General features: G+C 58.6%; 42 protein-coding genes and 1 pseudogene (1 of these 43 running past the window's edge). 26 read left to right on the plus strand and 17 right to left on the minus strand.

Features of this window, described 5'->3' with window-relative positions:
• On the minus strand, positions 1–277 hold a 277-nt coding region (locus Q4D83_RS11060), incomplete at its 3' end, for a hypothetical protein (protein ID WP_303175372.1).
• A gap of 496 nt (positions 278–773) precedes the next feature.
• Here Q4D83_RS11060 and Q4D83_RS11065 point away from each other — a divergent pair.
• Both Q4D83_RS11065 and Q4D83_RS11070 read left to right on the plus strand, forming a co-directional pair.
• Positions 774–2,099, plus strand: coding sequence for a DUF445 domain-containing protein (locus tag Q4D83_RS11065; RefSeq protein WP_303175373.1), 1,326 nt, complete (start codon positions 774–776; stop codon positions 2,097–2,099).
• A gap of 27 nt (positions 2,100–2,126) precedes the next feature.
• Positions 2,127–2,408, plus strand: coding sequence for a DUF2516 family protein (locus tag Q4D83_RS11070; protein ID WP_303175469.1), 282 nt, complete (start codon positions 2,127–2,129; stop codon positions 2,406–2,408).
• Between the two features lie 101 nt (positions 2,409–2,509).
• Here the strand turns inward: Q4D83_RS11070 and Q4D83_RS11075 are convergent, their stop codons facing one another.
• The 5 genes from Q4D83_RS11075 to Q4D83_RS11095 form a co-directional block, all read right to left on the minus strand.
• A complete protein-coding gene (locus Q4D83_RS11075) occupies positions 2,510–11,542 on the minus strand; it encodes a type I polyketide synthase (RefSeq protein ID WP_303175374.1) in 9,033 nt (3,010 codons plus the stop codon).
• A 201-nt stretch (positions 11,543–11,743) separates the two neighbouring features.
• Positions 11,744–12,409, minus strand: a complete 666-nt coding sequence (locus tag Q4D83_RS11080; protein WP_303175375.1) for a TetR/AcrR family transcriptional regulator — start codon at positions 12,407–12,409, stop codon at positions 11,744–11,746.
• Between the two features lie 124 nt (positions 12,410–12,533).
• Positions 12,534–13,418 (minus strand): formyltetrahydrofolate deformylase, encoded by an 885-nt coding sequence (gene purU, locus Q4D83_RS11085; RefSeq protein WP_303175376.1) that lies wholly within the window; start codon positions 13,416–13,418, stop codon positions 12,534–12,536.
• 10 nt (positions 13,419–13,428) lie between these two features.
• Entirely contained in the window at positions 13,429–13,869 is a 441-nt protein-coding gene (locus Q4D83_RS11090; protein ID WP_303175377.1) for a hypothetical protein, read from the minus strand.
• Positions 13,869–14,270 (minus strand): hypothetical protein, encoded by a 402-nt coding sequence (locus Q4D83_RS11095; protein WP_303175378.1) that lies wholly within the window; start codon positions 14,268–14,270, stop codon positions 13,869–13,871. The genes Q4D83_RS11090 and Q4D83_RS11095 overlap by 1 nt, the downstream gene beginning before the upstream one ends.
• Positions 14,271–14,367: 97 nt before the next feature.
• Between Q4D83_RS11095 and Q4D83_RS11100 the strand changes: the two genes are divergently transcribed.
• Positions 14,368–14,913, plus strand: a complete 546-nt coding sequence (locus Q4D83_RS11100) for a deoxyribose-phosphate aldolase (protein WP_303175379.1) — start codon at positions 14,368–14,370, stop codon at positions 14,911–14,913.
• On the opposite strand, the gene Q4D83_RS11105 is transcribed toward Q4D83_RS11100, so the two are convergent.
• The 5 genes from Q4D83_RS11105 to Q4D83_RS11125 all read right to left on the minus strand — a co-directional run bounded on the left by Q4D83_RS11105 (position 14,910) and on the right by Q4D83_RS11125 (position 20,066).
• Positions 14,910–15,527: an ABC transporter ATP-binding protein gene (locus tag Q4D83_RS11105; protein WP_303175380.1), complete on the minus strand. Its 618-nt coding sequence runs from the start codon at positions 15,525–15,527 to the stop codon at positions 14,910–14,912. The two genes, Q4D83_RS11100 and Q4D83_RS11105, sit on opposite strands and share 4 nt — an antisense overlap.
• Positions 15,520–17,460 carry a hypothetical protein gene (locus tag Q4D83_RS11110; RefSeq protein ID WP_303175381.1) on the minus strand — a complete coding sequence of 647 codons (1,941 nt, stop codon included), beginning with the start codon at positions 17,458–17,460 and terminating at the stop codon, positions 15,520–15,522. Before Q4D83_RS11110 ends, Q4D83_RS11105 begins: the two co-directional genes overlap by 8 nt.
• Before the next feature lie 546 nt (positions 17,461–18,006).
• Positions 18,007–18,738, minus strand: coding sequence for an LmeA family phospholipid-binding protein (locus tag Q4D83_RS11115; protein ID WP_303175382.1), 732 nt, complete (start codon positions 18,736–18,738; stop codon positions 18,007–18,009).
• A gap of 32 nt (positions 18,739–18,770) precedes the next feature.
• On the minus strand, positions 18,771–19,574 hold the full coding sequence (locus Q4D83_RS11120) for a class I SAM-dependent methyltransferase (RefSeq protein WP_303175383.1): 804 nt from the start codon (positions 19,572–19,574) through the stop codon (positions 18,771–18,773).
• Positions 19,575–20,066, minus strand: coding sequence for a DUF2505 domain-containing protein (locus Q4D83_RS11125; RefSeq protein ID WP_303175384.1), 492 nt, complete (start codon positions 20,064–20,066; stop codon positions 19,575–19,577).
• A 69-nt stretch (positions 20,067–20,135) separates the two neighbouring features.
• On the opposite strand from Q4D83_RS11125, the gene Q4D83_RS11130 reads away from it, so the two are divergent.
• From Q4D83_RS11130 to Q4D83_RS11200, 16 genes and pseudogenes are all read left to right on the plus strand, one after another.
• A complete protein-coding gene (locus Q4D83_RS11130; protein WP_303175470.1) occupies positions 20,136–21,191 on the plus strand; it encodes a UDP-N-acetylmuramate dehydrogenase in 1,056 nt (351 codons plus the stop codon).
• Positions 21,192–21,455: 264 nt separating this feature from the next.
• Positions 21,456–22,010: an ECF transporter S component gene (locus tag Q4D83_RS11135; protein WP_303175385.1), complete on the plus strand. Its 555-nt coding sequence runs from the start codon at positions 21,456–21,458 to the stop codon at positions 22,008–22,010.
• Positions 22,011–22,022: 12 nt separating this feature from the next.
• A complete protein-coding gene (locus Q4D83_RS11140) occupies positions 22,023–24,125 on the plus strand; it encodes an ATP-binding cassette domain-containing protein (RefSeq protein ID WP_303175386.1) in 2,103 nt (700 codons plus the stop codon).
• 82 nt (positions 24,126–24,207) lie between these two features.
• Complete coding sequence (locus Q4D83_RS11145; protein WP_303175387.1) at positions 24,208–25,899, plus strand: AMP-binding protein; 1,692 nt, start codon at positions 24,208–24,210, stop codon at positions 25,897–25,899.
• Positions 25,899–31,808 (plus strand): alpha/beta fold hydrolase, encoded by a 5,910-nt coding sequence (locus Q4D83_RS11150; protein ID WP_303175388.1) that lies wholly within the window; start codon positions 25,899–25,901, stop codon positions 31,806–31,808. Before Q4D83_RS11145 ends, Q4D83_RS11150 begins: the two co-directional genes overlap by 1 nt.
• A pseudogene (locus tag Q4D83_RS12075) lies at positions 31,805–32,092 on the plus strand (saccharopine dehydrogenase NADP-binding domain-containing protein); the annotation flags it as partial. The gene Q4D83_RS11150 and the pseudogene Q4D83_RS12075, both read left to right, overlap by 4 nt.
• A 3-nt stretch (positions 32,093–32,095) precedes the next feature.
• Positions 32,096–32,860 carry a hypothetical protein gene (locus Q4D83_RS11155; RefSeq protein WP_303175389.1) on the plus strand — a complete coding sequence of 255 codons (765 nt, stop codon included), beginning with the start codon at positions 32,096–32,098 and terminating at the stop codon, positions 32,858–32,860.
• Positions 32,860–33,822: an ATP-binding cassette domain-containing protein gene (locus Q4D83_RS11160; protein WP_303175390.1), complete on the plus strand. Its 963-nt coding sequence runs from the start codon at positions 32,860–32,862 to the stop codon at positions 33,820–33,822. Before Q4D83_RS11155 ends, Q4D83_RS11160 begins: the two co-directional genes overlap by 1 nt.
• Positions 33,819–34,574: an ABC transporter permease gene (locus Q4D83_RS11165; RefSeq protein WP_303175391.1), complete on the plus strand. Its 756-nt coding sequence runs from the start codon at positions 33,819–33,821 to the stop codon at positions 34,572–34,574. Before Q4D83_RS11160 ends, Q4D83_RS11165 begins: the two co-directional genes overlap by 4 nt.
• Before the next feature lie 4 nt (positions 34,575–34,578).
• Positions 34,579–35,322, plus strand: coding sequence for an ABC transporter permease (locus Q4D83_RS11170; RefSeq protein ID WP_303175392.1), 744 nt, complete (start codon positions 34,579–34,581; stop codon positions 35,320–35,322).
• Positions 35,310–35,996, plus strand: coding sequence for a bifunctional 2-polyprenyl-6-hydroxyphenol methylase/3-demethylubiquinol 3-O-methyltransferase UbiG (locus Q4D83_RS11175; RefSeq protein ID WP_303175393.1), 687 nt, complete (start codon positions 35,310–35,312; stop codon positions 35,994–35,996). The genes Q4D83_RS11170 and Q4D83_RS11175 overlap by 13 nt, the downstream gene beginning before the upstream one ends.
• On the plus strand, positions 35,993–37,669 hold the full coding sequence (locus Q4D83_RS11180) for an ABC transporter ATP-binding protein (RefSeq protein ID WP_303175394.1): 1,677 nt from the start codon (positions 35,993–35,995) through the stop codon (positions 37,667–37,669). The genes Q4D83_RS11175 and Q4D83_RS11180 overlap by 4 nt, the downstream gene beginning before the upstream one ends.
• A complete protein-coding gene (locus Q4D83_RS11185; RefSeq protein ID WP_303175395.1) occupies positions 37,666–39,411 on the plus strand; it encodes an ABC transporter ATP-binding protein in 1,746 nt (581 codons plus the stop codon). The genes Q4D83_RS11180 and Q4D83_RS11185 overlap by 4 nt, the downstream gene beginning before the upstream one ends.
• 158 nt (positions 39,412–39,569) lie before the next feature.
• Positions 39,570–40,433, plus strand: coding sequence for a cutinase family protein (locus tag Q4D83_RS11190; RefSeq protein WP_303175396.1), 864 nt, complete (start codon positions 39,570–39,572; stop codon positions 40,431–40,433).
• A 71-nt stretch (positions 40,434–40,504) separates the two neighbouring features.
• The gene (locus Q4D83_RS11195; RefSeq protein WP_303175397.1) at positions 40,505–41,083 is read left to right on the plus strand and encodes a DUF3267 domain-containing protein; all 579 of its coding nucleotides are present in this window, start codon (positions 40,505–40,507) and stop codon (positions 41,081–41,083) included.
• A gap of 46 nt (positions 41,084–41,129) precedes the next feature.
• Positions 41,130–42,638 carry an MFS transporter gene (locus Q4D83_RS11200; RefSeq protein ID WP_303175398.1) on the plus strand — a complete coding sequence of 503 codons (1,509 nt, stop codon included), beginning with the start codon at positions 41,130–41,132 and terminating at the stop codon, positions 42,636–42,638.
• 48 nt (positions 42,639–42,686) lie between these two features.
• Here Q4D83_RS11200 and Q4D83_RS11205 read toward each other — a convergent pair whose 3' ends face one another.
• Positions 42,687–44,666: a DJ-1/PfpI family protein gene (locus tag Q4D83_RS11205; RefSeq protein ID WP_368502218.1), complete on the minus strand. Its 1,980-nt coding sequence runs from the start codon at positions 44,664–44,666 to the stop codon at positions 42,687–42,689.
• Positions 44,663–45,226: a TetR/AcrR family transcriptional regulator gene (locus tag Q4D83_RS11215; RefSeq protein ID WP_303175399.1), complete on the minus strand. Its 564-nt coding sequence runs from the start codon at positions 45,224–45,226 to the stop codon at positions 44,663–44,665. The genes Q4D83_RS11205 and Q4D83_RS11215 overlap by 4 nt, the downstream gene beginning before the upstream one ends.
• A 62-nt stretch (positions 45,227–45,288) precedes the next feature.
• Between Q4D83_RS11215 and Q4D83_RS11220 the strand changes: the two genes are divergently transcribed.
• Together Q4D83_RS11220 and Q4D83_RS11225 are read left to right on the plus strand one after the other, a co-directional pair.
• The gene (locus Q4D83_RS11220) at positions 45,289–45,867 is read left to right on the plus strand and encodes a TetR/AcrR family transcriptional regulator (protein ID WP_303175400.1); all 579 of its coding nucleotides are present in this window, start codon (positions 45,289–45,291) and stop codon (positions 45,865–45,867) included.
• On the plus strand, positions 45,864–47,390 hold the full coding sequence (locus tag Q4D83_RS11225; RefSeq protein WP_303175401.1) for an MFS transporter: 1,527 nt from the start codon (positions 45,864–45,866) through the stop codon (positions 47,388–47,390). The genes Q4D83_RS11220 and Q4D83_RS11225 overlap by 4 nt, the downstream gene beginning before the upstream one ends.
• On the opposite strand, the gene Q4D83_RS11230 is transcribed toward Q4D83_RS11225, so the two are convergent.
• The 3 genes from Q4D83_RS11230 to Q4D83_RS11240 all read right to left on the minus strand — a co-directional run bounded on the left by Q4D83_RS11230 (position 47,387) and on the right by Q4D83_RS11240 (position 51,514).
• Entirely contained in the window at positions 47,387–49,078 is a 1,692-nt protein-coding gene (locus tag Q4D83_RS11230; RefSeq protein ID WP_303175402.1) for an ABC-ATPase domain-containing protein, read from the minus strand. The genes Q4D83_RS11225 and Q4D83_RS11230 overlap by 4 nt on opposite strands.
• 168 nt (positions 49,079–49,246) lie before the next feature.
• Positions 49,247–49,762: a methylated-DNA--[protein]-cysteine S-methyltransferase gene (locus Q4D83_RS11235; protein ID WP_303175403.1), complete on the minus strand. Its 516-nt coding sequence runs from the start codon at positions 49,760–49,762 to the stop codon at positions 49,247–49,249.
• A 42-nt stretch (positions 49,763–49,804) separates the two neighbouring features.
• Positions 49,805–51,514 carry a long-chain-fatty-acid--CoA ligase gene (locus Q4D83_RS11240; RefSeq protein WP_303175404.1) on the minus strand — a complete coding sequence of 570 codons (1,710 nt, stop codon included), beginning with the start codon at positions 51,512–51,514 and terminating at the stop codon, positions 49,805–49,807.
• 137 nt (positions 51,515–51,651) lie between these two features.
• On the opposite strand from Q4D83_RS11240, the gene mshA reads away from it, so the two are divergent.
• The 4 genes from mshA (at position 51,652) to Q4D83_RS11260 (ending at position 55,627) form a co-directional block, all read left to right on the plus strand.
• Positions 51,652–52,914: a D-inositol-3-phosphate glycosyltransferase gene (mshA, locus tag Q4D83_RS11245; protein WP_303175405.1), complete on the plus strand. Its 1,263-nt coding sequence runs from the start codon at positions 51,652–51,654 to the stop codon at positions 52,912–52,914.
• A gap of 70 nt (positions 52,915–52,984) precedes the next feature.
• The gene (locus tag Q4D83_RS11250; protein ID WP_303175406.1) at positions 52,985–53,731 is read left to right on the plus strand and encodes a phosphoglyceromutase; all 747 of its coding nucleotides are present in this window, start codon (positions 52,985–52,987) and stop codon (positions 53,729–53,731) included.
• Positions 53,732–53,771: 40 nt separating this feature from the next.
• Positions 53,772–54,941, plus strand: coding sequence for a cell wall metabolism sensor histidine kinase WalK (locus Q4D83_RS11255; protein WP_303175472.1), 1,170 nt, complete (start codon positions 53,772–53,774; stop codon positions 54,939–54,941).
• A gap of 2 nt (positions 54,942–54,943) precedes the next feature.
• Entirely contained in the window at positions 54,944–55,627 is a 684-nt protein-coding gene (locus Q4D83_RS11260) for a response regulator transcription factor (protein ID WP_303175407.1), read from the plus strand.
• Positions 55,628–56,185: 558 nt separating this feature from the next.
• On the opposite strand, the gene Q4D83_RS11265 is transcribed toward Q4D83_RS11260, so the two are convergent.
• The gene (locus Q4D83_RS11265; RefSeq protein WP_303175408.1) at positions 56,186–57,055 is read right to left on the minus strand and encodes a hypothetical protein; all 870 of its coding nucleotides are present in this window, start codon (positions 57,053–57,055) and stop codon (positions 56,186–56,188) included.
• Positions 57,056–57,089: 34 nt separating this feature from the next.
• On the opposite strand from Q4D83_RS11265, the gene Q4D83_RS11270 reads away from it, so the two are divergent.
• Positions 57,090–57,671 carry the 5' portion of a Ppx/GppA phosphatase family protein gene (locus Q4D83_RS11270; RefSeq protein WP_303175409.1) on the plus strand. It continues 348 nt past the right edge of the window, so the window shows 582 of its 930 coding nt (coding positions 1–582); its start codon is at positions 57,090–57,092; the stop codon falls past the right edge of the window.

Here is a 57,671-nt window from a genome sequence, read left to right on the forward strand (position 1 = left end):
AAACTGGCTTGTTGACCGCCCCGAGCGCCACAGGCGTGTTCGTCCACCGACCCGACGTGGCACCCCGTTTGCTGCGGCGGCGCACCACCTGCCTGCCCCATAGAATCGGCTTGCCCCGTACAATCTGCCTGCCTGTAGGATCTGCCTGACCAGAGGCCACCTGCTTGGCCGCCGAATCAGATTCATCCTGGGCAAACACCGCTCGTGTTGAATCTGCCTCAGGCACATTCGACACGGCCATCAACCCAGGCAAATCACGCACAGGCAGATCACGCATGGGCCGGCCACACAAGCAACACATGCATACACGCGATAGCTACCCGATCACCCACGGCCGCCACCAACAAAGGCCACCACCGCTCATCAACCACCGCCAACCCACACCACACACCCCCACACAATCTGCCGGACCCGTAGAATCTGCCTGACCACACACCATCAGCCTGACCCCAGAACCCGACTCATCCTGGGAAAACACACCCCACGCAATATCTGCCTCAGGCACATTCGACATGGCCGCTGGCCGCCCGCGCTCTGTGTTTTGTGCCGGAGTTCAAACTAGCCAAGGTGAGGATTGTTGCTCCGCAGTACCCCGACCTTGGCGCATTTCGTGCAGCTTGCAGCGTTGAGTGGGGTACGTTTGGTCTCACCCGGTTCCGCCTGAGGTGATAGTACGTCTGCCTTGGGAAAAGGCTGCGCTATGTGCTGCGGTGCTGAATAGTGGAGAGCGGACCCGTTCTCGTGCCGAGCGGGAAACTTTGGATAATGGGGCTATGTCTGACAGTGTCCTTGCTTTGCATGCCGCCGACCAAGAGCCTCTCGCTGTGCCAGGTCCGTCTCCGGAGGTGGAGGCGGAGCGGCGTCGTTCCCTTAAACGTTATAAGGCGTTAGCTACCGGGTTGTTGCTGTTTGCCACTGCTATTTATTTTGCGTGCCGTTGGGCGGAAACTCAGCCGGGTGGCGCGGATGCTTGGGTGGCGTATGTGCGTGCTGCTGCTGAAGCGGGCATGATTGGCGGATTGGCGGACTGGTTTGCGGTGACAGCGTTGTTCCGTCACCCGTTAGGCATCCCGATTCCGCACACCGCGATTGTGAAAAACAAGAAGGATCAGATTGGTAGTTCGCTGGGCGGTTTTGTTGGTGAGAATTTCCTCAACGCCGAGCTGATCACGCAGAAGGTGCGTGCGGCGGGAATACCGCAACGCCTTGGTGAATGGCTTGTGGTGCCGGAACATGCGGAGAAGTTGTCTGCTGAGGCGGGGCGGCTTACGGCGAATATTGTGCGCGCCTTGGATCCGAAAGATGCTGAGGCGGTAATCAACAGCGCGTTGATTGATAAGCTTGCGGAGCCGGATTGGGCACCGCCTGCGGGGCGTCTCCTTGACCAGCTGATTGCGGAAGGCAAGACGGAACCCATGGTTGATGAGGTGGTTCGCTGGATGCATAAGAAGGCGGTGGATTCGGAGGATTTCATTATCCGCGTGCTCGATGAGCGCCGCCCGGCGTGGGCGCCGAAGATTCTGCAAGAAGTTGTTGGCGACAAGGTGTACCGCGAGCTCACCCAGTGGACCGCTGCGGTTTCGCAAAACAAAAACCACGAAGCCCGGAACGCTATTCGCAGGTTTATTTCGCAGTTGGCTCACGACCTCCAGTTTGATCCTACGATGCAGCGGCGGGTGGAAGGTTGGAAGGCTGAGGTGATGGGCTCGACGCCTGTGCAAAACGCGGCGTCGGTAATCTGGGCGTCGGCAAGTGAGTCCTTGGTGGAGGCGGCGGAAAACCCGGAGTCGATACTGCGCGTGAAGATAGTGCAGCTCGCGCAAACCTGGGGCGCTAATCTTACTGACGACGCCGCGTTGCGCGAATCCCTCGATCGTCGCGTCACTGGTGCTGCCGCGTTCCTGGCGGACAATTATGCGGATGAAATCACGTCCATAATTTCGGAGACGGTACAACGCTGGGACGCCAACGAAGCCGGCGAGAAGATAGAACTGATGGTTGGCAAGGACTTGCAGTACATCCGTTTGAATGGGACGGTGGTCGGTGCGCTCGCTGGCCTCGTGATCTACGCTATTAGTCACGCGTTATTCGGAATGTAGAAAGGTTGCGCGGTGGTAATCACGTACATACAACTAGTCCTCAGCGGGGCGTTGGAAGGCTTATACTTCGCCATTGCGCTCGCCGGCCTCATCGGGGCGATTACCGCCCTGACCACGCGTGATGACGCCTTCACCGCAGGCGACCGTTATCCCAAGTTCGGCTGGGTAGGCATGTTGCTTGCGGCTTCCGCCTGCGTGGCCATTGGCGTGCCATTTCTCAGTTGGGTGGGCATCGTGCTCGTCGGCGTATATTGGTTCGACGTGCGGCCGCAGATTAAAGACATGCTTAGCGGGAACTACTGGAACTAGCCCGCTGGAGTTCGGGGGTTGAGCGAGCGGCTTTCATACAACGCAAAAGGTGCGCTAGGTCCGAAAACCTAGCGCACCAGCGCCTACCGGCTCACCTAACTTTAGGCTGAGGGGTAGGTCCCGTCCGCACCGAGCCGGGCGTCAGGGTCGAGGAGCAGGGCGATTTCTGCTTCGTGGGCGCCCACAGCGGGGAACCGACGGCCGTCGATGACGGTGAACAGCTCTACTTGGCCAACCATGCCTTCCTCCAAGCGGCGGGCGCCGGCGGCGAGGCGGCTGTTGGCTTGGTCGCGCCAAGCGTCAACGTCATAGCCTGCGGCGGCGAGGGCGGCTTCGAAGACGGCCGGGTGGGCCAGCACAACCACGGCGGAGACGTGGCCGAACCCAAGTGAAGTGAGCACACCGGCTTTGACGGCGCCTTCACCAAGAGCGAGGGGGGCACGCAGCCACACCAGCGGCTTTGCCTTCGGCGCGATGTCCGGATCCACGCAGTCCAGTGCCGCGTTTTGCGGCAGGTCGCCGGTAGCCAGGATGTGGCACAGGCCGGCGATCTGGAAGAGCGCGGCGCCACCTTTAGCGTGGCCGGTCAAGGACTTTTGGGATACCACGAACAGCGGGTTCGAGGTGTCGCGACCAATGGCGTTCCACAGGCGGGTGTGCAGTTCCGACTCGTTGGGGTCATTGGCGTTGGTGGAGGTGTCATGCTTGCTCAGCACGCGCACATCGTCGGGGGTCAACCCCAGACCGGCGAGCGAACGCGCCAGCACCGAGTTCTTGCCCCCGCGGGCCGCTGCCAAGGCGCCAAGTCCGGGCGCCGGGATGGAGGTGTGCATGCCATCTGCATAGGATTGCGCGTGGGCGACGACAGCGTAGACGGGCAGCCCCATGCGGGCCGCGACGTCGGCACGCGCGAGTAGGACGGTGCCGCCACCCTCGGCTTCTACGAATCCGCCGCGGCGGCGGTCATTTGCGCGGGAGTAGAAGCGCTCATTGATGCCCTTTGCGGCGAGCGCGGCGGACTCGGCGGTGGCGTTCATGTCGCCGAAGCCGGTCAAGGATTCCACGGAAATGTCGTCGATACCACCGGTGACCACGAAATCTGCCTTCCCCAGGCGAATCTTGTCCACGCCTTCCTCTAGGGACACGGCGGCGGTGGCGCAGGCGGCAACCGGGTGAATCATCTGTCCGTAGCCACCAACCAGGGATTGCATGACGTGTGCGGCCACCACGTTGGGCAGGGCCTCCTGCAGGATGTCGCTGGGGCGTTCTTCCCCGAGGAAGCGGGTGACGAACACCTTGTGCAGGGATTCCATGCCGCCGATACCGGTGCCCTGGGTGGAGGACACGTCCGCCGGGTGCACGGCCTGCAGCAGCTCGGCCGGGGAGAAGCCGGCGCTGAGGAACGCGTCCACCGCGGTGACGAGGTTCCACACGGCGATGCGGTCCAAGCCTTCGATCATGGTGCCGGGGATGCCCCACTTGGCGGGGTCGAAATCGGTCGGCATCTGGCCGCCCACCACGCGGCTCAACGCGGCGCGGCGCGGCACGCGGGCAGTTGCACCACGCTTCTTGTGCACCTCCCATTCGCCGTCTTCGGTGGGGTTGATGCTGGTGGTGGCGGGGTCGGCATCCACGTAGGCTTGCGCTTCTTCAGCGGTAGCCACCACGAAGGTGATGTCGCGGTCTAGGTAGACCGTGGCAACGTCGATGGAGCCTTCGTTCACCAGGGTGTAGTCGTCCACAAAGCGGCGGATGCCGGCGCGGGCTACCACCTCGTCGCGGAAGCGATCGTAGATGTCCTCCTCGGCAACTGCGGTGCCATCCGCGTCGTACCAGCCGGGGGTGGGATCGTCGTTCCAATGCACCAGGCCAGTCATCCACGCGAGCTCGAGCACGCCGGCGGCGGTCAAGTCCACGTCGCCGTCCCGCTGGATGCCGTATTCGGCCAGGGTGCGGGTACGGCCCGAACCCCACGACGAAACTTCGCCGAGGCCAACAACGACAACCATGTCTTCCAGCGGGGTGGTTACATCACCCAGGTCCACGCGGCGTGCCTGCTGCGGCACCACCAGGGAAGGCAGGGCGTTGATGGTGGCAGGCTCGTCGGCTTCTTCCACCGGCGGCACGCTGCGGTCCAGGGAGGCCGCCAGTTCGGGCAGCGAGACCTTCGCTTCCGAGAGCCCACCGGTGAAGTCGGCGTCCAAGGGGCGCTCCGCGGCCTCGGCGCGGGCCTCAGGGGTGCACAGGCCCAAGAGTTCGTCGGAGATTTCGTCGGGGCTGTACACGTGGATGCCGTGTTTGCGCACGAGCGGCACGAGCGGGTCGTTGCCGCCCATGAGGTTGGTGCCAGCCACCCAGCCGATGCGGGCTTGCGCCAGGCTGATGGAGTCCGGCCACACGCTTTCGGCGGACCATTTCGCCAGGATGGCATCGAAGGCGGCTTTGACCTCACCGTAGGCGCCGTCGCCACCGAAGGTGCCGCGGTTGGGGGAGCCGGGCAGTACCACGTGGGCGCGGGAACCGGCGCCTTGGGCTGCCAATCCGGCCACCCCGGCGATGGTGCGTTCCACGCTCCACAGCAGCAGGCGGGTTTGGTTTTCGGCGGCCGGGCCAGCGTCGGCGAGGCTGCCGGAGACGCGGGGTGCGGCGAATGGGAACACCAGGGTGGGTACCAGTGCCGGCTTGGTTACCTTGACGTCTTTGCCAACGGTGACTTTCTGTTCGGTGCCAATCCAGGAGATCACCGCGTCAACGTCCCGGTAGGAGGACATATTGGCGGGCACCACCCACAGTTGTGCGCTGGGGGAGGCGTGGTCCGCGTACAGTTTCCGGGCGTATTCCTTGCGGTTGTCGTCTACGCGGGAGGCCGTCATTACCACGGTGGCGCCGCCAGCGAGGAGTTTCTCCACGAGCGCGCCGGCGATGGAGCCGGGCGCGGCGCCGGTGACCAGGGCGACGTCGGCGGCCCATGGCTCGTCGGCGGGCTCGGAGGCCACTGCCGCTACTTGCTTCATTACGGCCGGGTCGCCGCCGTTGTCGGCCCACCAGGTGGCTTGGCCTGCCACGATGTCACCGGTGCCGGCGAAGCGTTCGACTGGGATGTCGGCGCCCAGCGCGAGGCGGGCGAGGTCTTCGCGGGCGCTGGCCCAACGGTCGTCGAAGAGGACGGCGCGTTGTTCGTCGAAGCTGGGGGTGACCAGTTTCAACCATTGTGGGCCGAGTTCGGCTTCCACGGCGGCAACGAGGGCGGCATCGGATTCCGCGGCGGCTTCCGGCGCGGGGGTTTCCAGGCCGAGTTGGCCGAGGATGGTGCGGGCGACGCTGGCGAGTACGCCGTCGGGGCCGGTGACGGTGTCTGCGTATGCGTCGAGGGCTGCGGAGTCGACCACCCCGCCGCCGCTTGCGGAGTCACCGCCGCCGAGGGAGACGGATACGCCGTGGGCCGCGGCCACGTTGTTGATCGCGGCGTCGATGAGCGAGTCGAGGGCGCCCTTGGAGCTGGGGTTGTCGGAGGATAGGGTGCCGGCATTACCGCCGCGCACGGACTCCCCTTCGCGCGTGCCCAACACCAGTTCCGCCTCCACATGCGGCGTCCACGAGGCGGGGAGCCCCCAGGGGCCGGTCACGCGATCGCCAATATAGGCGGGTTTTTGCGACGCCGCGCCCGTGAGCGTGCGCAGTCGTCCGCGCACGACTTCGCTGAGCACCGGGCCGAACGCCTTGTAGCCCGGCGCGGCGGTTGCCACACGAGCCTTCAGCGTATCGACGTCCGCCTCTGCCGCACCATCAATGGTCGGTACGCCGAGCTCCGCCGACATGTCCATGAGTAGCTGGTTGCGGCGCGAGGACACCCCGTTGGTGAGCGTCTCGGTGGTGTCGCTGCCCGCGATTTGGTCAATGCGTACCTTGTTCTGGATGGCGAACAGGAACATGATGGCATCCGCCGCAGTCATCGGCAGTTCGCCCGCGGGCTGGCCGCCGCCGCTCGGTTGCGGAGCCGCGGCAGGCGCCGGTGCTGCTGGAGCTTCGGGCGCCGCTGGAGCCTCCGCTGCCGGAGCTGGTGCCTCGGCCGGTTGCTCCGGCTCGTCCTCAACTACCGGCGCGGGTGCCGACTTCGGATCCGCCAGGTTCACGGCATCCGCATCGCGTTCCACGTTCAGTACGCGCACGCTGGCGCCTGCGTTCTTTGGCAGCTCTAAGGTGCGGGCCGCCAGGTTCGCGAGCGTAGGCGCGGAAGCCAAACCGACCTCCACGATGTGCTCCACCATGGCCTCGTTGATGAGCAGGTCCTGAGTTTCAATCCACCGTACCGGGGACGCAAACTGCCAGCTCAACAGCTCGATCATGAGCAGGCGGGCGAGCTTCGCCGGGGACTGCTGCTCGAAGCCATCACCAGCGAGGAGTTCCTGCAACGGTTCGGAAGGCACTACCTGGCAAATGGCCTCCGCGAACTCGCGGGTGAGGGCAAACGGGCGGGCCACCAGGTTCGGGATGTACCTGCCAACCAAGGCTGCCACGTCCAACTCTTCCGGCAGTAGTTCGTCCAGCTTCGCCGCGAACGCGGGTACGCCGGGGCGCAACACGCGGGAGTGGAACGGCACGTCAATGCCCGGGATTTGCACGTAAGCGCGGTCGCCGCCGCGGGCGTGCGCGTCAGCGGCCAAGGCCTTCAAGCCGGCGACAGTGCCCGCCACCGCGTACTGCTGGCCTGCAACGTTGTAGTTCACAATTTCGAGGAACTCGCCGGAAGCTTCCGCAATGCCGGCCACGTAGTCCACCACTTGGTCGTCGTCGAGGCCGAACATGTTGGGACGCAGGGCGCCCAGGCGGTAGTTGGAGCGGCCAGCGGCGTCGCGTTCCACCAGGGTGTGCATGGCGGAGCCACGGGAGAACACGATGTCGATCACGGCCTCGAGATCGAAAATGTTTGCAAGTGAAGCCAGGGCGGTGTATTCGCCGAGCGAGTGGCCCGCGTACATGGAGCCGGGCACGATGGTGCCGGCTTCCCGCAAGCGTTCCGTCTGGCCGTAGGCCACCACTGCCAGCGCCACCTGCGTGAACTGCGTCAAATAGAGCACGCCCTTCGGGTGGCGGAACACGGTTTCGCTGACGCGCAGCTCGGTGGGATTATCATCCACCACCTGCACAATGGAGAACCCGAGGTTGGCTTTGGTGTGTGCGTCCGCGCGCTCCCACACCTTGCGGGCAGCGGCCGAAGCGGCCCGATCGCCGGTGGCCATGCCTGGGGTCTGGATGCCCTGGCCAGGGTAGACGTAGGCGGTGGCGGGCGGGGCCAACAATGCCTGGCCACGGGACACCACATTGCCGTCCACCCGGCAGGTGACCTCCACGGCGGACAGTGCGCCGCGTGCGGAGCGTCCGATGCGTTCGACGGTGATTTCCACGGCGTCGAGAAGCTGGACCATGCCGAACATGGAGTACGTCCAACCCACCAGGCGCGCGCCGGCGGTGGCCAGGTGCTGCGCGGTGGCGGACAACCACATGCCGTGCACGAGCGGGGCCTGCAAGCCCACCAGCTGGGCGGCGTTCGTGGAGGTGTGGATCGGGTTGTAGTCGCCCGAAACCATGGCAAACGGCGTCATATCCTCCGGGGCGGTTACCACCGTCTGGCGCAGGAAGTGGCGTGGGGTATCCACAATGTCCACCTCGACGCCGCCCCAGACCGGGGCCACGGACGGCGGCTGGGCGCTGGTGACGCGCCCGCGCACGGCAAAGCGCTCCACTAGGCGGGCTACAACCTCGCTTTCCGAAGTGAGCGTCAAGTTCACGGTGACAATGCGGCCGGATGCGGATTCCTCCAGCGGCGCCGCCTCTGCCTCGACCTCAATGGTGCGGCCGTCGGCAAGTTCCTCCAGTGGCACCAGCAGCTCTACGCAGTGGTCGAGGTGCACGGCGTTGAGAAGCCCCTCAATGACGGGGTAGCCGTCCGGCAGGTAGGCCGAACCAAGCGCTGCGTAGATCGCCGGCCAGCACGGGCCCACCAGGCAGTCCGCGGTGCCCCGGTTAATGCGCGCCACGGAAGTGGGAATGCCCGCGCCGGTGACCGCCGTGTGCTGGGTGAGCAGCGACGCCGGCAGGGTAAAGGAATCCCGCTCCACACCGAATGCGGTGCCTTCCTTCGGCTCCACCTCGGGCAGCGCGGTGATTTCGTCGCCAGCGGCGGAGGTGGATCCCACGCCCGCGACGGCGGCGAGCAGCGCGTACACGGCGTCGGGGAGGGCATCATGATCAACGACCGGGGACGCGCCGGTGGCGGTTTCCGGGGTGAGCGCGACGGGGATGTCCACCTGGGTGACCACGTACGGGGTGTCTACCCCCTCGAGGCCGTCCCATACGGAGTCGGCGTGTACGCGGATGGTCCAGATGTTGCTGCCTTCGGCGGGCTTGATCAGCTCCACCGCCTCGGGGCTGAGCGTGTGCGCGGGGTTGTCAATCAAGTGCCCGTGCCACACGATGTGCGGTGCCTGGCGCAGCAGAGCCTCCCCGTTTTTCACCTCGCCAAGGCGCGCGAAGACCTTCGCGGGGGTGCCTTCGAGGGCATCCGCGCAAGCTTGTTCGAACCGCGTGAGGAGTTCGGCGATGGGTTCGTCGATGCGGTCAATGCCGGCGACGGAAACTGGGCCGGGAATGACGCGCACAGCATCCGCGGGGTACCGCTCGTCCTGGGATTGCCACAGGGTATCCAGCCCCCACCAGCGCGCGAGGTCCGCATCGATGGCCGGCACCCACGGCATGGGCTTGTGGTGCTTGCGGTTGAGCCCGATAAACCACGCGGCGTCGCGCGCACCAACGGTGGTGGTGCGGGCCTGCGGGTACGCTTCCAACAGCTTCTCGACGGCCGCGGGGCCATCCGCTACGCTGTCGATATCGGGGAAGAGCGTGGGCATTGGACCATGGTCCTTGGCAGACAGGCGCGCTTCGATGCGGTGCAGCAGATCCAAGAGCCGGTCCGGCCACGTGGGGTCGGTCCACGGGAACGCCAGTTCCACGAACCGTTCCACCCACTGCGCGTACGTCATCGTATTGACGTCGCCAAAGTACGGCTTGGCGGTTTTGTTCAGCGCCTCGATGATTTCCTCGCGGCGGGCCTCCATGGCTTCGCCGCTGGGTTCGATGGAGGAAATGAGGCGGGAGCAGGCGGCGGACGCATTATCTACCTCATACATGTCCGCGTGCAGGTGCGACAGCCCAGAGGTCACCCCGCCCTTTGACTCGCCGCGCCCCACCCAGCCGGCGGAGATGCCGGGGGTGTCCTTGAGCAACTGCTTGACCTGCGGCGAAGTCTTCGCCTCCTTGGTGGTCATGGCGGCCGTACCCACGAGAATGCCGTCCACCGGCATGGCGGGCACATGGTACTTGGTGGACCACGAACCCGTCAGGTATTCCGCCGAGCGCTCTGGGGTACCGATGCCGCCGCCGACGCACACCACCACGTTTGGTTCGCGGCGAATCTCCGCGTAGGTGGCGAGCAGCAAATCATCCAGATTCACCCAGGAGTGGTGGCCACCGGCATGGCCGTCTTCCACCTGCATAATCACGGTCGTGCCCGGGTTATTACGCGCGATGTTCAGCACGGCGCGAATCTGCTCAACGGTGCCCGGTTTAAAGCTGATGTAGGGGAAGCCGTCCTCGTGCAGTTGCGCGATCAGCTCGTTGGCTTCCTCGAGCTCCGGAATACCGGCGGAAATAGTCACACCGTTGATCGCGGTGCCGGCAGCGCGGGAACGGGACACGATGCGCTGCACACCGAACTGCAAGTTCCACATGTAGCGGTCGAAGAACATGGAGTTAAACTGCGCTGCGCGCCCCGGCTTGAGCTGAGCCACCAAACCGTCACGGTTTTTGGTGAACACTTCCTCCGAATACTGGCCGCCGCCGGCCAACTCTGCCCAGAACCCGGCGTTGGCCGCGGCGGCCACAATATCCGGGTCCACCGTGGTGGGGGTCATGCCGGCCAACAAGATCGGGGAGTAGCCTGTCAAGCGGCTAAACGCGGTGACCACCTTGATGCTGCCATCCGGCAACTCCACCAGCTTCGGCGCGAAGCGATCCCAGGTCTCCTCCTGGGGGATTTCGGTGCCGGGAGTGGCGAGCTTATCGCGATCATCCGCAGTGCCCGCCGGCACCATGGTGACGCCGGTTCCCTCCAGCAACGGGGTGGTAATGCGCTGCAAGCCGTGGCCGGCCTCGGTGACCAGGAGGTGAGACACCTTCGAAGACTTCAGCAGTTTTTCCAGCTCCGCGGGCCAATCGTGGTGGTTGACCAAAATATCATCGGCGAGGCCCTGGGCGTCAACACGCAACCCCAGTTGGGCCGCCCACTGTGCCGCCTGGTTCGCGGCGTCCTGCATCTCGCTGTGATGGAACGGTGCGGAAACCTCAAGGTAATGGAACTTCGGCTCCACCCGGGTGCCGCCCGTGCGTTTTTCATCAAGTTCTTTATTGTGAAGTTCCGCGGCCTGCTCGACTAAGCGTTCTACCTGGCTGAGTTTTGCCGGGGCGCCGGAAATGACGAACTTGGTGTGCCCATTGCGCAGCGCTAGCTCCGCGCCAGCAACCTGGCCCACCGCCTTTTCGATGACCTCGCGGGGGACATTGCCCACGCTGAGCATCCAAGATTCCCCAACCTGACCCCCGAGCTGCTGCGCGCCCAGGGTGCCGGCGGTGCCGAGCAATAAGGCGAATGCGAGGACATCCACCAGTGTTTCTTCATCGTCGAGGGCTTCAGCCGCGGCGACGCCGAGGCTGCCCTGAGAGTGGCCCACAAAGGAAGCTTTGCTCAGGTCAAGGCCTGCGTTTTGCAGGTGCCACATCACGGCGATCTGCTTCAGCACGATACCGGGCACGCTCACCGCTGGGGTGGCGTCCAATTCTATGACGCTGGGTGCTTCAGGGTTGGTGATCAGATCTTTCAGGCGGGCATCTGCGCCGGGGGCTGCGGTGGCCCGCTGCCGAGCGAAAGGTGCGATCCTGTGTTCGGCTTTTTCCAGCAGCGGAACAAGCCGGGGGTCTTCCGATTCTTCCAGAGCCTTGGCCCATGGGGAGGCCTGGCCCGAGAAGAGCAGTGCCGGGTATTCAAACGAATGCAACGGCAACAGGGACGACAGAATCATGCAAAACTCCTCTTGTTATAACAAGCTTTCTCTGGCGCATAGATTGCGTCGCTCGAATGCTAACAAGGGATACTTTCACCGTCGAATACATTAATGTATCGTGCCTGCAAGGTGGGTAAAAATCCATCCCCGCAAACGTGGCCTAGCGCATGTGAAGGTGTCGCCAAGCTGTGCGTTTACCCACTGTGGCCCGCTCGAATGCTATTTCGGTAGGGGTTCCGAGCAGGCGATCAGGAGGGTGAGAATCATATCCACCGCATCCTCATCGTCTAATATTCCGTTTGTATGTTTTATGGCATGGTTATGCGGGTATACTTCAATTTTCCATGCAGAAATACCAGCGGAACGTAAGGCAATTCCAAGTACCGCGTGTGTGATCGCCTCCGGGCTACGATTCAGGGTGCGTCCCACCTGATTCACAATAAGCTCAAGCACTTGTGAAACTCGGAGCACAAACTTCCGGTTGATTTCTCGGAATTGCAGCGCCCATTCCGGTACGCGCGCGGCGCGCGACAAGAGTTCATTGTGCAGAATGAACAATTCGCGCGTCAGGCCAAGTTCAACCTGCGCGCGGGACAGAAACATGCAGATCCGGGCCCCCGCGTCGGCCTCGCCGACCGCTACGGAATCTTCCCCGGACCAGCTCGCAACCACTTGGTCAAGGCGGGAAATAATTCGTTGGTAGGCGTCCTGCGCCACGTGAGTAAACAAATCCTCTTTTGCGGCGTAATTAGAATAGAACGCCCCACGAGTAAGGCCAGCCTGCTTGCAGATACGTTGCTGGGTGCATCCTTCAATACCGTATTCCACAATGACGCTGCGAGCTGCCTCAACTAACCGCTGTTGTGTTTGCAATCGGCTGCTCATTACACCGTCACTTCCCAAGTTTATGGCTGCATGCCAACGTGACTCACGTACCTAGTTTATTGTGCCACCGCAAACAGTTGAGGATATGGCGAAACTATGTGCGGATTTTTAGCAACAGGGGCGGCTAGTCAAAGATCACGGTGCGGTTCCCATGCACCTGAACGCGGTCCTCCAAATGGAACCGCAGCCCCCGTGCCAACACCACCTTTTCCGCGTCGCGGCCCAAGCGCTGCATGTCGGTGGGAGTGTCTTTGTGGCTGACACGGATTACGTCCTGTTCGATGATCGGGCCGTCATCCAAATCGGTGGTGGCGTAATGGCAGGTCGCACCAATGAGTTTCACACCCCGTGTATAGGCCTGGTGGTACGGGCGGGCACCCATAAAGGATGGCAGGAAACTGTGGTGGATGTTGATGGCGCGACCCTCCCACATTTCGCACAAATCTGGCGGCAAGATCTGCATGAATCGCGCCAGCACGATCGCCTCTGGGTTGTGGGATTCCACGATCGCCGCCACCTCGTCGAACGCTTTGCGCTTGCCCACCGCATCCTTGGGAAACGGCACGTGGTGGAAAGGGATGCCGTGATGCTCGGCGATCGGGCGCAAGTCGTCGTGGTTGCCAATGACCGCCGCGACATCCATGGGGTAATCGTTTTGGGCAACGCGGCCTAGTAAGTCATGCAGGCAGTGCCCCTCCCGGGTGACCAAAATGACTGCCTTCTTATGGTGAGCGGTGTCCCAGATGCGCCATCGGGATTCCTCACCCAGTTCGCGGGCAACCGCGCCGAATTGCTGGGATAATTCCGCGAAGGAGATGTTGATAGAATCGGCGCGCACCGCCTGCCGGGTAAAAAACCAACCGCTTTCCGGATCCGTGAAATACCCGGCCTCCGTGATCCACCCGCCAAGCTCCGAGATAAAGGTGGAGAGCCTGGCCACAATGCCCGTAGAATCCGGGCACCCAAGGGTGAGAACGTACTGATGTTCGGTTAGCGAATTGCTGCTCATTGCTGGGAGTTTACCCCAGGATAGTCTTCATAGCCTCGCGAGTCTGCGTGATGCTCAGGTTCAGAAACTGCTCCAGCTGTTCGTCCGTCATGCCAGCGCCAATCAACGCCGCAGACCGCACCACCAATTGCCCATTGCTCAGCAGCGCCGTCACATATGGATTATCGCTGGCGAGTTCGACATCGGCGTTGGGGGCGTCTGCTACCAGCTCGTAAATCAAATACTCGTCCGTTACAGTCAAGTCCGCCGGTACGCCGTGGTCCGAAACGTACACGCGGTGCCCGCGGACTGGGACGTCGAAAAGCCCAATGCGGCCGAACACATCGGCGACACGCTCGGCGGTTACGTACGGGGTGGGCTCCTTGGTCAGAAACATCGCTGGAGCGTCCGCGTCCGGGAGTAAACCGTTCAAGCGTGCGATTTCGGGGTGAAGTTCGGGGCAGTCCTGCATCAGTTATTCTCCTTGAGCGCGCGGGTCAGTTCGGCGGCCTGGCGTAGGGAAGTGCACACAAAATTATGAAGCTGGGCCAAGGTGTACGGCGTGGAACCGTCCAGAATCGCCTCGCCAGCAACTTCGATTGGCAGTGCCTTCATGCCCGGATTCGCCATGTTCCACCGCTCGCAGGCCTGCGGGTCCGCCGTGAAGCCATCCGTGAAATGCACCATTGCGTTATAAATATTGAAGCCAGGATCGTAGGCAAACGTTACCTGGTACCCCTCTTGGTGGACGTGAAACGCCGTGCCGGAGGCATCAGGTTCGAAAGCCAGATCCTCCACCCCGAAAATAATGGGTAGTGCTTTCGTTCGAAGTGACAAATCGGGCTCTGTGGGCTTGGTTTTGCCGCGGGCCATAACGACTCCTCAAAAGTGGTATCCAACGCTTCCAAACGTTAGCGTGTCGCAAGGTTGCTTACAAGGAGAAACGGCGAGACTGTGGTGGGATACTTGTATGAACGAAATAGTACTCACCGCCCTCGCCCCAGCCACCACAGCCGCCGATGTGCGAAACTTGCTTGCCGACGCCCGCGCGCACGACGTCGATACTGTGGTCATCGCGCCGCACCTTCTGCACGCGGCCGGGGAACGTCCTAGTGTTCGAATTGTTTCTACGGCGGGTTGGCCTACTGGCAACCATCACGTTCTGGTGAAATGCGCCGAAGCGCGGCTCGCCGTGCAATACGGGGCGAGTGAGATAATTCTGGTGCCGGATTTGGCCAACCTCCAAGACCAAAACGCGCTGATCGCCGAAGTGGTTGCCGTGCGGGAGGCAGTGCCCCATCCGGCAATACTCATCGTTGCGTTGCGAGCCCCAGACCCGGCGATGATACAAACGGCTCGCATGGCGGGGGCCGATAGGCTGCTGATTTTGGATGCGGCGATTGCAGATCTCGCCGCTGCCAATGGCGAGGTAGGTGAGGTTTGGGCCATTGGGGAAGACGAGGCTGCGCTGTTGGACGCGGGTGCAAGCAAAGTGCTGCTGGAACGAGGGGTTTAGCTGTGGGTTAGCGCTATGTGTTGGTCGGCGTAGGACATGACGAGCGGATCATGGGTAGCTACGATTATCGTCGCGCCGTCGACAGTCATTTGCTTGAGGTGATTGAGCACAACGATGGAGTTTGCCTTATCGAGGGCACCCGTAGGTTCGTCGGCGAGGATGAGAGGCGGGCGCTTCAGCAAAAGTCGGGTGAGGGCTACGCGTTGTTGCTCGCCGCCGGAGAGTTCGAATACGGGGCGATTGCCGTAGCGGGTAAGCCCGACTGTAGTTAAGGCTTCATCGATAAGGTTTTTGCGGGGGCGGAACCAACCCATAGCGAGCGCGACGTTGTTATATACGGTTTTATCTGGGACGAGGGCGTAATCCTGAAACAGATAGCCCACCGTAGTGCGGCGGAACATCAATAAACCACGCGACCCAAGCTTGGTGATGTCCTTTCCCTCGACCGTAATTGAGCCGGTGGACGGTCGAATCAAGCCGCCCAGGCAATTCAGTAACGTGGACTTGCCAGAACCCGAAGAACCGGTAAGCGTAGTGACCGTACCAGGTTTGCATTGGAAATCTAGGCCAGAAAACACGGTGAAATTACCAAAGTTCTTAGACAAATCATTCACGATAAGCACGCTGAAACTTCTTTCCAAAGGTAGAGATGGCAAGCCCCGCAACGGACGCAAGGACAGCCAAAGCGACAATGGTGGCGGTGACGGGTTGCGTGCGGGCAAGCTCAATAGCGGCCGGGCTACCAGATTGTAAATCTCTTTGCAGCTCCAAATGCACGCGGAACAGGAAAAACAGGGGCAAAAATGCGAACACACAATCAGCCACGAACGATAGACCGTGAGTGCGCAACCAAGTCACACCCAGAAGTTGGTGCACTTGCAGGCGCCGCGCGTGGTGAGTGCGGTACACCAATACCTCGGCGACAATGATCACCCCAAGCAAGACGCATAATAATGACAGGTTGGAAAGACTCTGTCGGAGTTCGTGATTGAGATTACTTTGGGCTAACGCCAATTGCTCGGCGGCGGTGCTATAGCCGCCTATTGTATTGATTTTTGGTACTTTGTCTGGCGAGACATATACGACGTTTCCTTGGGTGGCCTTTGCAGCCAAATTACCGTCTGAGAGTGTAGCTAAACCCGGCGGAAAGATGATGATAATCGAATCGCTGGTTGTGGCGCGCGGTTGAAAAAGGGTAGAAGCGGTGGCGAATGTAAAAAACTCCTTGCCTAGCGGGAGCTCTTGGAATGTGATGCGTGTACTTTCAGCCGCTTCGCCAGCGAGTTCTCGTTCGAAATCAACGAGCTCTAAAGCATTGCGAAGCTGGGAATCTGAAGTGCCAGAGGGTGATGCTATGACAATAGAATCGTCTTGTTGATCTACCTGTATTCCATTGAGCTCCGCAAATTTACGATTAGCCAATATTGCACGTGAAAAACTCGAGTGGTCACCGATATTCAGCATATCTGCCAAGACTATTTCTTTGCGCAGGTCCGAATTGCGTAGGCTGGGAGCCAAGCGTTCTGCGTAATCTTCGACTCCGGCGTTAATGAGGATGCGTGTAAGGTTGTGGTGATCTTGCCAGAGAGTCGCATCGCTCTTTTGCAACGATCGTTCGTTAAAAAGTGAGACTGTAAAGATTAGGGTAAACGTAAACATGTAGAGTGTAAAGATTTTTACCCCTGAGGTGATCGTGATTAAGACCTTGCCAGGTAATTGACCCTTAAGAGCAGAAAGTAAGGACAATAAGCGCAGAGATGTGATACCTGCCATGAGTCCTGTACAGATAGCTGCGAGGCCTAACCCTAGGATCGTTAAATAAACGGCCGTGAAAAGGCTGAATCCTGAAAACTGATTATAGAAACCCAGGAAAATTAAACCGAAAACGTTGACGAATGTAAAGACGATAAGCGTAAAACGTGCAGACTGCCGATTGATCGAAACGAAGGACCAGAACGCGTTCAATCCGTGTAACCTCATGATTGCTTGCTCACGTGCGGCGAAAACCACGCCTGCGAGGCTAAGGAGCCCAAGGAACACGAGTGATATAAGCACGGTATGAACTGTCTGATCCATGCGCAATAGGTCGAGTAGTAGGCTCTGTCGCTCTACTGCCTGAAATCCGAGGCTTCGTACGAACGATAAGAATTTATCTTGCGCTTCGACTCCGCCAATAACAGTGTACTGGCCGCGTGGGTCATTTGTGGTGATCTCATTAAGGGGTCGAAACTCTGTAACTATTTCTCTATTGAAGCCTTGTGTGTGCATGTCTACGTTTGTGGCGTAGAATATATTTTTAGTGAACGCTGTGGTTAGGTCAGGTTTGGAGAGTGCAATTGGGATATTCTCGACGTCAGAGAATTCCTGTAGTGCTTCCCAGTATTGTTCACCGGAGATTTTTGGAGAAGTGTCCGTAATTAGAACGGCGCGATCCCCCGCAGTGTATTGATATTCTTCTAACGTTTTAGTTACAGAGAATGCGCTTATTGCGGCGATGATCGCCAGAAATGCATAAGCAGTAGACAGGGGGCGCAGAAGTAACTTCACGGACACTCCTTTTGGACACTATTGGTTAAGCCAGCTGGTTAGCAGAACCTGTAGTAAGTTTTGTTGCCCCAAGCAGCTTTCGGTGTCGATGCGTGTGACCAGACATTTTTATTTACACACCCGCTGTCCGAGGTGGACAATTTCCGCTGTGGCAATACCGGTTCCGAGTAGCGATGAAGTAAGTGTTGCGAGCACAGCATATTTGACTTTTGTGCGCATTAGTGAGCCTTTCGTATCGGGGTGCTTCATTGCGATGCTGTTGGATGTTTGATAGATCGTCGCACAAAAATGAGTGTCGCGCGATCAAGTTTATCGTGCTTTACCCCCAATGTTTAGTTTTCAATTTGAACGCTATCTAACCGAGTTAAAAGTAGAGGAGGTTTTGCCTTTCCTGGCCAGTGGTTAGTTACATTCGCTGAAATAGTGTTAAATGGCTGCCTATGAATTGCTACCTGGCACCAGCGCACGGTGAATGGGGGGTATAAAAAACCGCGAGCTGGGATTGCTCGCGGCTCGAAGTTGTCGCCTAGTGCTCGGCGTGTGTTGTTATTGGACGGTGGCGTTTTGCTGTTGCAGGTCGGCTAGATTGACGTTGTTGCCGCCGAGCTCGAGTTTCACGCCGGTTTCGGTGACTTGGACGTGTTGTACCTGAAGGTTTCCGGCAAATTTAGAAGCCCCTTGGCGCAATGAATGGGTGATGCCGTCTGAAACTTCAGGTGGGAGAGCCAGGCCCAGCACGCTGGCGTTCGAGGCCTCGAGCACGAGTTCACCGTTTTCCGCCTTAGGCGTGATTTCAACGGTGGCGCTGCCTTGGGCGAGTTCGGCGATGATCACATTTCGCGCGGCGTCCATACGAATCGCACTGACCTTGGTTAAGTCGCCGAGGATGCTTTGGCTACTAGCTTGCTCGGCCATGGCGAAGATGAAATCGGTGGGCATTTCCGTATTCAACGTCAGGGTGCCAGCAATCGGCACTTGTGAGTTTGTGATGTCCAGGGATCGAACGTTGATATCCGTTGGCGGTGCACCCGTCTGCGCGGCCAAGTCAAGGGTTGATGGCACGTGGATTTGTACCTCCGGCACGTTGCGGGTGGCGGCAGCGAAGAGGAGTGGGGTTGCTCCGAAGGAGACGGTCGGTTGTTCGTCTTGTTCGGAAATTCCTGCGGAGGTGGCGATGCTTTGGCGGAGTTCTTTGCCAATGAGGGTACGGAACCCTATTTCCGCAGTGACACCAACAACAAGGATTACTACAAGTAGACCAACCAGAACTTTCTTCATTCCACGAGTATCCCGCAAGCTACTGCTGAATGCTAGGCGACATACGCCCACGGCACCGTAAGAATATTGTCGCGGATACGGCGGCGCACCGGATCAAGGGGTATGCCAGCGCTGATAAGCAGTTCCCTTGCCTCGCGCCAGCGGACCCGCGGGCCATAGGGTGCCCACCCCGCGGTGCGATCCCAGGCGTCGTCCGCGTCCCGCAGTAAGGCGTAAATGTTTTCGCCCACAATGTTGCGGTGGATGAGGGCTTTGGGTAAGCGCTCGGCAAGGTCCGAGGGGCGCGTGGAATGGTGTGGGTCCCAGGCAAGTGTGAGGGATTGGGGGCCGCGGGCGTCGAGAAGTACCCAGGAGCAGCGGCGCCCTAGCTCATCGCATGTGCCTTCGATGAAGTAGCCCCCGCGAGCGAGATTGCCGCAAACTTGTTCCCAAACGGTGGAGACTTGGGAGGCGTCGTATTGGCGCAGCACGTTGAGTGCACGCACCAGCACTGGAGTGTGACCGGCGAGCTCGAAACCCCCGTGCGCGAAGCGGACACCGTCGCGCGGTGGCAAGACTCGCGCGGGGTCGATTTCCAAGCCCAGTACGTCGATATCCGAACGTACTTGCCGTAGCCACCGCGCCCATTCGCAGGTGGTGGTGTGGGAGGCGCCGTAGCCAAGGTCGATCACCAACGGGCGTTCCGCATGTAGCAGCGACCGCTGGATCGCCGGGTGGTGGCGCATCCAACGGTCGTAACGTCGCAGGCGGTTGGTGTGGGTCGTGCCGCGGGTAATCACCCCGATTGGCCCCTGTGTGCGAAAACTCGCCCGCAGATTGTGGGCGTGATCAGCCATTTACAGGTTTTCGGTTATCCACTTTTCAGTCAGCGCGCCCTCGTTTGCCAGCAGCTCGGTGATGGCTTCCGCGACCTTTGGTTCGATGGCGGGTCCCATAAACGGGATGGTCACGCTGACTTCGTTCGAATAGTTAAGCGTGGTGGTGTCGCCTTCGCCGCCGATGGTGACGTCGCCCTTGAAGTCCACCGGTGCGCCTTTCACGTCAGCGGTGTAGTTTGCCGCAGTGGCGGAGGTTACGGTGAACACACGCTTGATTTTCAGGGACTGGCTGATCATTGCGCGTACGGCCTCCGGGAGGAGTTCCATAGGCATGATTTCGTAGAGGACGGCCTCAGCGCCGGTGTCGGTTGCGGTGAAGGAGTGAACCTCGCCCGGCTCGGTGGACAGGTTCGCAACGTTGTACGCCCAGTAATCGGCGTTGGTGAGCGCTGCGAAGACTTTTTCGGGGGCGTGGTTGATCGTGACAGTATTTTCAATACGCGTAGCCATACCCAACAGACTACCGTTAGTACCGTGAATGATTCATCGCTTGCTGCTCGCCTTGCCGCGCTCCCGGATGTGACCATCGACCCGGATGTTACGTTTGCCCAGCTCACAACCCTGCATCTTGGTGGCAAACCTGCCCTCGCCGTACGCTGTTCCTCCGCTGACGCCGTAGCAAACGTAGTTTCGCTTCTCGACGCCGCGTCCGTCCCCGTCCTCATCGTCGGCGGCGGCTCCAACCTTGTTGTAGCTGACGGCGACGTCGATGTGGCAGCCGTAATTTTAGAATGTGATGCCGTACGCATCGAGCCGGATACCGGGGTGGTTGTCGCCGAGGCTGGCGCGGTGTGGGACGACGTGGTGGCTGAGTGTGTAGTAGCGGGCGTTGGTGGTGTCGAATGCCTTTCCGGAATACCCGGTTCCGCGGGTGCGACCCCCGTGCAAAATGTTGGTGCGTACGGGGTGGAAATAGCCGATGTACTTACGCGGGTGCGCCTGTGGGATCGTGTTCGCGGCGTCGATGAATGGGTGGCCGCCCGAGACCTCGACTTGGCTTATCGATATTCCAACCTCAAATTCACTGGCCGCGCAGTGGTCCTCGAGGTGGAGTTTGCGTTGACTCCCGACGGGTTGAGTGCGCCGCTGCGTTTCGGGGAGCTCGTTCGTGTGCTTGGTGTCGAAGCTGAAAGCCGCGCGCCAATTGCGCAGGTACGTGAAGCAGTGCTGGCGTTGCGGCGGGGCAAAGGCATGGTGTACGACCCAGCTGACCATGACACCTGGTCCGCGGGTTCGTTCTTTACTAATCCGATTGTTTCTACCGAGGCGGCTGAGCGTGTGCGAGCTATCGCTGAGGAACGTGGAGTGGCCAAGCAAATGCCGTGTTTCGCTGTCACCGGCGGGTGGAAGCTCTCCGCTGCCTGGTTGATTGACAATGCGGGATTTGGCAAAGGATATCCGGGGGAAGGCCAGCCCGCTCGACTATCCACAAAACACACGTTGGCGCTGACAAATCGGGGTACGGCTACGACGTCCGATCTGGTGGCGCTGGCGCGTGATATCCGTGCCGGTGTGGAGGAAGTATTTGGGGTGAGTTTGGAGCCCGAGCCAGTGTGGGTGGGGGTGCAAATCTAACGTCTAGGCTCACCGCAAGGTAACAAAAACACGGGCTTTGGGGGTAGAAAACTCGGCATCTTTCTGGATGAGATGCCGAGTTTTAGCGTGTCAACGTGTGGAAAAGCTTCGCATGGCACCCCTTAAATGGGGTTTTTGCCGGCTTGGGGTTCAAAGGGGAGCTTTACCTAACTAACGTGTTGTGTGTTTTCAATACCTCCGGCCCGTACTAACAACGTTGAGGCGCGCCAGCGGAGGTTACCGCGTCAAGGGAAAGAGATCCTTGTGGGAAGTCAACGGAATACCGAAGCCAGAAATGCAACACGCGAATATTTGGTGGCCGCAGCCATCGGTGTTGCGGGATCCGTGATTATCGTTCCCTTGATCTACCTGCAAGTTGGTCTGAGCTTCCTACACTTTTACCTAGTGGCGGCGGTGCTTGGTTTTTGGGTGCTGCCCTTCGCCCTCGCCTCGCTGCTGGTGCGACGTCCTGGGGCGACGTTGATCGCGGCGTTGACTATTGGTTTTATCTCCGCACTGACCTCACCATTTGGAGCTAGCGCATTGGGGGCGCTCGCCTTAGAGGGCATACTGTTCGAACTTCCGTTTGTGGTGTTGTTGTATCGGCGGTGGAGTGCGTGGCAATACGTGATAAGTGTGATCCTGCTCTGCAGTTTCCTCGGGTGGTTCGTGCCCCAAGCGGTGGGTAGCAGCCAACAATCAACGACAGCCAGTTTGATCTGCGCGCTCATTGCTACCGCCACGGGGTTGGTGTTGCTGCTGGTCACCTATCGGTTACATGCAAAAGTGCTGGCCGCAGGAGTGCTGCGTAAGCGTTAAGGGGCGGTGCACATGCAGGTAGAAAAAGAAACCGAAACAATCGCGGCGCAAGCGGTCAGCATTGAGGCCGCTGCCGGTGCGCAAATAGTTTCAAATGTTTCCTTACGCCTCGGTATGGGTGAAGGCTGTTTGCTCGTCGGCGATTCCGGGTGCGGGAAAACTACCTTCCTGGCGGCCTGTGCCGGGGTAATCACCGAAACTCATCCGGACCTGCGTATCTCTGGCGAGCTGCGCGTGCTTGATCGCGAGGAGATCGAATACCCGTTGCACGAGGGGATCGGTTACGTAGCCCAAGATCCCGATGCCTATGTGCTTATGCCAACCGTTTGGGAGGAGGTTGCGTTTCCGCTAGAGAACCTGGGTTTGCCGTACGAGGAAATAGTGCGGCGGACCGAGCGTTGCCTCGTCGACTTCGCGCTGGATCACCTAGCTTGGGTTAGTCCCTGGCAACTTTCGGGAGGGCAACGCCAGCGGCTCGCCATAGCCTGCATTTGCGTGGCCGAACCGAAACTATATTTGCTTGATGAGCCAACCGCGCATCTCGACGCCGCGTGGGGGCACCGCCTCCTTGCCGCACTCAACGAACGCGTCGAAAGTGGCGAGGCTTCCATGCTCATGGTCTCACATCGGAACCACACCGAAAGCCTCGAAACCGCCAGTGTGTTCCGTCTTTCCTCCCAATCCCCTTCGACGATCGCCGCGGCGCCGTTCGCACTGGGATTTTCCATTCAGACGAGCTACGATATTGAGCTTGATCAGCTGGTCAGCCGGAAGAATTTGGCTAGTTTGCCGGCGGTGAGCGCGTCGATTAAAGCGGGGAAAATCACCGTGATCCGCGGCGAAAACGGTAGCGGGAAGTCCAGCTTATTGCGGGTGCTTGCGGGAGCTGCGCGACCGCACAGTGGTGCGGTCAGAGGTCCCGGAGAATTGCTGGGACGGACCGCATGGTGCCGGCAAAACCCTGAACTTCAGTTTGGTGATGTTACCGTCGCTGAGACGATCCAGCGGGCCAGCTCGGCAACACTCCGACACGCGGCATGGAGTCCAGCGGAAATACAGCACCTGCGGGCAGCGCTCAAGCTAGAACACATTGAAGATGGCGCCTCAGTGTTTATGCTCTCCGGTGGCGAACAGCAGCGCCTTGCCGTGCTCGCGGCCACGCTTCGCGCCGCCCCAATCATGCTGTTCGACGAACCCACCGCGAACCAAGATCCAGTGACAAAAATACTGGTAGCTAGGTGTTTACGTGCGCTCGCAGATGCTGGGGCGACCGTCGTATGGGTATGCCACGACGAACAACTTGCTGCCGAATATGCCGACGCAACAATCGATTTGGGGCGTGCACCCGCGGAGAAACCTACGCCCATCGCTGAGCGAATTGAACGCGCTGACGACCGCAGCCAGCAAACATTGCATCCGGTGGCTATCCAGTTCTGCATTTTTGCAATCATCGTTGCATCGTTCGGCATTGAGTCGGTGGGCTTGCTGTTCGGATTGCTGGCGGTGGCCGTGGCCATCTTGGTGGCGCTGACGTGGAAATCGCCCCGCGCGTTGGCAACAAAACTGCAAGTAATCCTTGCTGTCGGCGTTGTGTTTGCGCTTGTGGGGGCACGCAGCAGCCTTACCGGCGAGATGTCGGGCTCGTACTCAATCATCGTCGCTGGTGCGAGCCATGGCTTGGCGTTGGCTCATTGCGTCGCGTGGGCGATTATCGGCGGCACGGTAACAAATGCGCGGCGCGTGCTGGAATCGGCGCAGCAGAGCTTCCGCCTGAGCGATACCTTCGTGGTGGTGCCCATGACGGGCTTGTCAATCTTGCACTACGTGCGGCATCAGTGGCAGGAAATACTAAACACCCTGCTGGTTAATGAAGCGCGCGGAACCGGATTATGGCCGCGGACGACACACCGTGCGAAGGTGGCCGTCCGTGCCGTATTACCACTGCTAGTGGCCACCATTCGCTTTGCCGAACGCACGTCCGTAGCGCTGCTATCCCGCGGCTACCCGGCACCAAATCCACGCACCAGCAACCAGCGGTATCACTGGCGATGGCGTGACAGCGCCAGCGTATTGTGCGTCATCTTGGGGGTGATATCGGTCAGCGTGTTGGCATAAAACCTGAGGAAAATTACGTCGGCTCCCATAAACACCTATAAACCAGCGCCCATGAAAACAATAGTTCTACAGGAGGATCGTTATGGAGCCACTGCGTTATACACACTTTCTTGATGTGCTACTCGCCCACGAAGGCGAAGAGGTTCTAGGCATAACCTTTATAGATTCACAAGGTGAGGAATTTTATCCATACGGGCAGTTAGTGAAAGATGTTGCGATACTCGCGTGTTATCTCGCTGAATTGGGTGTTCGGCGTGGCGACAATGTCATCATTCAAATCGAAGACAACAAAACCTTAGCCCAAGCCTTCTGGGGGATTGCGTGGCTCGGCGCGGTACCTGTGCCCCTTGGCGTGGCGCGCGATGCACGAAGTGAACGGTTACTGCATTCCGTGTTTGATCTCCTTGATGCGCCGTGGGTGCTTCACGCGGCGGAGCTACCGCTTGGGCATGAAAAAATCGGTGATCGGCTCGTCCAATTGAAGGGCATTGATGCCTTGCGTGAACGAATCGGTGACCTTTCAATCGCCGCTTTTCCTCCCGTGCAACTTCGTGGTGAAGAGACCCGAGTCATCCAATTTTCTTCTGGTTCCACGGGCATGCCTAAAGGGGTGATCGTCACCGAAACTAATCTCCTGGTGGGGCTGCAATCGACAGTTCCAAGAAGGCCAGCGAAGCTGCAAAACAGGATGCTCAGCTGGATGCCGCTTACCCACAACATGTCAATGATCGGTTTTCTCGTCTACGCTGTGTTTTCTAGCTATCCACTCGCGTTGATGCCCACCAAACTGTTTGTGATGAATCCGGCGAGTTGGTTATATGCGATTGATCGGTTCCGCCCGACTATTACCGCTGCGCCAAATTTTGCGTTGAAGCATCTGCTCACCATGCTTCAGGCACGGCCAATTCCGGAAAATAAGGCACCAGACTTGTCTTCTCTGCATAAGCTCGTGTGTGGTTCTGAGCCTATTAGCTTGGAATTGGTAAGCCAATTTGAAGCCATGATGGCTGGCTATGGGCTGCGCAAGAGCATTTTTGTATCGGGGTACGGCCTTTCCGAAGCATGTCTCACGGTGGCAATGAGTGAAATATACGAACCATTGAAGGCAATCTCACTTGACAGGTCAAGAATTACGCCTGGGGCAAATGTGGACGATATTGCGCTTGAGGAATCCCAGGGCGGAAGCACATTCGTCAGCGTGGGTCAGCCCGTACCGCATCTTGAAGTCACCATTTGTGATGATACGGACAATATCCTCACCGAGGGCACTGTTGGTGAAGTTTGCCTCGCGGGCGCCGCAATTACCGAGGATTCGTACACTGCAACGGGGAGGCAACAACACCCAACCACAAGCTACGGGGCGTTGAAAACCGGGGATATTGGTACAATCATCGACGGGGAACTTTATATTATTGGCCGCATTAAAGACATTATCTTTATTGGCGGGAAAAATTACTACGGAAATGATTTAGAGCAAAGCATTGAGCAGAAGTTCCCAGTGCAATGCGTTGCCGGAGGGTACACCGATAAAACAACCGGTACGGAAGCGGTAGTGATATTTCTCTCCAGAAACCAAGGGGTGGACGAGGCTACAAACGGTGTGCAATCAGAGGCCAGTCAGAATGAGATATCTCAGCAGGTTCGCTCCACGCTTATGAAGGACCTTGGCATCCCAGTTGACCGAATCATTTGGGTAGACAGAATACCTCGATCAGCCACCGGTAAGAAGCTCCGTGGAGTGCTGATGTCAAACTTGGTTGAGGTGAATAACTGATGGTAGCGGGTATTGCGGTTCAGGCGATCGCCGAGCGGGTTCGAGAGATACTCTCGGGGGTTTCCGGGGTGGAGTTGAATGAACAAGACTTTGTGCTTAAAAACTCGATTCCGCATTCGGTGACTTTGTTGCATTGTTTCCTCGGGATAGAAGATGAGTTCAATATTCAGTTGCCTGTTGAAGATATTCGGTATGACTATCGGTTTTCCGAGCTCGTTGAGTTAGTTCGTGCCGCTGTCGGAGCAAATATCAACTTTGCTAAAGATCACTCTAGGGGGCACGATGTCCAGTCGCTCCATACTTGGGCCGACCAGATTCCTTTGAATCAGATTCAATTGGCGTATCTGTTTGGGGCAAGTACAGACTTTGAGCTCGGCGGTACGGCCACATACATGTATGTTGAGGCGGAGTACGCCGTGTCGAAAGAGCGGCTTGCGGACTGCCTGAACTCCTTGGTAGCCCGGCACTCGGCGTTTCATTACGTGCCGGATCTAGAGTCCGGAATGCTCGTGCGCGCAGATTTGCCACAAGTAAACGTTGAGATTCGTGACGCAATTTCTGATGCTGATTTGCGGGAGGAACTCAAGGGTAAAGCATCCCGTTCGTTTGTTGAAGAGCCTGGGACAATGCTCGTAGTCGCTGGCGAAACGGGCACTAAACTGTTTGCGTACTTCAATATGGTCGGTTTTGATGCCGGATCAATTTACGTATTTTCACACGAGCTGGATCGGTTGATTGCTGGGGAGACGCTGCCTCCCGCGTTACAGTGCGCTGAGGCGGCTGCGGTAGTAACTGCTAAAAAGCAACGATTTGATGCTGATGAGGATTGGCAGTACTGGAAGCACAAGTTAGACAACTTCCCCCTGCGGCCATCCTCGCTCGTTCCCCTGTTTGGCGATCAGGCACCGTCAATGCGGAGAGTTAGCCACCAGTGTTCTGTGGAACTGGTGAATACGCTTCACCAAGTAGCGAGCGCATTAGAATGCAGTGTTTCTGCGTTACTTCTCGGTGTGCACACCAGTGTGGTGAGCCGATGGTTGAATCAGCCCGAATTTCCTTGGAACGTCACGGTAACTGATCGCGTGTTCTTGCCAAATCAACCGTGCTTAGGTGATTTCACGACTTCCTTGCTGATTGCCGGGCGTAGTGCAGCGGGCGCTAGTCTCGCCCAGACGGTGTTGGCGATCAGCGATGATCTTCGTGAAGGTTTACAGCACCGAGGGGTAAGCGGGGTGGAAGCATTGCAGTGGTTGCAGGACCCCGCTGAACGACGCCTTGCGCGTTGCCCTCTTGTGTTCACCAGCTATCTCGGGGGAACCCAACATAGTTCCCCTCAAGTAACGTACGTTGCGTCGCGGACTGCGCAAGTAGCTCTCGACGTCCAAGTCATGCCGAATGGCGACGGTATGGTGTTGTCTTGGGACGTGGCAGAAGAGTATTTCCCGGCCTACCAAAGAATGTTTGCGCTGGTCTTACAGCAATTGGAAGCGCTGGGTAACTGTCCTATTGATGCCATATCGGTGCCAGCGGTGGACCCCCATGCTTGTCAACATGATCGTGAGTACAACGCAACGACGCGGGATTACCCTGATGTAACCCTGGTGGATTTGGTGCGCAGCACCGTGGAACGAACCCCCGATGCGATAGCGCTGATTGATGTGTCTGCCGCTGGAGAAACAGTAACGTATGGCCAGTTATGGCAAGCTGCTGGCTGTATTGCGCGGGAACTCGAGCAACACGGTATGCGTGTTGGTGACCGTGTTGTGGTGCGCTATACCCGGACCATCCAAGACATACTCAACGTACTTGGCGTCGTTCGTGCTGGTGGCACATACATTCCAGTTGACAGTCAATGGCCGGAGGCGCGGCGGCAACAAATAATGGCGCAGGCCGCGGCGTTTGCTGAGCTTTTCGGTACAAGTGTCATGTATACCGGCGCGCAGGAACGTGGCAACGATGATCTGTATCAGCGTGATGTCCAGTCGCGAGACCTCGCCTATATCATTTTCACCTCCGGGACAACGGGTCGGCCGAAAGGCGTGGAAACCAGCCACCGAGCGGTGGTGAACACTATCCAAAGTTTGATACAAGATTTGCAGCTCACCTCTAGGCATGTGTTCCTTGGGCTTTCGGCGTTGAGCTTTGACTTGTCAGTATTCGACGTGTTTGCTGCATTCGCGGTGGGCGGTCAATTGGCCATCATTCACGATAACCGTGATGTTGACGAGATCATCGCGTGCCTCAAGCACGTTGATGCTCCAGGCAAAAAGATCGTTTGGAATTCAGCACCAGCGTTGTTGGAGTTGCTCTTGCTGCGTCTCCGGCCAACAACGGTGATTCACGGTGTGCGCGTAGTGATGCTTAGCGGGGATCGAATCGGAACAAACGCTGTGCGTAATGCGCGAAAACACTTCCCCGAGGCACGCTTTTTGAGCCTCGGGGGCGCGACGGAGGCTGCCATCTGGTCAATATCCATGGATATCGGCGATGATTCTTTGGACGATGAAACACCCTATGGTTTCGCAATGCCTAACCAAAGCATGCATGTACTTGGCTACGATCGCCAACCTGCCCCGATCGGCGTTGTCGGCGACATATATATCGGCGGTGTAGGTTTAGCGGACCGTTATTGCGCAGCACCGGATCTCACGCACGCTGCCTTTCCCACCATCGATGGTCAGCGGCGATATCGCACGGGGGATCGTGGCTACGTGTCGGAGTTTGGTTACATTTGCTTCGCTGGGCGTGAGGACAATCAAGTGAAAATCCAGGGTTTTCGGGTTGAACTCGATGAGATTCCACAAGCTGCCAAGGCTGCCCTCGTGGCGCGGGATTGCATTGCCATGGCGATAACTCGGCGCAGTGGCCAAACTATGCTTGCTGCTGCATATGTGCCGCGTACAGACGAAATCGGTGATGTGGAATTCCAACGGGCGTTGTCACGGCAGCTGCCGCGGTACATGGTTCCATCGTTGCTTGTGCGCTTTGATGAGTTGCCAACCACGGCGAATGGCAAACTCGATTATCCGGAGATACGTCGCCAATGTGAAGCATCGTTGCAAGCGCCCTCACAAGGAGAAGCGGCGCCAAGTTTTGACGCTCAAGAGCTAGCGGTTGCACGCATCTGGGCAACAGTGTTGGGAGTGCCGATAGGTGCGCTCGATCCGGATAGCACGTTTTTTGAAGCAGGTGGGGATTCGCTGAAGTTTCAAGAGATGCTCGTGCGACTTCGTCAGGAGTTGGGTTTTGGCGCTTCGTTTCGTGATTTGATTCTTCATCCCACGATTGCGCACATCACCCAGTTGTTGGGAGGACCGCGGGAGCACGAGTTGACCGATACTTCCCAAGTGGTCTCGCCGCTAGAAGTGCAGGACTACGGGGAGGATCCGCATGCCCCGTTCCCGTTGACTGATATGCAAATGGCCTACTTTATTGGTCGTGGTGAGGGCTTTGCACTTGGTGGTGTCAGCGAGCACTACTATGTGGAAACCCTCGCGCATGTGGATCTCCGGCGCCTTGAGGGTGCGTTAAACAAGCTGATTGCTCGGCACGGCATGCTTCGTGCGGTGGTGCTTGCAGATGCAACGCAACGGGTATTGCCTACGGTGCCGTATTACCGCATCAATGTCACTGATTTGCGGGCGGTGGATAACGAATCACAGGAGGCTGAGCTGCACGAACTCCGCGACAAGCTGAGCCACCAACTTTTTGATGTGCACACGTGGCCCCTGTTTACGTTGGTGGCCGCGCGGCTTGCGGAGAACACGTATCGGCTGTTTTTCAGCGTAGATATGATTATCGGCGATGGCATGAGCCAACGATTGTTTATTCAGGAACTCAATGCGTTGTATGAGGGCGCTGAACTCGGTGAATTGCAGGCATCGTTTCGGGATTATGTTCTTGCTGATACACGCCGTCGAGCGCACGGGTGGATTGGCGATATCGAAATCCTGGATATTGCGCAAGAGCTTGAGCTGTACCCGGCTGGAAACTATTTGCCGCACTTGCAAGCAGCGGCTGAGGTGCAGCGCGTACGTATGCAGCGGGTTTCGGATTCGCTGGATGCTGCGACGGTGGCTGGCTTGCGGAGGGGTGCCGCGAAGCTTGGCGTTTCGGTGAACACGCTATTTTTGGGGGCCTACATGGCGGTGCTGGGTTTGTGGGCTACTACCGAACGCGTTGGTGTGAACGTGACTACCTTTAATCGGCGTGTCGAGGTTGGGGAACATCGCGGTGTGTTTGGGGATTTCACGGGTTTGGTGTTGCTTTCCGCGGATGCGCGCGCGGCGCAGCGGCCGGACGAGTTCCTGCCGCATTTACATAATCTGATGCTGAAGCATCTTGCGGCTGATTACGCCGGCGTTAAGGCAGTGACGTCGTTGGCTGCTTCCGCCGGGTTGGTAGGGGATGCGGTGGCGCCTTTTGTGTTTACTTCGCTGTTGTTTGATGCTGGGCGTGACGGGGGTGGTGCCGCAGAAACTACAGCGGAGAACGCGCTTGGCGAGGTGGTGTTTGCGATTTCTCAGACGCCCCAAGTGCTCATTGATAATCAACTGTTACAGCGGGGCGATGACATCAGTGTCGCTTGGGATTACGTGGCTGATGTGTTTCCTCCTGGCATGGTTGAGGCGATGTTCGCACGCTACATCGTGTGCGTGCGGGCATTGGCGTCGACCGTACCCGGGCAGTACCCGCCAATCGAGCCGACGCTCGCGGTGCAATTGGGCAAGTATGGGGGCGCTTCGTCTGCGTATCGACGCCCCGCCTCGCCCCGCTCAACTACACCACCCACCCTTGCTGCCGCGGACGGCACAATGTTGCGGGAGATTGTGGAACTTTCGTCGTCGCGTTGTGGTCCGGGGAAGCGTGTGCCGTCGGATTCGAATCTGCTGGAGCAGGGGCTGGATTCCTTGGGATTTGTGCAATTGATTCGGGACGTAGAGCAGCGATACTGCGTGCAATTGCCACTGGCGGCCGCGTTGGCGCGGCCAACAGCTGCGCATATCGCCGAATTGGTGGGTTCGGCGCGCCGTGAAAACGGTGGTGCGCGGCACCATTACGGCATGCAATTGTTGCGGCGACGGTACGTTGACAGCGGCAAAACAGACCATTATGTGGTCTGTATTCATGGTGGTTTCGGGTCTATTGACGTTTATAGTGAGCTTGCGCTGCACGCACCGGAAGATGCTGAGGTGTGGGGTTTGCCGTATCCCGGGCTGAGCCACAATTTTCCGCAAGAGGTGGAATTGCGGCACTTGGCCGCCGAATATGCCGAGTTGATTCGCCAAGAGCTCCCGACCAGCGCCAATGTAACGCTCATTGGCTGGAGCCTGGGGGGCTCGATAGCTCATGAGCTGGCCGGACTTTTGCGTGACGAGTTCGACCTTGTTGTAGCGTTGCTTGATTCCCTTGCCCCAGGCATCCAAGTGGAAACTGCGTTGGATTCTGCGGAGGACGGGAGGACTCTCGTTGCACGTGTTGCCTCACGATTAGGCATTGCCTCGCCACACACCGACTCTCCATCAGCTGATTGGTGGGATGAGCTTGTAGAAAATTGTCAGGCCGTGGGGAAAGAAGCAGAGCTGGTGTACGAGATAGCCAGGGAGATTTCTCCCTCGTTGGTTGCTGATCTGGGGCTCGCGGGGCAAGCCGTAACTGTCCGTGAATTCAATGCGCTGCGGAGCCTTTTGGCTGCTCGAAATCGGTTTGTACCAGCAGCACACGTTGATAGCGCAATCCTTGTTATCCCCCAAGACGGTGAAGCTCGCGAAGACGAAGGCTGGACGCAATATATCAGGACGGTGCAGACCGTTGAGTGTGAAGGCAACCACTATTCCATGTTGTTGGGCGACGGTGCGAAGGCAACTGCGAACATCATTTGGGGATTAGGGGAGGGGAGTGTGCAGTGAGCGCAGTACAAGGCCCCCGCATCTTAGTAGTCGGTGGAACTGGAGTCACAGGCAGGAAAGTGGCGCAATACCTTGTCCAGTACCTCCAGCAACCGGGGCGCGTTGATGTGACATCGAGGCGACCGAAGAAACTAGCCAATCATCGGGTATTCAACCCAGCAAATCGCGCGGCAAGTATCGCAACCCTTGCCGAATATGATGTGGCAATCATTTGCGCAGGTCCCTTTGAACAACTTGGTGCCGCCATCCACGAACTATGTATCGAAGCTGGAACAAGTTGCGTTGATGTGAATGATGCAATCGATGCGGCGCGGGATATTGCGCGGCTTGACGAGTCCGCGGCGTCGAGAAGCGTACGCGTTATTACAGGGTGCGGTTTCAATCCGGGAATTTCCACGGCAATGCTCTGCCGGTGGCGCGGGCACGACGTGGTAGAAGTGCGAGAATGCTTGCGTAGTGAGTCTGGGGAAGCCGGAGCCACCGCGCTACACTCCCTGCTGATGACGCTGGCAACCGAGCGCCGCTGCCTAACCAACGGTGCGGAATCGCTTCAACGGCAGCCAGTGATTGAAGCCGGTGCCGTGAGCTATGAAAGCCCCGACATTGATGGCGTACGGCGCATCTGGCCAGCCGTGCAGGAATTCCGATACCAAGTGCAATTTTCCGGCTTGCCCGAACGTAGCATGCGCACCTTGAGCTCCCGAAAAATCTATAAACAACCCGTGGTGCAACGAGGGCTTGCGAAGCTGCTGGCCGCGGTGGCGCGAAGGCGAGCGGCGAACGTCGCGGAACCCCCAGCTTCGACCCTTGAAGTCGTAGCTCGCGATCAAGCCGGGAACACATATATCCAGCGGCTTCAAGGCGCAGGTTCGTACGATTTGACTGCGTTCGCGGCCGCGCAATGCGCCTTGTGGATGCTGCGGCATCGAGCAACGCTCCAAGGCGGGGTACACACCATCGACTGCGTGAATGGCCTGGGAGATTTTCTCCTTTTTCAATTACAACAGTGCGCCATGGCAACCATTGACCAATACGAACAAGAGGACATGTGATGGCAAATCCGATTACGGTGACAGACTTGCATAAAACCTATAAGGCGGCGTCGAAAAGCGTTGCAGCCAAACACGTGCTTCGTGGGCTGTCGTTTACGATTGACCGGCCCGGGGTGTTTACATTCCTAGGACATAACGGAGCCGGGAAAACCACGCTCATAAAGATCCTCTCCACGCTGCTTTCGGGCGACAGCGGGGACGCAAACATTTGCGGATTCGATGTGGCGAAACAACCTGGGCACGTCCGCGAAATCATCGCAATGACGGGGCAGTACGCCGCAGTAGACGAACAACTGACCGGTAGGGAAAACATCGAGTTTTTCGGTCGGTTGCGTGGTTTGCGGAAAGCGGATGCCGCGGCCCGCGCGACCGAGCTGCTCGAAAAATTCGAATTGGCGCACGCGGGGGATCAGCCTGTGAATTCCTATTCGGGTGGGATGAGACGCCGATTAGATATTTCCGTTTCGTTGGTTACACCACCAAAGGTTTTGTTTTTGGATGAGCCGAGTACGGGGCTTGATCCTGTAAGCCGCAACGAATTGTGGGCACTGATCCGGCGATTGACGGACACGGGGATGACGATAATTTTGACTACGCAGTATCTCGAGGAAGCCGACGCGCTTTCAGATCGTATTTTTGTGCTCAAAGATGGGGTTGTCGCACTCGAGGGGACTCCTAGCGAATTGCGCCACCAATTGGGAGATTCCGTGCTACGGCTGCGTTTCGACGGCGCGCAAGCGGCATCCGCCGCGCACGAACGTTTGCGCGAGCTGAATGTGGATGCGAGGGTCTCGCCGGAAAATCCGAGCATTGTGGTGGTGTATGCGCGCGAGTCTATGGCTCCGGAAGTGATTCTCTCTCAACTTGCGGAAGCGGGCCGCAGGCCAACGGAGTTTTCGCTGGCGGCGCCGACACTTGATGAGGTGTTCATTCAGCTGAATCGTGCGGAGGCAGGCCAATGACGCGATCACCTTCAATCGTAGGGGAGACGTTGGTCCACTACCGTCGCGGATTGACGCTGTTGAGCCGCAACAAAGCGTCACTCGTTTCTGCCTTTGTGGTGCCGTCCTTCTTCTTCCTTTGCCTTTACGGGGTATTCCATCACGCGGCTGAGCAGGCGGGAATGGACTACACCACCATTGTGCTTGGTGGGTGTTTATTCCAAGGGGCAATGTTTTCCGCTGCGGCCTCCGCAATGGTGGTTGCCCGCGACATTGACGACGGATTTGTGATGCGTGTGGCGGCAACGTCCCGCTCACTTTTGCCGTATGCCATGGGGCGCCTTTTGGTGGATTGCACTCGAGCCTTCGCCTCGAGTGTCGTCCTCGTGGTGATTGCAATGATGTTGGAATACCGCCCCACCACGGCTGAGCTTGTGGCGGCGATTGGCGTCACCGTTGCTGTTTCGCTGATCCTTGCGCTCCTTGCGGACTCCGTAATTTTTATCAGTAAACGGCCGGTCGCCGTGGCAAGTGGAATTCAATCATTCGAAATGCTGGCGCTGCTGTTCTCCACTGCGTTTGTGCCAGCGGATGCCCTCACGGGGACCACAAAAACACTGGTCATGTATTCCCCAGTCAGTCCACTTGTGGAGCTCATTCGATATGAGGACATGGCGGCCTCCCGGGTGTGGACGGCATGTGCCTATGCAGGTATTGCGTTGCTCGTGGGTATTACCGTGATGGCGTACAGCACGAAGAATAAGGAGTGGTAGCACAATGCTAACCGTTACATGGGTTCACGCATTGCGGATCCTGCGTACCTGGTTCCGAAATGTAGGTGACATCATCTTCTTATCGGTCGTGCCGGTGGCGCAGTTGTACATCGTCGACACAATTTTTGGCAACCTCGTTGACCTTTTCACCTCCGCATTTAGCATAGAAAAAGCCACGGTACTCACCGCAGTTTCATGGGCATTCATGCTCGCTACCACGTCTGGAGGTGCGATCGTAGCAGAACGGCGTAGTGGATTGCATGACAGGTTTTGGGTGCAACCGCAAGGATTCTATCCGGCACTGCTCGGTCGCTGGTTAGCCGAATTCGTACGCGCCACGCTTTCCGTAACCATCGTTTGTGTCGCTGCATCCGTGTTTTTGCACGCTGATCTTGTGCACGCGTTTGGCTGGGTGTTTGCTCCGGTGCTGTTGTTGGTATGCTTCGCATCCTCAGGCATCGCCACGGTCATTGGATTTAGCATTCAAGATGCGCAAGGTGCGGTAACGTTTGTTCCGTTGGTTGTGGCCGCAATGTTCCTTAATACTGCGATGATGCCCGCCGATTCGTTTGGTTCGGTGTTGCGGCACATTGTTGAATACACTCCAATTTCCGCAGTTGTTCATGTCCTGTTGGATTCAAACTCGCTGCGCGACTGGGTGTTATTTGCGGCTTGGATTGGTGGTTTTACTTTCCTCGCCCTAGTGCTGATAGCTAAAAGGGGTAGGGGGCAGCGATGGGAACACTAGTAAATTGGGTGTCGAACTCGAGCCTGTACCTCAAATACTATGAGCAGCGCATCCACCCGCGGTTTATCCGAAAGTTTGCCCGGCAAGAGCTTGGCCACGAACGCATATACGAGCGGCTGATTCACTTAGCTGGGAGCCGACGATGCGCTAATGAACGAGGCACCATAGCGGACTTAGCCTGCGGCACTGGTTGGTATTCACGCGCAGTGGCGCAAGATCCACTGCGCCAACAATGGCGGATCGTCGGGTTGGATTGTTCGCCTAAAGCGGTGTCTTTTGCGCAACGAAAGGCCGCGGAAACCCTATCGGCAGCGCAAGCTTCCCGTGTGCAGTACTACACAGCCGATATTGCAAGAGACGACTTAGCGCGATATGGCAAGTTCGAGGAGATTTGGCTTTGTGGCGCGATTCATCAAATCCCAGACGCAGCGGCTGCGTTGCGCAACGTCGCTGCGGTTCTAGCACCAGACGGGATTGTTATGGTGCAAACCTTCCTTGACTACCCCAATTTTGGCGAGGCGATTGATCGCCTGGCCCTTGAAAACGTGGGGCACCGGATTTTTGGATCAGCCGAATGGGCAGATCTGCTCGCGGCTGCTGGCCTGGTGCCGCTCGCCGAGCAGCAGTTCGGGCTTGTGCAACTTACCGTGTTGGAGCGAGGTGCGGGAGCGTGACAATTTTTCAGGAGTTCCGCGGCAAACTGGCGGTGATCACCGGGTTATCGGTGCTCGTGGCCGTGCTCACCGTGATTCCGCTGGTGGCCATGCTCTGGCTGGCGGGGGATCCCAGTCGGCGCAACACTGCGGTGACGATGTTATTGGCGGCGGTAATTATCCGTTATTTCTTGCACGGTGCGACCGGATTGTATTCGCATCGCGTGGATAATGATGTCCAGTTGAGTCTTCGACGGAAGCTTGTGCATCACCTGCGGAACGTGCCGTTAGGTTGGATCGAGCATCGACAAAGCCAAGGCATCGTTGCGCTGGTGCAGCGGAGCGTCTCCAGTGTGCATCACCTGATCGGGCATGCTTTGCACGATACGGTGCAAGCCCTGGTGGTTCCGCTGCTTTCTTTAGGCTTTCTATTCGCCTTGAGTCCGCGCATGGCCGGGATAGCGTTGCTGCCGATCCTGGGTGTAGGAATCACCATGTCGATCATGCTTGCGGTGGGAAAGCAACGGCAGCAGCGTCATGATGACACGTTGACCGAATTCACCGGTGCGGTGGTGGAACGCGCTCACGGTGCGGCATCGTTTGCACTCTACGATGAAGACGATGCCGCCGCAGGCAGGCTTCAACGTGCTGGCGACGAGTATATTGACGCCTGGAATGCCTGGTCCAAGCAATCTTCCTGGTATCTGAGCCTTATCGATCTATGCGTGGCCCCAATTGCGATTATGCTGCTGATGGTTTCGGCGGCAGATCTTGAATCGGGGCTGGTGCAACTCACAGCCGGCCTCGTGCTTGGTTTGGGCATTGCGGCTCCGCTGTTGAATTTCGCGGCGAGTTCACAAGCATTATCGAGTGGCATTGCGGCGGCGAAAGAGATCGAGGAAGTCTTAGCTGTCGAACCTTTGCCCGTGCCAGAAACACCTGCCGTATTACCGCACGGCGCATCGGGCAGGGTGGAATTCAAACAGGTGACCTTTTCTTACCCGACGGCAGCCGATGGCGAGAAGGCGATAGCTGATTTTTCGCTGGTGGTGGAACCTGGCACCACAACCGCCTTGGTGGGGGCGTCCGGAAGTGGAAAAACGACGTTGGTCCGCCTGCTTGCGCGGTTTCACGACGTCGATAAGGGCGGCGTTTTTATCGACGGCGTGGACGTGCGCGAGCTGGGTATGCGCGACGTGTATCAGAACTTGGCAATCGTCTTTCAGGAGCCGCAATTACTTTCCGTTTCCATTAGGGACAATTTGCGCCTCGGTGCGCGCGGCGAACCCAGCGACGAACAACTATTTGAAGCTGCCGAAAAGGCTTGCATTGCCGATTACATTCGTGGACTCAAAAATGGGCTCGATAGCGTGATCGGTGTCGATGCCAACCCTAGCGGTGGACAAGCGCAACGCCTCAGTATTGCGCGGGCATTCCTGCAGCAGCCTCGGGTAATCATCCTTGATGAAGCTACGGCATTCACCGACCCAGAATCGCAAGCCGAATTGCAGCAGGCGTTGAGTAATTTCGCCAAAGGGCGGACCTGCATCGTGATCGCGCACCGGCTCCGCACGATCGCCGGGGCAGATCAAATAGCTGTTCTGGAAGCCGGTAGGCTCGCCGAGATTGGCGCACACGATGACCTGCTGCACGCAGGCGGAATCTACACGGACCTGTGGGAGAAACTAGCATGATACGGGCACTATTTCGATTGCTGGAAAGCCTTGGTAATGCGGGCAAAACCGCACGAGGCAACGTGGTTGCATTGTTTATCACCGCAGCGCTCGGAGCGGTGTGCGAAGGAATCGCGTTTATTGCGCTGATTCCGCTGTTCACGCGGGTGCGTGCCGGGGAAGACATCGGCCAGATTATGACTCTCCTGGTGTGTTTACTTGGCGGGTTTATTGTGTTTCACACCGTCTCTGGGCAAATCGGACGCCGAGCTAGTACCGGGATTCTCGCCGCATTGATACGTGTATTCGAAGATAGGTTGCGTACCTTACCGGTGGGGTACTTTGGACCCACCACAACCGGTCGGTTTATTGAACTCTCCGGGTCCGGAATCAGTTTTTCTGGTGCGGTAGTTTCGACTGTGATTCGTCCGGTGGTTGGAGCGATCGTGACGCCCGTGGTGCTGGTGTGCGGGTTGCTGTACTTTATGCCATTGGTTGCCGTGGTGTGTATCTGCGGTCTACCGCTCCTGTACTTGGCATATCGAGCGGTTGCCCGAGCGGGGAATGTGTCATCGAAGGAGTTTGAGGCGGCCAGCGCCGCAACCTCCAGCCGATTGACAGAGTTCGTTCGGGCGCAAGCCGCAATCCGAGCCGCTGAGGTGCGCCAATCCGGAGACGGATCAATCGCCGATGAAGTAATGGATAACGCACTGCGCGCCCAGCACCAGGCGTTTGACAACGCAACGGTGATCCAAGGTGCTGCGATTGGCAGGATGACCACCCTTGCACAGGCTGTGATGGTCGCCGGTGTGATCGCCGCGGCGGTTACTGATGTGCAATCGGCGCAATTTTTGGCACTAGCGGTGGTTCTGACTCGTATGATCGATCCAATCATTGGCGCGGGAACGCTTCAAGGCGGATTTGGTCAGGCTGCTTCCACGCTGGAACAGCTCGAGGAACTAGCGGCCGTACCAGCGCTTGACGAGCCCAACAATGGTTCGACGGTAGATGTTGAGCGCCGCGCAGGGGGTAGCACTATTGCGTTACAGCACGTGGATTTTGGATACGGGGAACAGCAGGTCCTCCACGATATTTCGTTTACCGCAGAGCCGGGTACGGTGACGGCTATTGTCGGCCCCTCCGGGTGTGGGAAAACTACCGTGCTGAAACTTCTGGCGCGTTTCGTTGATCCCTGGGGTGGCGAGGTCACCTTCAATGGGCTGCCATTCTCGCAGTGTGGAAGCGGTGAAGTGCGTAAACACATTGGTGCGGTATTCCAAGACACCTATCTGCCGGGGGCGAAGCTTAGCGATGCGTTACGAATTGCCCACCCACACGCTAGCGAAGCCGAATGCCAAACCGCACTGCACCAAGCAATGCTTGGCGACGAGTTGAGGTTGGAGCAAACCATCGGCGAGGGAGGGTCGGCGCTATCCGGTGGTGAAAGGCAACGCGTGTGCATAGCACGCGCCCTGTTGGCCGATCGGCCAGTGATGTTGTTTGATGAGCCGACGGCGTCGTTGGACTCATACGCGGAACGTGGGGTGATGGACCTCATCGGAGACCTGCGAGCTGCCGGAAAGACCATCATCATGGTGGCGAACAAGCTATCTACCGTGGAGCAGGCCGATCAGATCGTGGTGTTTGATGGGCAGGGGCGAATCGCGGACTGCGGTAGGCACGATGAGCTGATGGCGCGGTGCCAGAGCTACCGCCGCGGCGTTGAAAAAGAACAACAAACAAGTAATTGGAGGCTGGTATAGCAGCCCTCGAATAAGCTTTCGCTTGCGATGTGAACGCATGGTTATTTTGCCAAACTCGCTATAAAATATTGCACACTATTGATATCCTCATACGGTACTAATATGTGCAATAATCCGCGTTTTACTTTGCGGGCTATCCTTCAAGGAGTGCGAGGATCATGCAAAAGTCTATGAATGCCATCATTGTCATCGCGGCAACAGTGCTCTGTCTGGGCCTCTGCACACCGTTTGCCCAGGCAGACGATGCTCCCGAATGTCCCGCAGTGGAAATTATTGCCGCCCGCGGCACCACGGAGGACAGCATCGGCCCACAGTATTATGGCAACGCGCAAAGCAACGGGTTTGAGGGGGAGATTATCAAAAGGTTTTTCACTTACCTCGAGCAGCGCCATGGGTCGGAGATCTTCAACGGCGTTGCGGTGACCGGCGTGGATGAGGCCGCCTACCGCGCCGACCCAGAATTGCCGCAGGAGGTGATTGACCCGCCAAACAATGAGGATCGTGTCGCTGCCGCCACCCGGCTGATCGCCGAACAGGGGTCTGTAACCACTATTTTCGAACCGTTTGTGAGTTTCCTTCGCTCCGTGTTTGACGGCACGAACACGATCCCTGCTGCGATGAATGAAGAGCATCACCAGCAGGGCTGCTCCCCGAAGACAGTCTTAGTTGGTTATTCGCAAGGAGTCATGGTGTTGCGTTCCTATGAGGAGCAGCTGGCCCGACAAGGGACCTTGGTAGGTTCGCTGATGCTTGGCAACCCAGAGTTGAAGATGGGGGATGCTGACGCCGGACAACCTCAGCATTCCGGTGGCTTGTTCGCGTTGTCTACCGCACCGCCGCAGCAGATGGCGCCGCGCTACGAATATTGCAAGCGGAACGATTTCGTGTGCGACACCTCTGCGGACGTCTCGGCTGGCATTGACATGCACTTGTCTTACTTCGATCCAGAATCCCCGTTCGATGCTCACGATGAGGCGGCGGCGGACATGGTTGCCCAGTGGGTGCGCGACGCAAAAGGTTAGGCTAGATATCAAAGGTTAGGGCAGCATCTGGGGCTTAAGGGCCTTGATATTTGTGAGGAGTCGTCGCCAACATGGAAAACCGCGAGGTTATCGATTGGGTGCCCGATCGGCGTAGAGCATGGTGGATGAATATTGTTGGGCTGATCCTGACCATTGGTGCCATCGTGGGATATGCGGCGCTTTTCCTTTGGACGCAATCCGGATTCCTCTCAGTGAAGCTCGGGGTTGCGGAACTGTTTGGGGTGCTGGCCATGACAGTTGGAATAGTCGCCTTAGCTTGGATCCACGAATTGATACATGGCTTCGCTTTGCGCACTTTGGGGTTCAAGCCTAAGTACGGTGCTCTCATGATCGGTGGCGTTGCACCCGCGTTTTATTGCACGTCCCCGGGTGCAGTGATGTCGAAAGGCGCATTCGTGTACGTTGCCCTCTTGCCAGGGATCGTGCTTGGGGTGGTCCCCATAGTATGGATCCTTGCTCAATGGCCGGGCAGCGGTTGGCTGGTCATTCCGGCCGGCTTGCTCTTGGGCGGCGCGGTGGGGGATATTTTTCTAGCTACTCGTGTGCTCATTGCGCCGCGCGGGACACGCGTGGAAGATATTCGAGACGGTGTACGGTTGCATCTACCTGTGGGTTCATCCGTGTCTTAGCTGGCTGCGTGGGTAATAATTACGCAACGAGAGTATTGTTGCTGTAATGACAAAGCGGCGACGTTGGCTGGCATTAGGGCTGCTATCACTGGGGTTATTGATGGTGGTCATGGACATGACAATCCTCATTATGGCCTTGCCGAACCTCATTGAAGATCTCCAATCGACGGCCACTGAACAGCTGTGGATCGTGGACGTGTATTCGCTCATTCTTGCGGGTCTTTTGATTCCGATGAGCGCATTGGCAGATAGATATGGCCGCAAGAAAGTGCTCCTGATTGGCTTTGCACTCTTCGGCCTGGTGTCCGCGCTGGTGCTGGTGGCGGAGACGTCGATAGGTGTGATTGCGCTGCGGGCGGTGCTCGGCGCGGCGGGGGCAATGATTATGCCGACCACGTTGTCCATGGTGCGCAGTATTTTCGAAGACCCAGCCGAACGAACGCGAGCCTTAGCGATATGGTCTGTGGTTGCGGGCGTCGGTGCGGTGGTCGGCCCGTTGGTCGGCGGTGGACTTCTCGAATTTTACAGCTGGCACTCCGCGTTCCTTGTGAACATTCCGGTGGTGCTCGTTGTGATTGTTGCTGGCGCGGTGCTGTTGCCGGAAGTGAAAGATCCTCATCCACCTCGGTGGGACATGCTGGCGATCATTCTTTCCGTCTCCGGCATGGTGACATTGGTGTGGAGCATCAAAGAATTGGCCAAACACGACTGGGTCGAACCTGTGGACTGGGCGAAACTTATCGCGGGCGCGGTGCTTATGGGCCTGTTCACCTTACGTTGTCTACGCCGCGACGAGCCGTTGCTGGACGTCCGGCTGTTTACCTCTCGATCCTTTACCGCAGGCACGATCGCCGCGTTAACTACTAGCTTCGGCCTCGGCGGCATCATGCTGCTGATCGTGCAGTGGCTGCAAATCGTCGCAGGGTATTCGCCAATACATGCAGGGGTGGCCATTTTACCGATGGCCGCGGGGGCAATGATTACCGCTCCATTCGCCCCTGACCTGGCAAAACGATGCAGTGCGCGACTGGTGGTGGCTACGGGCTTAGTGATCGGTGCCGTGGGTATGTTCCTATTGGTTTATCCGTCTGAGCTGAGCGAATACTGGCAATTTGTCGCTCCGATGGCGTGCGTGGGGGCTGGGATGGGTTCGTTGGCCATCGCTTCGGCGATCATTATGGGCAGTACTCCCATGGAAAAGGCTGGCAACGCCGCAGCCATTGAAGAATCTATGTACGATCTGGGCAATGTGCTGGGCGTGGCAATCCTGGGTAGCGTAGCGGCCGCAAAGTACCGAAACGAATTGGATATTGCGGCCATCGTGGGGCCTTTGCCCAGCGGTACTGAGGCAGCTGACTTTGCCCAAGAGTCGCTGGTGGGCGCGCTCTATCTGGCGGAACAGATGGGCCTGCCAGAGTTGGCCGAGCAAGCCACCAACGCTTTTGATCTAGGTATCGCGCAGGCGGCGCTGGTCGGCGGGTTAGTCATGCTCGCCGCCGCCGGGCTGGTATTTGCACTGGTGCCTAAGGGTTTTGATGTGACCGCTGGGCACTAGCGGCGCGGCGGCAGCTCGACGTCGGCGCGCGTGTGGGCGTCGAAAGCGTTATCCGTTGGTATCACGGTCGCTGGTGTCATTGGTGGCGGTTTCCCGCTGTGCCAACCACTCCTTATACTCCGCCAAGCTCTTCCGCGAGCGAATCTGATCAGCGACCAGTACCCGCAAGGGGTGCGCATTCGGATCGGGAAGTTTGCCATCCGCAATCCGTTGCAAATTATGCTTCACCTGCACCAACTTTGCCAGCGAATTTAACCCTTTATCTTTCAGCCGCGGTTCCGGCATCGTTGGCGCCATCAGTTCGGCATTGCGCCAACGATTTGGCAAATCTGGCACCAACGAAAGCGCAGTTCCAAGACCCACCATCGCAACGCCAGCTGCAAGCACCCGCTCGGCAGTAAAGCGGCGAGTCACGCCACCCGTGACCATCAGCGGCATTGACGCAACCTGGTTGATCTCTTCCGCAAACTTCAGAAAATACGCTTCACGGTCCAAGGTGTGTTGGTCTCGCGTTTCCCCCTGCATCGCAGGGCTCTCATACGAACCGCCAGACACTTCTACCAAGTCCACCCCCAATTCGCCGAGCATGTGCACTACCTGCGATGCATCCGCGACGTCGAAACCCCCGCGTTGGAAATCAGCAGAGTTTAACTTCACGCCGAGCGCGAAATCTTCCGGCACGGTGGCGCGCACACGAGTGACAATTTCGCGCAACACCTTGCTGCGGCCCAGCAGGTCGCCGCCCCACTCATCCGTACGCAAGTTTGTCAGGGGAGATAAAAACTGAGATAACAAATAGCCGTGGGCGGCGTGCAACTCGACGCCATCAAAACCAGCATCCGCCGCGCGCGAAGCCGTCACAACGAAACGTTCGATGACGTCTTCAATCTCCGCGTGGGTCATCTCCTTCGGAATGGCAAAACGTTTCGAATTTGCGCCCAAGTTCAGCGGTACGGCAGAAGGCGCGAGCTTCACACCTGGCATGCCCCTCCCGATCTGCCTCCCGGGATGACTTAGCTGCATCCACACTTGCGCGCCGCCACTTTTCGCCGCGCGCGCCCACTCACGGAACGGCTCAAGCGGGGCAAACTTATCCAAAACAATGGCATTTGGCGTGGTGCACGCGCGCGCATCCACCATCACATTGCCAGTAATAATCAACCCCACGCCGCCGCGCGACCAGGTTTCATACAGGCGGCATACGCGGCGGTTTGGAAGGTGCTCGCGGCCACCAAGATCCTCTTCTATTGCGGCCTTGGCTAGGCGGTTGCGCAACGGTGCGCCATGAGCAAGTTCTAGCGGCTCGAAAATCTTGGCGGGTGGGGTGCCGGACGAAAGGTCTGTGATGAGCCGCCGCGCCAACGGGGCCGAGGAGGCAGGATTCTGGCCGGTATACAAATTGCGATCAACGACCACAAACGGGCGCAACGGAACCGCCGTCTTTTCGTACACTGCGCCAATCTTGCGGAGCCGGTCTTCCAGTAGCCACGGCGCTTTCCATGCGAACTTATTGAGACGCTCCTCCGTGTTTGAAAGAGCGGTGAGGCGGAAGCCCGCGAACGGGGACGAACCATCCGCCCGCCGCGCTGCTAACAACGCCGCGGGCGCGTGGCACACCAATGCCAGCGGCTTGCCGGATGCAATGCGGCGCGTGAGCAAGGCGCCGGAGGTTTCGTCTACCGCGAGGTCTTCCATCGGGCCGTGGCCGCCGGGATAAAACACCAAATCGAATTCGTCTTCGTCAACGTCTTCGAGTGCGACGGGGTGGTTGAGTTGATCTTGGATGGAATCCAGATACGCTTTGATGCTTTCCCGTTTTTGTTTGGAGCCTGCGGCAAAACCCAGGCTCAACTGGTCAAGGGTGGGCGTTTGGGCGCCGGGGGTGGCGATGACGACGTCCCACCCGGCGTCGGTAAACAGTCGGTGCGGCTCGGCGAGCTCCTCGGCCCAAAACCCAGTGGGGTGCTTGGAGCCGTCCGAGAGCGTCCAGGAATCTGCGGCGGAAACAACAAAGAGAACAGAAGTCATGAAAAAAATCCTTGAATGATGTCGCTGAGGTCTTGAGCAAGTGGATTGGCAGGCGTATCTGGGTGCTGACAGCGATCGGCCAAATGTTTGGTCACGCTCCAGAGCACGCCAGCGGCGAGGAACTCCCAGGTTGCTGTGTCCGAGCGGGGAATTGCATGTAATTCCGGAAGCTCCTGCAGCCAGCGAACGATCAGGTCGATCGAGCCGTTATGGAAATCCGCGCTGCCCGGGCTGGTATGTACGTGGTAGAGGAATTGGTGGTTCGCCTCCATGTGCGCAATCAATGAAGCGAAATGATCCGCGAGGGTGCGGGAAGATGGTGCGGTCGCTTCCGCGGTAAAAATCCGTTCAAGTCGCGCTAAGCCGGCAGCGGCAAATAGCGGCCCTAAGCCGTCAAAATGCTGGTAAAAGGTGGGGCGGCTCATGGCGGCAGTAGTCACGACGTCGGTGACGGTGATGCTGCTGGCGGCACGTTGCCCGAGGAGGTGATCGGCGGCCTCAATGAGCGCTTTTCGGTAGCGAGCGGCCATGGGATTTACTCGCGGTAGAGATTGACGCATGTAAAAAGTCTAACAAATGTAAAAATGTACAAGTGTACATGTACATGTGTACACTCCGGGATATGGCGAATACTAGGCGCGATCCAGTGGGGCGCAAACGAACAATTATTCAGGCAGCGTCCGAACTCATCATGGAGCACGGGCCGCGCGGTGTCACGCACCGAAAGGTTGCTGAACGCGCGGGCGTTCCATTGGGCTCGACGACGCAGTATTTCAGCACGCTGGACGAACTCTTAGCTGCGGCGATGTCCGAGCTTGCGCAAAAGTTCGACGCGGACGTGGAAGCGCTGCGCGTGGTATTGAGGACCTCCACGGATTTACCAAATTCGCTGGCGAAGATGATTTCAAAATATCTTTCGGATCCTGCGCAGGTGCGGAGGGAAACGGTGTTTTTCGCGGCACACACGCAGCACCCGCATTTACAACACCTGGCGAATACGTGGCAGGAGCGCATGGTTGCCGAGCTTGCGGCATATACCTCTCCGCGGGCCGCGCGAGCGGTGGCTACCTACGTCAACGGGTTGACGTTAGAGGCGATTTACCAGGATGTATCCGCTACGCAACAGGAAATTGCGGAAGCGATTGCCAAGTTACTTGAGCTGGAAGCCGGGGAGACTGAAGCCGGGGAGACTACAGCGTGACACGCACACCGGATACGATGACGCGCCGGGGCCGTTGGGGTGCGTTGGCGTTGCTTTCTGGGGGTTTGCTATTGGTGGTCATGGACATGACCATTCTGATTATGGCGCTGCCCAGGCTGGTCGAGGATTTGCAATCTACCGCGACCGAGCAGCTTTGGATCGTGGATATTTATGGGCTGACCCTTGCGGGCTTGTTGATCCCGATGAGCGCATTGGCGGATCGCTACGGCAGGAGACGAATTCTGTTGCTTGGGTTCTTCCTGTTCGGCGCGATATCGGCACTCGTGCTGGTTGCGGAGGCGTCGCTGGCGGTGATCGTGTTGCGTGCATTGCTCGGAGTTGCGGGGGCGATGATCATGCCGACAACCCTTTCGATGGTTCGGAGTGTGTTTCAGGATCCCGAGGAGCGCATGCGTGCGTTGGCGATTTGGTCGCTGACCGCCGGAATCGGGGCGATTGTCGGCCCCATCGTAGGCGGCGGACTATTGGAGGTTTTTGACTGGCAAGCCGCGTTTTTGATCAACGTTCCTGTGTGCATTGTGGTCATCGCAGCTGGCGTCTGGCTGTTGCCGGAAGTGCGGGAGCCGAATCCTCCACGCTGGGACTTCCTGGCGATTGCGTTGTCGATTGCCGGGATGGTTGCCCTCGTTTGGGGAGTTAAAGAACTTGGTAAACACGGTTGGGTGGAGCCGGTGGATTGGGCAAAGCTGTTGGTTGGTGCGGCATTGATGGGCTTGTTCGTCTGGCGGTGCTTAGCGCAAAAGGAGCCGCTGCTGGATGTGCGCTTGTTTTCCAGTAAGCCGTTCACTGCGGGCACATTGACGGCGTTTGCCACTAGCTTCGCCCTTGGCGGAATCTTGTTGTTGGTGGCGCAATGGCTGCAAATCGTGGGTGGTTATTCACCACTCCAGGCGGGTATGGCGCTGTTGCCGCTGGCGCTGGGGTCATTGATCACAACGCCGCTTGCGCCGGACGTCGCAAAGCGAATAGGTGCGCGAAGCACGTTGGTCGGCGGGTTGGTGGTATCCGCGGTGGGGTTGCTGCTGCTGGCGCTGGGTCAGGTGACCGGCTATTGGCAGTTGGTGGCGCCAATGGTGCTGGTCGGCGGCGGAATGGGATCGCTGGCCATCGCTTCGGGGATCGTGATGGGAAGCAGCCCGAAGGCGAAGGCGGGCAACGCCGCAGCCATCGAGGAGTCTATGTACGATCTCGGCGAAGTGTTTGGTGTGGCCATCCTGGGCAGCGTGGCGGCGTCGGTGTACCGCAGCCGGCTGGGCGTTGAGGAACTTGCGCTTGGTTCGGATCGCGGCGCGGTGGAATTCGCCGAAGAGTCGTTGGTTGGCGCGCTGGCGGTTGCGCAGAAGTATGGGCTACCGGAGTTTGCGGAACGGGCGACGGCTGCGTTTAACAGCGGCTTGACGCAGGCTGCGCTCGCCGGAGGGATCGGCCTCATGGTTGTCGCCGCACTGGCATTTGCGCTGATGCCGCGCCATGTTGAGCTTTCCGATGAGGCTCACGGTTAGTTGTGCGGCAAGGGTTGTTCAAGTATGAGTCGGCGACAACGGTTGACGGCCGCCATAATTTCTTGGCGGCGGGGCCGCGCGTAAAGGCCCGGGTGGCCACGATGAGGTGAAATGGCGTCCAGCCCAAGATCGTCGATCTCTGCGCAGAGCTCGCTCACTAGTTCTTCAAGGGTCTGGCCGCCGCACATTTCTGCGATACGGTCGAGGGCGTGGGCGATGCCGGTGGTTTGGGCGGCGTCGATAAGCTGGGTAAGGGCACTGAGCTGGATTATTTCTTTGCCATAGCGGACTTCCGTACGGCCGAGGGCTTTCGCTGGTTTCGTTTTGCCGGGCGCGTGCAACGCTTTTGGAACACGTTCGAAAATGTTGATGGAAGTATCGCTGGTTGTAGGGGGTTTGCCGGCGATCTCGTGGGCGCGTCCGGTCACGTCGCTGGGGCGATAGTCAGTGAGTGCGATGACGTGATCGGCAACACCGAAGAAGGCGCCAGACCCGCCGGCGACGAGGATGGTGGACACGCCCAATGAGTCCCGCAGCGGGCGGATGCGCTGTACAAACGGGGTAATTGGCTCCTCATTGTCGGGGATAAGGCGCTGCATGAGCTCGTCGCGGATCATGAAGTTGGTTGCGGAGGTATCTTCATCGATCAGTAGTGCGCACGCGCCGGCCTCGACAGCCTCCATGAGGTTGGTGGCCTGCGAGGTTGAGCCGGAGGCGTTTGTGGTGTGGAACTGGCGTGTGTTTGTGCCGGACGGCAAATTGCTGATGAACGCGGAGATGTCAACGCCGGTGACCGCCCGACCGTCTTCCGCGCGGATTGCGGTGGCGCTCGGGCGGGTGATCACCCATTCGCGGCCGTCGCCGGCAATGTGTGGATAGACACCTCGTTCGATGGCGCGCAGGAGGGTTGATTTGCCGTGGAAGCCGCCACCGATAATGACGGTGATTCCCTCTGGAATGGCCATGCCTGTGGCCGTGCGGCCACTCGGAAGCTCGAAGCTTTGTTCAAGGGAAGCCGGGCTTTCGAATGCGGTGGCGCCTTCTTCTAGGGGGAGGTCGGAGTCGCCCGCGCGCCGCGGCAATATGGAGCCATTGCCTATAAAAGCGATGAGGTTGCGCTTGGCCAGTTGCCGCCGGAGGGCCTGTTGGTCCCGCAACAATGCCACGTGATCGGCGAGTTCCTGCTGGTCAAGCTCCGCGAAAACGAGGCTTTTGCGGACGATTCTAGGCAGTGCGGTGGTGAGCAGATACGCGGCTTCGCGCCCGCGGATTCTGCGGCCGCTTGCGGGCAGCGCGACGGTAATGCGTGCTTCGATCGTAGTTTCGGAAAAGGCGATGGTGGTGCGCTCGAGGATGGCTTGCCCCGGGTGGCCAATGCTGATCGCTTGTATGTCCCGCGTGTGGTGCGCAAACAATCTGGTGAGGTAATCCGCGGTGGCGAGGCGGCCCTCGCGATCGCACAGTAATTCGTCTGGAAAGTTTGCGGCTTGGCGGTCGATAATTACGCGCATAAGTGACGGCGGCGCGTAGGGGTCCGCTTGTACTCGGTCGATTACCAGCGTGGTGTGATTGTCTAACGGATACTTGCCCCGCAGGTTTTTGTATACGCCGTAGTTCTTGCCATCCAGATGGTGTAACGTTTCAGAAAGCTGTGAGCTGCGGCGATAATTGCGAATGGGGCGGGACATGGCAATATCGTATAGCAGAAATAGGTAGTGTTGGTCACATTTTTAAAAGAACGTCGAACTTCGTTCGGCGAGCCGAGGCTAGCTCGCCGCTGAGTTATTTGCCGGGTGGTGGCACCATGCCCAGCAACCAGGGGCATATCGCACAGGTCAGCGAAGATTTATGTGGGCCTAGTCTTCGGGGGTGTGCTCCGCTTCGCGGTGCAGCAAACTATCCTTAAGCTCCGGACCGTAGCGGAACCCGCCGACTGAACCATTTTTTGGGAGCACGCGGTGGCAAGGGATAAACAACGCCACCGCGTTATTCGCGCACGCGCTCGCCGCGGCTCGGGCCGCCCGGGGATTGCCCGCACGCGTGGCTAAATCGGTGTACGAAATGGTGGCTCCGGGTGGCACGGCACGCAGCTCCGCCCAACAGCGTTGGATAAATTCCCCGCCGTGCTGCTGTACTGGTGTTGGCGTCGGGGCGTCGTGCGCGCCCGCGTAATAGCTGTGGACTGCCTCGACGAAGGGGCGAGTGGCGTCGCCATCGCTGACGAGTTCGCTGGGTTGGAGGTCGGCGTGGACGCGGGACAGCAAGTCATCGATGTCTGTGGTCCAGCCCGCGGCGATCACCCCGCGCGTCGTGCTGATCACCGTAAACGGACCATCCGGGGTGGCAATCGTTTCGTAATGTGCGGTGGTCATGGGTACCTCCGAAGGTGTCAGCACGGCGCCGGAACCAGCTCCCTACTTGTCGCCGTAGCGTTCGATGAGCTGCGCCTGGACCTCGCGGCGGCGGATCTTGCCAAGCTGGTCGCGCGGCATTTCGTCGAAATGGTAGAAGGTGCGCGGAACCTTATAGCGGGTGAGCAGGCCACGGCAGTACTGTTTCAGCCCTTCAGGGTCCATGGCGCCGCCCTCCACGAGGGTAATGGCCGCAACTACGTTTTCGGATCCATCCTCGCGTGGCATGCCCACGACGGCGGCGTCCTCAATATCCGGGTGGCCGATCAGCACTTCCTCCACCTCGGCGGGGTAGACGTTAAAGCCGCCGGTAATAATCACTTCCTTGATGCGGGCGACGAGGCGGATAAAACCGTCCGGCTCCATCACGCCCACGTCCCCGGTGCGGTACCAACCATCATGGAAGGAGTTTTCGGTTGCTTCCGGCTGGTTGAGGTAGCCCTTAAACACTTGCGGGCCGCGCACCAGCACCTCGCCTTCCACGCCGTCCGGCTGGGTTTCACTGAGATTTTCGGGGTTGGCGATGCGGATGCGGGTGTCTGGGAACGGGATACCCACATAGCCTGGACGGCGGTCTGGGGTCATTGGATTCCCCACAATAATCGGCGAGGTTTCCGTCAGGCCGTAACCTTCCACGAGGAGGCCGCCGGTGATGTTCTCCCAGCGCTCAACGGTACGCACCGGCAGGGTGGAGGCGCCGGAAAACGCGTTGCGGACGCCGGAGACATCGATGCGTTGCGCCGTCGCGGCGTCGACAATCTTTTCGTACAGTGTGGGCACGCCGGGCACCCAGGTAGGGGTGCGCTTTTTCATGATGTCCATGATGAGCTTTAAATCCGGCGCAGGCAGCAGCATAATTTCCGCGCCAACGTACACGCCGAGCGTGGCCACCATCGTCAGGCCGTACGCGTGGAACATTGGCAGCGCTCCGAGCATGCGTTCGTTTTGGTCGCCGAGTCCGGGCACCCACGCTTTGCCCTGCAACAGGTTGGCAAACAGGTTGCCGTGGCTGAGCTGCGCGCCCTTCGGCGTGCCGGTGGTGCCGGAGGTGTACAGGATGAGCGCGATGCTGTCGCGGGTGACATCCGCGTTGGACATGATGTCGTGCCCGTCTCCGCCGATCGCCGAACTGATCAGGGTTTCCCACGGTACGGAGTTCGGTGCCGGCGCGCTCAGTTTCGCACGTGCTTTCATGAGTGCGGGGAGCGGCAGCTTGAGGGCGAGCTGCTTGGCGCGCGGCATGGCGGTGATCATATTGACGGAGACGATCGTCTCCAGGTGGGTGGTATCGCGCAGGCGTTCCAGGGTGGCGGCGGCCTTGTCCCAGCAGATAGCCACCCTCGCTTGATGGTCCGCGAACGGGTGCTCCAACTCGTGCGCGGTATACAGCGGGTTGTGCTCGACCACCGTGGCGCCGAGTTTGAGCACCGCGTAGAAGGCGATGAGGTGCTGGGGGCAGTTGGGGAGCATGATTGCCACGCGGTCGCCAGGGCGCACGCCGAACGCTTTTAATCCGGCGGCGGCGCTCCGCACCTGCCGGTCCATCTCCGCATAGGTTTGCGTCCGCCCGAAAAAATAGGTGGCGGTCTTGTCGGCGTTGACGGCGAGGTTGTTGTCGTAGATATCTAACAGCGTGGTTTCGCCGTAGTCCAGGGTGTGTGGTGTCCACTCCGCGTAGTGTTCAAGCCATGCCTTGGTTTCGGATGCCGACATCTACTGTGTCCCTTCGTTGAGCCCAGGCCATTAAGTTACCCAGGCGTAACTTCATTCAGATTAATTCAGTCTTACCATGAGCTTATTGCGCACGTCGCGGCAGGGTCGGACGGCGTGGCACAACTAGACTCGTATCCATGCGCATCGCGATGATCTCAATGCATACCTCTCCATTACAACAGCCCGGTTCAGGTGATGCAGGCGGAATGAATGTATATATCTATTCCACTGCACGTGAGTTGGCGCGGCAGGGGGTGCAGGTGGACGTGTACACCCGTGCGACACGCCCCAGTCAGGGGGAAGTGGTGCACGTGGCACCGAACTTCAGAGTGATCAATATCATTTCCGGCCCGTTCGAGGGGTTGGACAAAGAGGCGCTGCCCACGCAACTGGCTGCGTTTGCGGGCGGAGTGTTGGTGTATGCGCGTTGCCACCAGCTGACCTACGACGTGTTGCATTCGCACTATTGGTTGTCCGGCCAGGTGGGCTGGTTGCTGCGGGATTTGTGGCAGATTCCACTGGTACATACGGCGCACACGTTGGCGGCGGTGAAAAACGCCTATCGTGCGGAGGGGGATTCGGCGGAGTCGGAGGCGCGGCGAATTTGCGAGCAGCAATTGGTGGATAACGCCGATGCGCTGGTGGTGAACACCCACGAGGAGTCGCTGGATACACAGCGGCATTACGACGCCCCGGCGGACAAACTTGTGGTGGTGCAGCCCGGCGCGAACGTGGAGCTGTTCCACCCGGGTAACGATCGTGCCACTGAGTGCGCTCGCCGTGAGCTGGGTATTCCCTTGGATTCGAAGGTCGTGGTGTTTGTGGGGCGTTTGCAAACCTTTAAGGGGCCACAGGTGCTAATCAAAGCCACTGCCGAGTTGTTCCGCCGCGACTCGGACCGGAATTTGACGGTGATTGTGTGCGGTGGCCCGTCCGGCCCGCACGCGACCCCGGAAACCTACCAGGAGTTGGCGCGGGAGTTGGGGGTTGCGCGCCGCGTGCGGTTTATGAACCCCCGTCCGCCGGAGGAATTGGTAACGCTGTATCGGGCCGCGGATATTGTGGCCGTACCCAGCTACAATGAGACGTTCGGGTTGGTTGCGGTGGAGGCGCAAGCTTCGGGTACGCCGGTGGTTGCCGCCCGCGTGGGCGGTTTGCCGATCGCCGTTGCGGAGGGGGAGACGGGCTTGCTGGTGGAATCGCACGATCCGTTGGATTGGGCCGACGCCCTTGCCCAACTCCTCGATGACAACGACACCCGCATTCGAATGGGGCGCGACGCTGTCGAGCACGCCCGCCAGTTTTCTTGGTCACTCACCGCGTCGAATCTGCTTTCGTGTTACACGCAGGCGGTGAGTGAGGCGCCGAATAGTTGCTACGACCGGCGGGCTCGCGGCTAGTTCGCTTTGCGACGCCGCTGCCCCCACCGTTCGGCGACGTGTGCGGCGAGGAAGTGGCACAATCGGACTTATGACTACTGGAAAGCTCATTCTTCTGCGCCATGGTCAGAGCGAATGGAACGCCTCCAACCAGTTCACTGGTTGGGTGGATGTCGCCCTGACTGAAAAGGGGAAGGAAGAGGCGAAACGCGGCGGCGAGCTGCTGCGCGAAGCCAACCTTCTGCCCGACGTGTTGTATACCTCCCTGCTGCGCCGCGCGATCAGCACTGCGCACATCGCCTTGGAAACCGCCGACCTGCTGTGGATCCCTGTGGTCCGTGACTGGCGGCTCAACGAGCGCCACTACGGCGCCCTGCAGGGCCTGGATAAGGCGGAGACCAAAGCCAAGTACGGCGATGACCAGTTCAAAGCTTGGCGTCGTTCCTACGACACCCCGCCACCGCCGCTCGATGAGGATAGCGAGTACAGCCAGGCGCACGACCGTCGCTATGCGGACCTTGAGAAGGTGCCCAACACCGAGTGCTTGCTGGACGTGGTGAATCGCTTCATCCCGTACTACGAGGAAGAAATCCGCCCCCGCGTCCTCCGCGGCGAAACCGTGCTCATCGCAGCTCACGGCAACTCCCTGCGCGCGCTGGTGAAGTACCTTGACAACATTTCGGACGAGGACATCGCCAACCTCAACATCCCTACCGGTATCCCGCTGGTGTATGAGCTGGACGCCGACGGCAAGGTGCTCAACCCGGGTGGCACCTACCTGGACCCTGAGGCCGCAGCCGCAGGTGCCGCAGCCGTAGCAGCACAAGGCAACAAGTAAACCCGCAGTGCTGTATTTTTTCCTCGGCGTCGCCTGCACGGTGATCGCCTGGGCGGTGTACCGCTGGTTCCTCCGCGGGATCCGGCGGCGCATCCTTCGCCGCCGCAAAGCGGCAACCCTGGCTGCCCGTGACATCAACACCATCAGCCAGGTTCTTCACCTAGCGGTCCAAGGTTCCCCGACCGGGGTCACCGTCGTGGACCGCAATGGTGACGTCGTTCTTTCCAACGCCCGTGCTCACGACATGGGGATCGTGCGCGAACGTACACTCAACCCGGACGTTTGGGCGGAAGCGTTGAAAGTGTACGAGGACCACGAATCACGCACCTTGCCGATGGAAATCCCGCGCCGCAAAGGTGCCTCGCAAGTCACGGCGGTGCAGGCGGTGATTCAGCCGCTCACGCGCGTGGACTCCCGCTTTGTTGTGGTGTACGCCACTGATGAATCCGAAAATGTGCGCATGGAATCCGCTCGCCGCGACTTTGTGGCGAATGTCTCCCATGAATTAAAAACCCCGGTTGGGGGCATGGCGTTGCTTGCGGAAGCACTCATCGAATCCAAAGACGACCCAGATACCGTGGAGCACTTCAGCCAGCGGCTTGTGCGGGAGGCGCACCGGTTGGCCGATATGATCACCGAACTGATCTCGCTTTCGAAGCTCCAGGGCGCCGAAGCGCTGCCTAATATGCAGCAGGTGTTGGTGGATGAGGTCATCGACGAAGCCATTGCCCGCAATCAACTCGCGGCCGAAAACGCCGAAATTACGGTGAGCCGTGATGCCCCCGGTGGGTTGCTCGTGCTTGGGGACAAGAACCTCCTTGTCACAGCTGTGGCGAATCTGTTGAGCAACGCGATTAATTATTCCCCGCGCTCTACGCCGGTGACGGTGAGCCAGGAACTTGTCGACGAGGACACTGTGTGGATCCGCGTTGCCGACCGCGGTATTGGTATTTCGCCGGGGCACCAGCACCGCGTATTCGAACGTTTCTTTAGGGTAGATAAGGCGCGTTCTCGGTCGACCGGGGGTACGGGGTTGGGGTTGGCGATTGTGAAGCATGTGGCAGCGAACCACGGTGGGGAAATTTCGTTGTGGTCGCGCCCCGGCAAGGGCTCCACGTTTACGCTCGAACTTCCGCTCTACAAGCCGGAGAAGCGGACTATACTTACCGATGACCTTTCGGACGATTTGACCCTTCCGGAACCAGGATAATTATGACTCGAATTTTGCTTGTGGAAGATGAAGAATCTCTGGCGGAGCCGCTGGCGTTCCTTCTTGGTAAGGAAGGTTTCGACGTGGTGGTTGCCGCCGACGGCGCACAAGCATTGGTTGAGTTTGAAGCCCATGACATTGACATCGTGTTGCTGGATTTGATGCTGCCAGGTATGTCCGGTACCGAGGTGTGCAAGCAGCTCCGCGCTACGTCCAGCGTCCCCGTGATCATGGTGACCGCCCGCGATTCTGAGATCGATAAGGTTGTGGGCTTGGAGTTGGGCGCGGATGATTACGTGACTAAGCCGTACTCCTCGCGAGAGTTGATTGCCCGCATTCGCGCGGTGCTGCGCCGCGGCGGGGATTCGGAGGAGCTGCCTACGCAGGGCGTGTTGCGGGCTGGGCGGGTGTGCATGGACGTTGAGCGACACACCGTCACCGTTGCGGGTACCCCCGTTAACCTCCCCCTGAAAGAGTTTGATCTCTTGGAGTACTTATTGCGAAACGCGGGTCGAGTACTCACTCGTGGGCAACTTATTGATCGGGTGTGGGGCGCGGACTACGTCGGGGATACCAAGACGCTCGATGTGCATGTGAAGCGGTTGCGTTCCAAGATCGAGCAGCAGCCCTCAAATCCGCAACATTTAATTACTGTGCGGGGCTTAGGTTACAAATTTGAAGCCTAGCAAGCCCGGCGCTTTTAAGGTGTGCTTAAGGGCCTCGTGAGTGGTTCTGGGAGGGGGTCTGCGGTCGGGAAAAGCCCACGATGCTGGTTGTGTGCAAGTGATGCATTCAATACTGAATGCAGTTGAAAACTTGCAGGGTACGGGTTGTTTGTGGGGGCAACGGAAGTGATAACCGGGTAGTGATTGCTATATCTTCAGACGGGTTTCTGTGGGGAGTTTTACGTTGCTGCGAGCGGGGTGCCGTGCTTGGGCCTGGCTCTCATTGGAAGCTTGGGCTTGTCATGTCCACAGCTCAGGGCAGTTTTGCTGCATCGCTGCTACTTCTGTTTAGGCGCGGGCAAGAGTTTTGCTAGGTAATGTTTTGGTCAGCCTATTAATAGTCCCGGTATTTATTCTTAATCCTCATTAGGTAGCGCCAAATGTGAACGCCGTATTGTTGGGTGACAACCGTGTAATTACAAACGTTTGAAACGCTTGATCTATTTTTCACTAGATCAAAATCCAGCCCTCAACATTTTGCGCATTTCAAAAATGCCTAGAGGGCAAATGGAGTGAACCTTATGGGTGCTTGAGATTTGCCTGAGTGGCGGGGTGGATGGATAAAATTCCCGCTTGTTTCACCTCGGAACGAGTCTTGCAATGTGCCGCTAACGTCTCGTACGGAGCGTCCCCCATGAGTGCCCGAAGCTCTTGCTCGTGGGACATCCAAACAGGTTGTGCGGCGGTGTGGCAAGCCGGTGCGGTCGTGCAGTACCAATCAAAATCTTCGCCGCCGTTGCCCCAGCCGCGGCGGTCGTATTCGGTGATCGTGGTGCGTAAAATTTCCACCCCGTCAGGGCGGTCCTCATAGGCTTCTAGGCGCCGAAGCGGGAGCTGCCAGCACACCTCCGGCTTCACCACAGTAAGGTCTTCACCTGCGGAAACGGCCCATTGATGGAGTGCGCATCCGGGGCCGGTAGTCCAGCCGGGACGGTTGGCAAAGATGCATGCGCCGTCGACGAGCGTGGTCTTGAGGGCTGGTTGCGGATTACCGTCATCGTCGTCTAATTCGTCCCACTCTAACCACGGCTCGAGGATGTCCCAATCTTCGGCGTCGGCTGGACGGTGTTGCCAGAAGTGTGCCGGCATTCGCGCCACGGCGTCGGCAAGCTGTTCGCGGTCTTCCTCGTCGCAAATGAATGCACCGTGGATGCAGCACCCCACAGTATGATTAGAAGCATCGATGCCTTGGCAAGTTGTGCCAAATCCACAACTCCAATGGGATTCTAGCCATGTCAAATCGCACATGAAAATATGCAATGGGTCCTCGGGATTGGTAAATTCAAACCAGTCGCGTGGAAAGTCCGGCGCTAATTCCGCGCCTGAACGAATTGAGGCAGCAGCAGGAGAGGTTGAAGGAAAACCAAGATTAATTGAGCGTTGATTCACACTTGGTAACGGTAGACCGTCTACCCTTAGTCGTGTGAGATTAGGTGTATTGGATGTGGGCAGTAACACGGTTCACCTGGTGGCTGTGGATGCCCGCCAAGGCGGACACCCGACTCCTATGAGTGATTGGAAGACGAGCCTGCGGCTGGTTGAACACCTCGACGGGGACGGAGCCATTGATGAGAAAGGAAGGAAGAAGCTGATCAAGGCCGTAGCGGAAGCGAAGGATCTTGCCGAGACGCTCGGTTGTGGGGACCTCATGCCCTTTGCCACGTCTGCGATCCGGTCTGCTGTCAATAGTGAAGCGATCCTAGACTCGGTTGCGTCGGACACCGGGGTTCGCCTGGAGGTGCTCTCAGGCAAAGACGAAGCCCGGCTTACATTCCTTGCGGTCCGTCGGTGGTACGGCTGGTCCGCAGGCCGCATCACCAACCTCGATATTGGTGGTGGATCACTTGAGCTTTCCACAGGTACCGATGAGGAACCTGACGCCGCTTTCTCACTTGACCTTGGAGCGGGGCGGTTGACACACCAGTGGTTTGACACTGATCCGCCGGAACGCAAAAAGGTTAATATTCTTCGTGATTACATCGACGCCGAGCTAGTTGAACCGGCG

The sequence above is a fragment of the Corynebacterium sp. genome (genome assembly GCF_030532715.1).
Lineage (GTDB): Bacteria > Actinomycetota > Actinomycetes > Mycobacteriales > Mycobacteriaceae > Corynebacterium.

Excerpts from the sequence above, each read along its gene's own strand:
- Q4D83_RS11065 (WP_303175373.1), top strand. The coding sequence starts at position 774 with ATGTCTGACAGTGTCCTTGCTTTGCATGCCGCCGACCAAGAGCCTCTC.
- Q4D83_RS11075 (WP_303175374.1), bottom strand. The coding sequence starts at position 11,542 with ATGATTCTGTCGTCCCTGTTGCCGTTGCATTCGTTTGAATACCCGGCA.
- Q4D83_RS11080 (WP_303175375.1), bottom strand. The coding sequence starts at position 12,409 with ATGAGCAGCCGATTGCAAACACAACAGCGGTTAGTTGAGGCAGCTCGC.
- purU (WP_303175376.1), bottom strand. The coding sequence starts at position 13,418 with ATGAGCAGCAATTCGCTAACCGAACATCAGTACGTTCTCACCCTTGGG.
- Q4D83_RS11090 (WP_303175377.1), bottom strand. The coding sequence starts at position 13,869 with ATGCAGGACTGCCCCGAACTTCACCCCGAAATCGCACGCTTGAACGGT.
- Q4D83_RS11095 (WP_303175378.1), bottom strand. The coding sequence starts at position 14,270 with ATGGCCCGCGGCAAAACCAAGCCCACAGAGCCCGATTTGTCACTTCGA.
- Q4D83_RS11100 (WP_303175379.1), top strand. The coding sequence starts at position 14,368 with ATGAACGAAATAGTACTCACCGCCCTCGCCCCAGCCACCACAGCCGCC.
- Q4D83_RS11115 (WP_303175382.1), bottom strand. The coding sequence starts at position 18,738 with ATGAAGAAAGTTCTGGTTGGTCTACTTGTAGTAATCCTTGTTGTTGGT.
- Q4D83_RS11120 (WP_303175383.1), bottom strand. The coding sequence starts at position 19,574 with ATGGCTGATCACGCCCACAATCTGCGGGCGAGTTTTCGCACACAGGGG.
- Q4D83_RS11125 (WP_303175384.1), bottom strand. The coding sequence starts at position 20,066 with ATGGCTACGCGTATTGAAAATACTGTCACGATCAACCACGCCCCCGAA.
- Q4D83_RS11140 (WP_303175386.1), top strand. The coding sequence starts at position 22,023 with ATGCAGGTAGAAAAAGAAACCGAAACAATCGCGGCGCAAGCGGTCAGC.
- Q4D83_RS11145 (WP_303175387.1), top strand. The coding sequence starts at position 24,208 with ATGGAGCCACTGCGTTATACACACTTTCTTGATGTGCTACTCGCCCAC.
- Q4D83_RS11150 (WP_303175388.1), top strand. The coding sequence starts at position 25,899 with ATGGTAGCGGGTATTGCGGTTCAGGCGATCGCCGAGCGGGTTCGAGAG.
- Q4D83_RS11160 (WP_303175390.1), top strand. The coding sequence starts at position 32,860 with ATGGCAAATCCGATTACGGTGACAGACTTGCATAAAACCTATAAGGCG.
- Q4D83_RS11165 (WP_303175391.1), top strand. The coding sequence starts at position 33,819 with ATGACGCGATCACCTTCAATCGTAGGGGAGACGTTGGTCCACTACCGT.
- Q4D83_RS11170 (WP_303175392.1), top strand. The coding sequence starts at position 34,579 with ATGCTAACCGTTACATGGGTTCACGCATTGCGGATCCTGCGTACCTGG.
- Q4D83_RS11175 (WP_303175393.1), top strand. The coding sequence starts at position 35,310 with ATGGGAACACTAGTAAATTGGGTGTCGAACTCGAGCCTGTACCTCAAA.
- Q4D83_RS11185 (WP_303175395.1), top strand. The coding sequence starts at position 37,666 with ATGATACGGGCACTATTTCGATTGCTGGAAAGCCTTGGTAATGCGGGC.
- Q4D83_RS11190 (WP_303175396.1), top strand. The coding sequence starts at position 39,570 with ATGCAAAAGTCTATGAATGCCATCATTGTCATCGCGGCAACAGTGCTC.
- Q4D83_RS11195 (WP_303175397.1), top strand. The coding sequence starts at position 40,505 with ATGGAAAACCGCGAGGTTATCGATTGGGTGCCCGATCGGCGTAGAGCA.
- Q4D83_RS11200 (WP_303175398.1), top strand. The coding sequence starts at position 41,130 with ATGACAAAGCGGCGACGTTGGCTGGCATTAGGGCTGCTATCACTGGGG.
- Q4D83_RS11205 (WP_368502218.1), bottom strand. The coding sequence starts at position 44,666 with ATGACTTCTGTTCTCTTTGTTGTTTCCGCCGCAGATTCCTGGACGCTC.
- Q4D83_RS11215 (WP_303175399.1), bottom strand. The coding sequence starts at position 45,226 with ATGCGTCAATCTCTACCGCGAGTAAATCCCATGGCCGCTCGCTACCGA.
- Q4D83_RS11220 (WP_303175400.1), top strand. The coding sequence starts at position 45,289 with ATGGCGAATACTAGGCGCGATCCAGTGGGGCGCAAACGAACAATTATT.
- Q4D83_RS11230 (WP_303175402.1), bottom strand. The coding sequence starts at position 49,078 with ATGTCCCGCCCCATTCGCAATTATCGCCGCAGCTCACAGCTTTCTGAA.
- Q4D83_RS11235 (WP_303175403.1), bottom strand. The coding sequence starts at position 49,762 with ATGACCACCGCACATTACGAAACGATTGCCACCCCGGATGGTCCGTTT.
- Q4D83_RS11240 (WP_303175404.1), bottom strand. The coding sequence starts at position 51,514 with ATGTCGGCATCCGAAACCAAGGCATGGCTTGAACACTACGCGGAGTGG.
- mshA (WP_303175405.1), top strand. The coding sequence starts at position 51,652 with ATGCGCATCGCGATGATCTCAATGCATACCTCTCCATTACAACAGCCC.
- Q4D83_RS11250 (WP_303175406.1), top strand. The coding sequence starts at position 52,985 with ATGACTACTGGAAAGCTCATTCTTCTGCGCCATGGTCAGAGCGAATGG.
- Q4D83_RS11260 (WP_303175407.1), top strand. The coding sequence starts at position 54,944 with ATGACTCGAATTTTGCTTGTGGAAGATGAAGAATCTCTGGCGGAGCCG.